We start from the raw sequence: 57397 nt of genomic DNA on the forward strand, positions 1-57397 counted from the left end.
GGCAAAGACAACAGCATAAAAGTTGTAGACGTGCGCAAGCCGGGCGAGTACCAGGCCGAGCATGTGGAGACAGCGCAGCACGCCCCGCTCGATTACCTGAACGACCACCTGGCTGAGCTGCCAAAAGAGGAAGACATGTACATCCACTGCGCCGGCGGTTACCGCTCCATGATTGCGGCCTCAATCCTGAAGGCAAGAGGCTTTGACAACGTCATCAACGTGGAAGGCGGCTTCAAAGCCATCGCCGAGACAGACGTACCCAGAACAGCCTACGTTTGCCCATCCACACTGAAGTAAGATGGTTTAGTACCTTGATAAGGAAAGCGGGGCCGGTCTGATACTGGCCCCGCTTTCTTTTAAAACCAGGCTGCGTGACCAAAGTCACTGAACCGCGCTGGCTATACCTGTACCTTTGTATTGTTAATTTTAATTCACAAATAACAAGACACAAAAGCCATGTTTAATATCTTCAAATCCGCTCCCAAGAACTACGAAGATCTGGACGGAAAAACATTCAAAACAAAATTCCAGAACGCGTCCAAAGCGGAGTTGCTGGATGTCAGAACAGCCGGTGAGTTTGCCTCCGGCACCATCAAAGGCGCCAGGAACCTGGACGTGACCTCTGGGCAGTTTCAGAACGCGCTGGGCTCGCTCGACAAAGACAAGGAATACTTTGTGTTCTGTCGCAGCGGCAACCGCAGCGGCTCTGCCTGCGACCTGATGAGCGCACAGGGCTTTAAGTGTTACAACCTGGCCGGAGGTATAGGCGCCTGGCCAAATAACTAACCAAAAAAACGGAGCAGATACGGAAGGGGCATGCGACCTCGCCCCTTCCCTGCTTTTCTCTCCATTACTAAATATTAAATTGACTACAATATGTTAGAGCTTTTAAGACAACCATGGCCCTGGTATACCTCCGGTATCGTGATCGCTTTCATTATGGTGCTGCTGTTGTTTTTCGGCAAGTCGTTTGGTTTCTCTTCCAACCTGCGCACGATCTGTTCGGCCTGCGGGGCCGGCAAAACGGTTAAGTTTTTTGATTTTGACTGGCGTTCCCAGACCTGGAACCTGCTGTTTTTGGTAGGCGCCATCATCGGTGGTTTTATCGCGTCTGAGTTCCTTTCCAATGGGGAGGCGGTGCAGATCTCCGAAGCCACTATCCGGGACTTGCAGCAACTGGGCATTTCATCGCCGGACGGCATGCAGCCAGAGGAGATTTTCAGTCTGAGTGCGGCCTTCAGCCTCAAAGGCTTTCTGATTTTGCTGCTGGGTGGGTTTGCAATAGGCTTCGGCTCGCGCTACGCAGGCGGCTGTACTTCGGGCCATGCCATCAGCGGTATATCCAACCTGCAGCTTCCTTCGCTGATCGCCGTGATCGGCTTTTTCATCGGTGGCCTGATCACCACATTCGTGCTACTACCGCTGATCTTTTAATGAGTAATTATTCTTTCATCATTCGTCATTAATCATTCCATCCCGTGAAAGGTATAAAATTTATAATAGCCGGCATTTTGTTCGGCATCGTGATGAGTAAGTCGGAGGCGATTTCGTGGTTCCGCATTCAGGAGATGTTCCGTTTCCAGGACTTCCACATGTACGGCATCATCGGTACGGCGGTCGCGCTGGGTACGCTGGCTACTTTCCTGATCAAGAAATTCAAACTGCGTGACTACCAGGGCAACCCGATCGTGTTCACTCCCAAGGAAAAGTCGGTTTCGCGCTACCTTATTGGCGGCACCATTTTCGGGTTAGGCTGGGCACTGACGGGTGCCTGTCCGGGTCCGATGTTTGTGAACATTGGCTTCAGTTACTGGGCGATCTTTATCGCGATTGCAGGCGCTTTGGCAGGTACCTACGCCTATGGTGTTGTCAGAGACAGATTACCCCATTAAAAAATTGGCTAATTGTTGCGTAAGTGCTGAAAGCCGTCTGCCACAAGCAGTGGCTTTCATGCCTACCGCTAAAAAAACAGGATCATGCCGACAAACGATACAAAACTAGGCTTGAGAGAGAATGCCAGGCAGTTCTGGCTACTGGTGCTGATCAACGGTTTTGTGGGCGCCATGGTCGGGCTGGAGCGCTCTGTAATCCCGGAGTTTGCCGAAACGGTTTTCGGTATCAGCGGACACACGGCGCTGCTGTCGTTTATCGTGGCTTTCGGTTTGGCCAAGTCTATTGCCAACATGCTGATGTGCCGATTGACCCTCAGATTTACCCGCAAGCAACTGCTTTTGATTGGCTGGCTCTTCGCCCTGCCGGTGCCCTGGCTGCTGCTATATGCCAACAACTGGTGTTGGGTGATATTTGCCAACCTGCTGCTAGGTATAAACCAGGGCCTGGCCTGGTCTGCTACCGTGGTCATGAAGATTGACCTGGTAGGCGAAAAGAACCGCGGACTGGCCATGGGCATCAACGAGTTTGCCGGTTACCTGGCCGTAGGTCTGATCGCCTTCCTGGCCGGCTATATAGCCTCTACCACTGGTGAGGTGACGTATGCTTTCATACCAGGTATAGCTTTCTCCATCATAGGCCTGCTCCTGACCTGGTTCTTCGTGCGCGATACCCATGCGCATGTTAAAACGGAGACGGCACAGACCAGCATACCGCTCCTGCGCAACGTCTGGAAAGACACCACCTGGCGGCATGCCAACCTGGGTTCGGTAACGCTCAGTGGGTTTGTGAACAACATGAACGACGGCATCCTGTGGGGTTTGCTGCCGGTGCTGCTGATGAGCAAGGGCTATACCTTGCAGCAGGTCGGTTTGCTGGCAGGCATCTACCCGGCCGTATGGGGTATCGGGCAGTTGGTGACAGGCAAACTCGGCGACGTGCTTTGCAAGAAACAATTGCTGAGTTTGGGTATGATGCTTCAGGGTGTGGCTATTGGAGTGCTTTTCTTCAGCCAGGCCTATGCGGTCGTGATCGCGGCACTGGTACTGCTGGGGGCCGGTACAGCACTGGTATACCCTAATTTCCTGTCGGTAGTGGCCGAAAACACGCACCCGGAGCAGCGGCCGCAGAGCCTGGGCATTTTTCGTTTCTGGCGCGACTTCGGCTATGTGGCAGGTGCCGTAGCGGCCGGTGTTTTCAGCGACCTCTTTGGCGTGGAATTTGTACTGCTGGGCACAGCCATCCTGACCGTTGGGGTTGGTGTACTTTCTGAAATACGGATGTGCTGCACCAAAAAGCTCTTATGGCACAGCCCCGAATGCGCGACAAACTTGGCAGTCCGAACATAGTATTGTAAATTTACATGATGGCCGGTTTGCTATACCTGCCGCCTCCACTAAAACCATGAAGCATACGCTGCTCCTTCTTTTAGGCACTTTATTACTTTTTTTCACAATGGCTACTACACAAAAGCCTGTGAAATGGGTAGGCTGTGCACTTAAAAGTGAGTTGAAAGCAGCAAATGGCGATAGAAAGCTGAAGCGCCCCTGCGCCAGAAAATGCCTGAAGCACCAGACGCACTCAGAGCAGAAGACTCCTGCCACCGTCCTGGTTGACTGCGGTCCACAACTCTACGCTGTGGTGGATGAGGCGCATTCTGACGCTCTATTACAGTTTGCTGCCGGACAGCAGCCAGCGGCGCCCGTTCAGCTCAGCTACCTGTCGCCTACCCTTGGCGCCGATCCCGACCCTCCGCGATTTTCTTAACCGAACGCATGCACTATGTTGGCACAGCCACCAGTTGCCAGGTTTGCCCCTGTTGCTATACCTGCCGGGCTGTGCCTTGTTCGACTTGTCCAGCCGATAGGGACCTCCTATTCTGCTGTGACGATCATTTAAAGAAAATAAGCGATCTTATGGAAAATAATCTTTTGCAAAAAATATCATTCCTGGTGCTCCGCATCATGGGCAGCCTGATCTTTATCATGGCTGGTTTCAATCATCTACTTCAAACCGCAGGCGCTGCCGCACGACTCGAAAAGGCTCCTTTTGCCCATTTGGCTAGCTGGATCGCTCCCGCCGAAACACTGATCATCCTGTCAGGTGTGGGCTTGCTGATTGGCGGCTCTATGCTGCTGGCCGGATTCAAAACGAGGCAGGCTGCTGCTTTACTGCTGGGTATCCTGATTCCCATCACCCTTACCGTACAGGTAGGCGCGGAAGGCTCCGGACCCTTGTTCAAGAACATTGCCCTGATCGGGATGCTTTTGTTTTTCATTGTGAATGGTGCCGTTCATTATGGTCTGGACCAGACATTTTTTCAAAACAAACAAATAAAACCAGCTCTTAAGAATAAATTATCCAGAAACTATGTTGCCGTACTGGCAGTTGGTCTGCTGATGTTCCTCGGCGCTTGCGCCACAGGCACGACAACTGCCCATTACACTACTGCTCCCAAAGCTATTGCGGCTGAAACCGGTAAAAAATACGCTGTGCTGATTAGTCAGCCGAACCACCTGAAAGCCGCTGTGAACACCGCTGAAACCATTACGAAAGAAAGCCGCTACCAGCGGGAGAGCTTTGTGGTGATGGCCTGCGGCAAGTCCGTGGAAGCATTTGTGAAGGGCAGTAATATGGCACAGGAATTTGAGAAAGGCAAAGCGGCCGGCATCACCTACCGGGTATGCGGCATGTCGATCAAGCAGTTTAACATCGACGCCAGCACGCTGGTAGAAGGTGTAGAAGTAATTCCGAACGGTCTGACCTACATGTTTGACTTGCAGCAGCAAGGCTATAAAACAGTCGAGCTTTAAGCTCAAGCTAATTAAGGGTAAAGCTCAAAATTGACTTTATAAATTGATTTAATCTGATTCGCGCAAGTCGGATCCTACAAAACATACGATCATGAACAAGAATAAATTCTCCATTAAAAACATACCCGGCTGGGCGATCACGCTCGGCATCTTTGGCATCCTATACCTGACCGGTCTGCACACCGAGGCCATCGGGCAGGTGCAGCGCATTTTGCTGGCGACAGGTATAAAAAACGCGGATGTGCCCGCCATAGACGAAATTGCAAGCACCTCCGCTGAAAACACAGCCGAAGTTACAACCGGAGCAAACATGGCCGGAGCCGGATTCAAAATGGTGGGACTTGATGGCAAAACCGTGGCCTTCGAAAGCCTGAAAGGAAAAGTGGTATTCCTTAACATCTGGGCTACTTGGTGTCCGCCCTGCATTGCCGAAATGCCGAACATTCACAGCCTCTATAAGAAAATGGACCCCAACAAAGTGGCATTTGTGATGCTGTCGGTGGACGAAGGCGGCATGGGCAAGGTGAAGAAGTTCATCGACAAGAAGGGCTATACCTTCCCGGTCTACATGCCGGCGAGCCAGTTTCCGCAGGAATTTTACAGCACGGCTATCCCTACCACATTCATCATTTCCCCGCAAGGCAAAATTGTAGCCAAGCAGGAAGGCATGGCCGAATACGACACCAAAGAAGTACGCGAGTTTCTGGAAGGACTGGCAAAATAAGCTTTACAAAAATAGTCGGCTGAAACATCATGCCGACTATTTTTTTATACTTACATCGGCGAGCCGTCCGGAACGATTCGCCTGTAAAAATCATTGACTGTAGCGCGGCATGGAAAAATACTGGCACATCTTCACGAGCTCCTTTTCAGACTACGGCAACTACCTGTGGCGCGAACTGCTGCACCCGGGCTGGGGCAACTATTTCTACTGGCTGCTGGGGCTGTCACTGTTTTTCTGGCTCCTCGAGATCGTGGTGCCCTGGCGGAAAGGGCAACCGCTGATCCGACAGGATTTCTGGCTCGACGGTTTCTACATGTTCTTCAATTTTTTCCTGTTCTCGCTGGTTGGTTTCAACGCCCTCTCCAACATCGGCGTAGAGGCTTTCAATGATTTTCTGGGCTTATTCGGCATCCAGAATCTGGTGGCCTTTGAGATACAGTCGTGGACAGTGTGGGCGCAGCTGCTCACGCTCTTTTTGCTGCGCGATTTCATTCAGTGGAACGTGCACCGCCTCCTCCACCGTTCCGATTTTCTGTGGCGCTTCCACAAGGTGCACCACTCGGTGCAGCAGATGGGCTTCGCCGCGCACCTGCGCTTCCATTGGGGCGAGACGGTGGTCTATCGCACGATTGAGTATATCCCGCTGGCCATGATCGGCTTTGGCATTCAGGACTTCTTCCTGGTCCACATCTTCGCCACGGCCATCGGGCACTTCAACCACTCCAACCTGCACATCCCGCTGGGGCCGCTCCGCTATCTCTTCAACAACCCGCAGATGCACATCTGGCATCACGCCAAACATCTCCCCCACCGCTACGGCGCCAATTACGGCATCAGTCTGAGTGTATGGGATTACCTGTTCGGCACAGCCTATTTGCCGGAAGACGGGCGCGATATCGAACTTGGGTTCAAGGAAGTGGAAGCTTATCCGAAGTCTTTTCTGGAGCAGCAGTTTCATCCTTTCAAGGAGCGTTCGGCTATACCTCAGGAGGAAGCAGGAGTTGAGAAAGAAGTGACGGCTATACCTGCAGAAGAGGTTGGTCAGTTGAATTAAGTTTTGTGCCGTTGTTCCAGCAAAGCCGGTAGAGCACGTCCACATGGCGCGAGCGCCCACGTTCGTGACTTGCTATGGTGGGGCCTTTGGCGCAGGTATAGGTGTAGCTTGCTTTGTAGCTAAGGCTGTTGCAGGTATAGCAAACAGTAGTGTTGTATAGCTTCGCCTGTGCGGCGGGCACCGTATGCCCTGGCCGGGCGAGCCTCACTTTTTTCCTTGATGAAAAAAGTAAGCAAAAAAATCAAGACGATTTTGAACTCGCTGACCGCTCAAACAAAAAATCGTCATTGGTGCACCCGGCACAGCTATTTGCTTCGAAGTGGACGTGCAAGTTAGCCTTGCTATACCTGCCAGGGCATGTTGCAGCAAAGAAAACTACAAAGCTTATACCTTAAATATGGCAATTACAGACTCCCCGCCTTAGACAAGGAGGGGTTAGGGGTGGTTGGACCCGGTATCTGTGAAAATCCTGTAAATCCTTTAATCCTGAAAATCCTGTTTCAGACAAACACCCGATGCACAATTCCGTCCTGCCCCTACTAACGAACTTAATTTATACCTGCCAGTAAAGCCGCTATACCTTCCCGCCGCGACGTTACACTACAACATCGCTACTTCTCAACCCCCAAACTCTTCAACACTCAACTTTCCGAATTCTTCTTTTTCCTGTAACTTTAGTATAGCATCTACCTAAACGCTCCGTGCCATGCAACACCATGAACTACAGTCAGAAGACAAGATTCTCTTTTTCAAAAAGGAATACATTTCCGAGTTCGTGTATGGCGGCATTGATGGGTCCATTACCACCTTTGCCGTGGTGGCCGGTGCGGAGGGCGCCAGCCTGGGGATATCGGTGGTGATCATTCTGGGGCTCGCCAACCTGATTGCCGATGGCTTCTCGATGTCGGTGGGCAACTTCATCTCTACGAAAGCGAGTCGCGATAATTTTGACCGGCACAAGGCCCGCGAATACTGGGAGGTGGACAACCTGGGCGCAACGGAGAAAGAGGAGATCCGGGTAATTTACGAGGCCAAGGGCTTTAAAGGCGAACTGCTGAACCAGGTGGTGGAGGTGATCACTTCCGACAAGGATGTGTGGGTGGACACCATGATGAAAGAGGAACTGGAGATGACAAAGGATGACAAGACGCCCGTCAAAACCGCGTCCGTCACCTTCTTCAGTTTTGTTTTAGTCGGCTCCATTCCGCTGCTGGCCTACATTTTTGCCGGCCTGGATTCAGGTATAGCCGGAGCCGAACTGTTCCTTTACTCCAGCATCCTCACGGGCATCGCCTTGACGATAGTGGGTGCCCTGAAGAGTTTGGTAACAGAGCGTAACATGCTGGTAGGTATAGCGGAGACGCTCTTGCTGGGCGGCCTGGCGGCTTCACTGGCCTATTTTGTTGGCGATGTGCTGGAACAGGTTTTTATGTAGTCCTTGCCCTCCCCTGCATTCAAAAAATCTCTTCCTCAGCTGTCTGCCATAAAGCCGGGCATATCTCCCAGCTCCGGAATACAATTCAGGATCAGGTAGAGTGATTTACCTGAATCTGATAAAGCGCCTAGACACAGTTTTCGAAGCGTCTGTAAATTTAATTTACAGAACACGCACTTACTTGCAATTTGTATTATATTTGCCATGGCTTATGGCCCTGAATCTGCCTAAATACCGCTTACTGAGGCATTTGATCATGTCGCTTGCTCTGCTTTGGGCCGTTCTGTTCCATAGCGCAGTAACGTATGCCTATGGTACAGCAGAGGTAGCGCAAAGCAGTGCTGCCAGTATAGCGCAAGGCGATCCGGAGGGCAGCGAAAACACCGTTACAGGCCTGCAGTCCGGTAAGCTTTACCTGGCACAGGAAGGAACAACCTCCCTCCTGACGCTCAGCCTGCAGCCTTCGGACACGGATACAAAATCATTTAACATCAGGTTTTCCAGTCACCAGGCGACCCCACCCTACACGGCAAGGGCGCCAGGCGATACCTTCTTTTGCCAGTTTTATTATACCTCCAGTCAGCCCCAGGCTCCCTAGGCAGCTGACATACCCTTCTTACAGCCAAATACTGCTCCAGCGCAAGTACAATTAACTCGACTTGCAACCGCAGGTATAGCCAGTGCTGCTACGCAGCCTGCCTGTTACTGATCTCCTTCTATACTGTTGGCTGCACGTGTTTGCGAGGCAGCTTTGGTAGCCCTCTTTTGTAACACGGCTACACCCCCCTTTGCTGCTTTCGTGGTGGTAATGGGACGATTAGTTCGTATTCCCTAAAACTGAATTTAATAGCATTTTAAAATGAATAGCATTGGAATTTTCGCCTTCATAGGAGGCCTGGGTGGCTCTGAGGTAGTCCTTATCATATTTGCCATCCTGCTGCTGTTTGGCGCTAAGCGCATTCCTGAACTGGCACGTGGTCTCGGCCGTGGCATTCGCGAGTTCAAGGATGCCACCAACGAGATAAAGAGCGAGATCGACAAGTCTGTACAGGACAAAGGCGATAAGAAATAACAGTCTGGTCCCGCACACATAGCCTAAATACCCGATGGATTTTGTTTATTATTTAGTAGACTTCGTTTTGCACATTGACAAGCATCTGGTCGAACTGGTGCAGGAGTACGAGCAGTGGATCTATTTCATACTGTTTGTGATCGTGTTCTGTGAGACAGGCCTGGTTGTTACCCCTTTCCTGCCGGGAGACTCGCTGCTTTTTGCGCTCGGCGCGCTGGCTGCCATACCTGCATCGGGTCTCAACCTGGTGCTGCTGATGGTGTTGTTGGTCGTGGCCGCTATCCTGGGCGACTCGTTCAACTACTACATGGGGAGCAAGGTTGGAAGCCGCATTTACCTGCGCGACTTCTGGTTTATGCGCCGCTCGCACATCGACCAGACGCATAAATTTTATGAAAAGTACGGCGGACTCACCATCATCTACGCGCGTTTCGTGCCCATCGTCCGCACCTTCGCTCCTTTCGTGGCAGGTATAGCCAAAATGAATTACAAGCGCTTCTTCAGCTTCAACGTGATCGGAGCCCTGGTATGGGTGGTGTTCTTCATGATGATCGGCTACCTGTTTGGTAACCTGCCGGCCGTCAAACGCCATTTCTCCCTGCTTATCCTGGCCATCATCGTGCTTTCCATTACCCCTCCCGTCATCGCTGCCATCAAAGGCTGGCTGTCGAAGAGAAAAACCTTGCAGCATTAATAAAACAACAAAACTTTAGACGAAACCTTATGAACAAGAAGGCCATTCTGCCACTCGTTACCCTGATCTGCATCAGCATTGCCGCCTTGCTGACAGTATTGCAGCAATATGAAGTCATTGCCCTGCCTGCCCAGGTTCTCACCGCCATCCGCTGGGCCGGCACCGGTGTGCTGCTGCTCTACGGACTGCAGAAACGCTCCCTCACCACCTGGATCCTGATCAGTATGGTGGTGGGAGCCCAGATCGGTTACGATTTCCCGCAGGTTGCGCAAAACCTGAACGTGCTGAGCAAGGTGTTCCTGAAACTGATCAAGACCATCATCGCGCCGCTCATCTTCGCCACGCTGGTGGTAGGTATAGCTGGCCATGCCAACCTCAAGCAGATCGGCAGCATGGGCTGGAAGGCGCTCCTGTACTTTGAAGTGGTGACCACCATTGCCCTGTTCATCGGGCTGGCTGCCATCAACATCAGCAAAGCCGGCGAGGGCATCGACATGACAGGTATAGCCGAGACCGAGGAGATACAGGCACCTGTCAAGCAGACCTGGTCCGACATCATCCTGCACGTGTTCCCGGAGAACATTGCCAAGTCGGTGGCCGAAGGGCAAGTACTGCAGATCGTGGTGTTCAGCGTGATCTTTGCCATCGGTCTGGCCATGGTGACGGAGAAGAAGCGCAAGCCAATGCTTGACTTTTGCGAGAGTCTTTCCGAGACCATGTTCAAGTTCACGAACATCATCATGTACTTCGCCCCGGTGGGTGTGGGTGCCGCTATTGCCTACACCGTGGGCCACATGGGCTTCGGCATTCTGGTAAACCTGTTCCAGTTGCTGGCCACGCTCTATGTGGCACTGCTGGCCTTCGTACTGCTGGTGCTGCTGCCGATTGCGCTCATCGCCCGCGTTCCGATCGTGCGTTTCCTGAAAGCCATTTCCGGCCCGGTTTCAATTGCCTTTGCTACCACCAGTTCGGAGGCGGCCCTGCCGCGCGCCATGGAAGAGATGGAGAAACTGGGCGTTCCGCGCCGAATCGTGGCCTTCGTGATGCCGACCGGCTACAGCTTTAACCTGGATGGCACGACGCTATACCTGGCGCTGGCCGCTGTGTTTGTGGCGCAGGCTGCAGGCATCGACCTGAGCTGGGAGCAGCAGTTGCTGATGGTGTTTACGCTGATGCTTACCAGCAAGGGCGTGGCCGGTGTGCCACGTGCCTCCCTGGTGATCCTGCTGGGTACCGTTGCTTCGTTCAACCTGCCGGTGTGGCCGCTGTTTGCCATCCTGGGTATAGATGAGCTCATGGACATGGCCCGCACTTCTATCAACGTGACTGGTAACTGCCTGGCCACCGCCGTAGTGGCGCGCTGGGAAGGCGAGTTTGATCCGCAGCCGGTAGTAGGCCTCGTGGAAACAACGAACCCGGAGCTGCAGGTAGAACGAGAAGAAAAACCTGTTTCCGCCTAACCCCCTTTGCCAGGCCATTGCTGTTGAAGCGAAGCAGTCCGGTCAGCCGATAAGCTGACCGGATCGCCTCGCTTCAACTCTTTCTGATTATTAGTACCCTTACTCTTACCTTTTTCTGTACAGGGAACCTTTGCCCTGACGCACTTTATGTTTGAAATCCTGATCTATACTTTCCTGCTCAGCATCTCCCCTTTTGGCGAGGCGCGTGCGGGCATTCCATACGGCGTGCTCAACGATATGCCCGTTTTCTGGGCCTTTGTGGTGGGCCTTGCCGGCAACCTGCTCATCTTCCCCTTGCTGGCCTGGCTTATCGAGTCCTTCAGCAAAAAACTGTGGCCGAACCGCCTGTACAAAAAAGGAGTCGTCAAGCTTGGCAGAAGGGCAAAAAAAGGCGTGGGGTCCGAAATTCAGAAGTATGGCTTCTGGGGACTGATGGTCTTCGTGATGATCCCACTGCCCGGAACAGGCGCCTACATGGGCACAATTGCCGCCTATATGCTCAAAATAGAACGTTACAAAGCCTTTCTGGCCGTCAGCATCGGGGTAGTCATTTCGTGCCTGATCATGGCCGGCGGATCGTACCTCGGAAACATGGGTTTGAAAACTTTGCCTTAAATTTTCGTTAGCTTGCATATCTCAGATTTCAATCAGAATAAACCAGATCTGCATGCTGAACATACTCCTTCTCCTGGCCGGCTTTGTTGCCCTCATTTTCGGGGCCGACAAACTGGTGGACGCCGCCTCTGCCCTCGCCAAAAGACTGGGCGTTCCGAACATCGTGATCGGCCTGACCATTGTGGCCTTCGGTACCTCGGCGCCCGAGCTGGTGGTGAACGTGTTTGCGGCCGTCAACAAAAACACAGACATGGTGCTCGGCAACGTCATCGGGAGCAACCTGTTCAATGGCCTGGCCATTTTGGGTGTCTGTGCCACCATCTTCCCGCTCACCGTCAAGCGCAACACCACCTGGCTCGAAATACCACTCAGCGTGCTGGCTGCCGTGGTAGTAGTTTTTATAGCCAGTGATATATCGCTGGATGGCGCTGCCACCAACGTCATCTCCCGCTCCGATGGACTCATACTGCTGCTCTTTTTCGCGATTTTCCTGGTCTACAACGTCGTCATCGGCCTGGGCGGAAACGCCGATGACGAAGAAACGGAAACAAAGGACTATACCTACCTCAAGTCGGTTCTCTTCATTGTGCTGGGCCTGGCCGGCCTGGTGCTGGGCGGCCGGCTTATCGTGACGGGCGCCGTGAACATTGCAGCAGCTTTTGGTCTTTCTGAGCGTATTATCGGCCTGACCATCGTCTCGATCGGCACCTCACTCCCGGAGCTGGCCACCTCGGTTGTGGCAGTGCGCAAACGCAACGTGGACATCGCCATTGGCAACGTGGTGGGCTCCAACATCTTCAACATCTTCCTGATCCTGGGGGTTTCTACAGTCGTGGCGCCAGTGCCGGTCAATCCGGCTTCCTTCACAGATATTTTCATGAACATTGGCTCCTGTTTGCTGTTATTCATTTTTATTTTCGTTGGCAAAGGGCGTCAGCTGTCGCGGGGCGAGGGTATGGTGTTCCTGCTGCTCTATGTGGCCTACATCGCACTCCTGATCAGCCAGGAGTAGAAAAACCCTGCATCACCCGCAATGTGATCGATAGCCGTTCACTATATTTGTCATTCCTTTTGCTTCAAAGGTTTATAGTTTAAGTTGTAAACATTTCATTCTTTTTGACTTTAATTGCGTTTATCTCTTAACCAACCTTTTATCCTTTTACAAGCATGAGTGAACTAACGGAGTTTCTAGCTAAACTCGAATCTTGCGAATGCGATTTAATAGTTCTTACTTTCATCAGTGATGATCGCCTTTATTGCCGCTTTTTCAAAGGCGGTTTGTACAGAGACCGTATGTTTATCAATGAGCAAAGCATCATTTCGCAGTTACGCACTTTTTCCGGTGAGGGCGAAGAGATCGATGCCATGGGGATAAGCAAGCTGCGGCAGATTGTTTCCTCCACGCAGTCAAACACCCCTGAACTGCAGTAGCAGTCATCCGTTGCACATATTATACCTGATTAAAGCCTGACACTGCATGGTGTGAGGCTTTTTTGTTGCAGCAATTTCCAGCCACCCCTACGGCCATAAAACAGGAATTGACGTTGGAATGGCAGAAGGGAAGGCCATTCGCGTATGTAGCATTTGGACCCTACTCAAAAACCAAAAACCCCGCTTTGCATGCAACTGGCGCTCTCTGACATCAACTGGCTTCTGATCGGAGAAACGCTATACCTGGGCATCCTGATCCTGGTAAGCCTGCGCATCATTTACGACACCCGCTCATCTATTAAAACACTCGCCTACCTGCTGCTGGTCATTTTCGTGCCGGTTGGCGGTATCCTGTTCTATTTCTCGTTTGGCATCAACTACCGCAAGCGCAGCCTCTACTCTAAAAAGCTGCTGCAGAATGTGGAGCTCATGAACCAGATCGAGCGCAGGATCATCTCTGTCTCCAAACAGAACTTCAGGGAAAGCAGCGCGGAGGTACAGCACTACAAGCCCCTGGCCCGCCTACTGCTCCAGGATAACCTCAGTCCCCTGACCGCAGGCAACAAGGTAAAGCTGCTGCTGAACGGCGGGCAGAAGTTTGCTGAGGTGTTCGAAGCCATCGAAAAGGCCCGGCACCACATCCACCTGGAGTACTACATCATCGAAGATGACGACATCGGCAACAAACTCAAGGCACTGCTGATACGGAAGGCACAGGAAGGCGTCATCGTCCGGTTGATCTACGACGACTTTGGCAGCCGTTCCATACGGCGTGGCTTCAGGAAGGAACTGCAGGCCGCCGGCGTGGAGGTGTACCCCTTTCACAAGGTGCATTTCCTGTTGCTGGCCAACCGGCTCAACTACCGCAACCACCGCAAGATCATTGTGGTGGACAGCGTGACGGCCTTTGTAGACGGCATTAACGTGAGCGACAGCTACCTCAATTATCCCGATCAGAAAGAGAAAACCTACTGGCGCGACACGCACCTGCGCATCGACGGGCCGGGCGCCTTTTACCTGCAGTACCTGTTCTTTACGGACTGGAATTTTTCATCGCAGCGGCACCTGGAGCCGGAGAAGAAATACTTCCCCTCTTCAGAGGACGCACAGGGCAACACCGTGGTGCAGCTCGCCTCCAGCGGCCCCGACTCCGCCAAGCCCACCATCATGTTCTCCATTCTGCAGGCCATTGCGCTGGCGAAAGAGGAGATCCTGCTCACCACGCCATATTTTATACCTGGCGAAAGCATACTGGACGCCTTGTCGATTGCGGCCATGGGCGGCGTGACGGTGAAACTGCTGGTGCCGGAAAACTCGGATTCCTTTATCGTGAACGCCGCCGCCCGCTCCTATTATGAAAGCCTGCTGGAGGTGGGCGTGCAGATCTACCTCTACCAGAGGGGCTTCATCCATGCCAAAACCCTGGTGGTGGATCGAAACCTGTCGATGGTAGGCACTGCTAACATGGACTTTCGCAGCTTTGATCTGAATTTTGAAGTGAACGCTGTGGTGTACGACACTGCCTTTGCCGAAGAACTCCGCAACGCCTTTTTCCAGGACCTGACGCAGGCCACGAAGATAAACCCGGCAGCATGGAAAGCCCGACCCGTTTACCGGCAACTCATCGAAAAGGTATTCAAGCTGATCTCCCCGCTGCTGTGAGCACATAAAAAACAGGCAGGAAAACCGCATCGGTCTTTCCTGCCTGTTCTTACTCCGGTACCACCAAGGGCGGCACTGCCCTATGGGTTACTTCTTGGTCACCAGCACATCAATGCGCCGGTTCTGGGCGCGGCCTTCTTCGGTGGTGTTGTCTGCCACCGGGTGCTGCTCGCCATACCCTTCCGCCGCCAGACGATTGGCCGCTATACCTTGCTGCTGAATGGCATTTTTCACAGCTTCGGCCCTGCTCTGGGAAAGCTTGAGGTTGGCGGCCGGTTGGCCCACGTTGTCCGTGTAGCCGCCGATTTTGATGTTCACCTGCGGATACGCATTCAGTATCTTGACGATGTTGTCAATCTGCTCCTGCGACTCGGGCTGTATGCGGGCGCTGCCGGTCTCAAAATGCAGACGGTCGAAACTAAACCAACTGGTCTTGTCAGGCACTTTGTTCTTATCCTCAATAAAGGCCACCAGTTTGCTTTCGATGCCGTTCGGCGGGATGTTGAGCACCACCCCTCCCGGAATCTCCCGTTCGGTCATGTCCATATCGGTTTGCCTGGACGCCATGGGTTCCTCGGTGGTGGCAGGATTTTCCTCGGTGGTGGCAGGAGGCACCGTTGTGGTGGTTGGCTCCGTGGTCACATCCTCGGTATCGTCGTTGCAATTGCGGAGTCCGAAAATAAGCAACAGGAGGGCTGCAATGGCCAGCAGCGGCCAGAGCCAGTTTGTTTTTTTGCGAGGCTCCGGGGTATGGTGGACTCTCTCGGCAGCGGCCGCGGCGGCGGCCCTCGGTCGCTCTACATGAGGTGCGGCGGCCGCGGCGGCGCCACCCAGTCCGCCCAGACCCAAAGCACTGCCCAGCCCGGCAGGAAGCGCGCTCATGATGCTCGCTTTCTGGCTGCTCAGGTAACTGCTCAGGCCGTCTTCGTCCAACTCATCGTCGTGCACCTTTTTACCCAGGAAGCCCAGCACCAGCGGCGCTATGTAGCCCAGTATGGCCGACACGGAGGTGGGTTTTATACCTGCATACTTGCTGAGTGCATTTTGGACACCGTCTATTTTGTTGCCAAAGATCTGGGATAGGAACTGGTTGCCGACAGGCGCTGTACTGCCCGGCGCACCCGGAACCGTAGTGCTCAGGTTTGACAACAAACCGCTGTCGCTACCCCGGATCATGTTATAAATAGAACTCATCGCACCCGGCTCGGATGTGCGGCTAACCAAGCCGGCCAGCACGGCGGGTATGATGCCCCCAAAGGCTTTTGCAGTGGCAGGCTCGTTCTCGCCTAGTTCACCGCTGGTTCTTGATATGAGGTCCGGGGATATAAAACGCCGCAGTGACTCGAGTAAATCTGCCATAAGATCTTCGATTAAAGTTTAACAAAGTCAATTAAACTTTATACAGATTTAATACTATTTTGTTGCTGTATACCACAATAGCTGTTTCCTATAACTGATTCATATTCTGCTATTTAATACCATATCTGATGTTACTGCCGAAATAATCTGATCAGGTTGTGTCTTTCAAATGCAAATTGAAGGAGGTGGCAGCCCAATGCCGTCAACTTAAAGAACGACACTCCAAATTTGTCATCTCGACAGCATGGAGAGATCTGGGTCAATTCAGAACAATGGCAACATTTCAGATTTCTCACTGATAGAGGGCCCCTACCCCCAATGTCGTCAACTTAAGCGTTTTTTGTCATTTCGAACAAAGTGAGAAATCTGGAATATTGCGAAAATGCTTAAATAACCCAGATCTCTCCTACCGTCGAGATGACAGTATGGTCACAGTGTTTCTTAAGTTGACGGCATTGGGAGGTAGCTCTATTTAACATATGTATCCAACCCTGCACTTTTCAACAGATCCAGGCCGGTAGCCAGCGTAGCCAGGCATTCAGCAGCATAAATTATGTTGTGACATGAAGAATGCAGTATATTTATTATATATTAGATTTTTAATTTATTCGTCTCGTCGAAAACAAACCCTGCGCACCCATGCCTCATACCTCTACCCCATCCATTGCCCACTTCATCACCCGCTGGAAGGCTTCCGGCGCTTCCGAGAGAGCCAATTACCAGCTGTTTTTGTCGGAGCTGTGCGAGTTGCTGGGTGTGGAGAAGCCGCAGCCGGCCACCGACAAGGTACACGAGGCGACCTATACCTTTGAGCGGCCCGTGGTGTTTGACGATGGCGAGGGCAAGACGAGCACCAACTTCATCGACCTCTACAAAAAGGACTGCTTTGTGCTGGAGGCCAAGCAGGGTGCCGACAAGGCAGGTATAACCGAGGCCGAAAGCCTGGGCGGCGAAAAGGTGAAGACCAAGACCGGTACCGCCACCCGCGACACCCGCACCTGGGAGCGCGAAATGAAAAAGGCCAAGGAACAGGCCCTGCGCTATGCCCGCTCCCTGCCCACCACCGAAGGATGGCCGCCGTTCCTGGCCGTGGTGGACGTGGGCTACTGCATCGATCTGTACGCTGACTTTGCGCGGCAGGGCAAGACCTATGTACCTTTCCCCGATCCGCAAAACTATAGAATTACGCTCGACGAACTGCACCGCACCGAAGTGCGCGAGCGTCTGCGTTTGCTCTTCACGGAGCCGCTGGAACTGGACCCAAGTCGCCGTGCAGCCCGTGTTACCCGCGAGCTGGCCGCGCGGCTGGCGAAGCTGGCGGCCTCGCTCGAACAGGCTGGCCATAGCCCGGAGCAGGTGGCGGGTTTCCTGATGCGCTGCCTCTTCACCATGTTTGCCGAAGACGTGAAGCTGCTGCCCGACAACTCCTTCACCCGGCTGCTGCAGGACTACCGCCAGAACCTGGAGCACTTCCCCGATGCGCTGCAGGCGCTGTGGGAGAAAATGGACTCTGGCGGATTTGCCGCTATCCTGCACACCAAAATTCCGCGCTTTAACGGCTACCTCTTCAAAAACCCCGAGGCGCTGCCCATTACGGCGGCGCAGCTCGACCTGCTGGTGCTGGCTGCCGAAGCCGACTGGGCCGAGGTGGAGCCCGCCATTTTCGGCACTTTGCTGGAGCGGGCGCTGCAGCCGCGCGAGCGCCACAAACTGGGTGCCCACTACACGCCCCGCGCCTACGTGGAGCGCCTCGTGATGCCGACCGTAATTGAGCCGCTGCGCGAAGAGTGGGAAGCGGCCCGCACGGCTTCGGCCATACTAGAAGACGCCGGCGACGAGGCCGGTGCCCGAAGCGAGATTGAAAACTTCCACCGCCGGTTGTGCTCGGTGCGCGTGCTGGACCCGGCTTGCGGAAGCGGCAACTTCCTGTACGTGACCCTGGAGCACCTCAAAAGGCTGGAGGGCGAAGTGCTGGAGGTGCTGGCCCATTTCCCGCGTCAGCTGAAGATGGACATGACGGGCGGCTATACCGTAACACCGGCGCAGCTGCTGGGTCTGGAGGTGAACCCGCGGGCGGCGGCCATTGCCGACGTGGTGCTCTGGATCGGCTATCTGCAGTGGCATTTCCGGACGCATGGCTCGGCCGACCGACTCAGCGAACCGATCCTGCGTGAGTACGGTAACATCAAACAGCAGGACGCGGTGCTGAGCTATAGCGACAAAGTACCGCGCCTCGACACGAACGGACAGCCCGTTACCCGCTGGGACGGCCACAGCACCAAACCGCACCCGGTTACCGGACAGGAAGTGCCCGACGAAACCGCCCGCACCATCGTCTACGATTACCTTGACCCCAAACCCGCCTCCTGGCCCGAAGCCGATTTTATTGTGGGGAATCCGCCGTTTATTGGCCCTGCAAAAATGCGGGAATCATTAGGTGATGGGTATGCAGAAGCCCTAAGAAAGGCTTATAAAGGAATAGTGGGAGATAGTGCTGACTTTGTTATGTATTGGTGGTATAAAGCAGCGGAAGTTTTAGCAAAAGAAAAGATTGAAAGATTTGGATTTATCACGACCAATAGCATAACCAGATCATTTAATAGAAGAGTACTTCAGAATTTTATTGAAGCAAAACTCCCTGTTTCTGTAACGTATGCTATACCTGACCACCCTTGGGTAGATAGCGCAGATGGTGCAGCTGTACGTATAGCACTAACTGTTGCAGAAAAGGGTCAACATCAAGGAAGGTTAAATACAGTTATTGAAGAAAAAGAAAGTGATGAATTTGAAAGAATTATAGTTTTACAGGAGAGAGTTGGGGCAATCCAAGCAAATCTAACTATTGGCGCGGCTGTTATATCTTGCTCTATTCTATCAGCTAACGACAGAATCAGTAGCCGAGGCATGCAGACTATAGGCTCCGGTTTTCAGGTAACACGCGAAGAAGCCAAAAATCTAGGTTTAGGAAGAATTGAAAACCTTGACAAGTATATCAAAGAATACCGAAACGGTAAAGATTTGATGAGTTCTCCTCGTGGAATTATGATTATTGATCTTTATGGATTGTCTGAAAAAGAAGTCCTAACAAAATTCCCAGAAGTATATCAATGGGTATATGAAAGAGTTAAACCAGAAAGAGATGCAAAAGCACATTCTAAAGATGGAGCTGCTTACGCAAGACTTTGGTGGCTCTTTGGTAAACCACGACCTGAACTAAGAAAACATCTTGAGGGATTGCCAAGGTATATAGCGACTGGAGAAACAGCAAAACATCGCTTTTTTACATTCCTAGTTGCTTCTATACTTCCTGATAATGCAATTTTCACAATAGCAATATCTGATGCCTATCACCTTGGTGTATTTAGTAGTAAGATTCATGTTTGCTGGGCTTTAGCAACTGGAGGTAGATTAGAGGACAGACCAGTTTATAGCAAAACACTCTGCTTTGACCCCTTCCCCTTCCCTACCCCAACCGATGCACAGAAAGAGCAGATCCGAGGTATAGCCGAGCAGCTGGACGCGCACCGCAAGCAGCGGCAGGCGCAGCACCCTACGCTCACCATCACCGACATGTATAACGTGCTGGAGAAACTGCGGTCGGGCGAGGCGCTTTCGGCCAAAGAGCAGAAAACCCACGAGCAGGGGCTGGTGAGTATTTTGCTGCAACTCCACAACGAGCTCGATGCCGCCGTGGCCGCTGCTTATGGCTGGCCCGCCAATCTGCACGAAGAGGAAATACTGGAGCGCCTGGTGGCCCTCAACAAAGAACGCGCCGCCGAAGAGGCACGCGGCCTTGTCCGCTGGCTCCGCCCCGAGTACCAGAATCCGCAGGGCACGCAGCAGGGCGAGCTAGGTATAGAAAGCAAAAAAGCAGGCAAAACCGCCCTGGCCACCGCCAAAGAGGTGCTGGCCTGGCCGAAAACGCTGGCCGAGCAGGCGCAGGCCGTGCAACGGGCCCTGCAGCTGCACGAGCGCCCCGCCACCGCCGAAGACCTGGTGCGCCAGTTCAAGCCCGTCGCCAAGCCCCAGCAAACGCAGCGCCTCCAGCAGATCGACAGCCTGCTGCAAACGCTTCATGGCCTGGGCCTGTTACGGAAAACGGAGCAGGAGCAGTATGTGAAGTAAGATGTTTGAGGCAAAGACCTCGCGGCGTCCGAAGGTCCCGCGAGCGTCTGGCCTGTATCCTGCTTCTCTCCCTGGCAGCAAGCCCCCGCGGGTCCCAAAGACGCCGTGAAGTTTTTCTTTATACAGCATCCTGTGCAGGACAAGGTATTTGACAAGGTTTTCAGCGGTTCCGGCATGCGCGAGCCTGCCCTGGCCGCTGCATCCCGCCCCCAAAGGCCCCTGGTACACGGCTACTTAACAACCTAAACCCAGGTCTTGCTGTACAAAAGTCTACATGAAAATCGCCAGGAAGATCGCTTTCTACTTTACGCTGGTTTTAGGCACCGTCCTTATACTGGTCACACTCCTATCCCTCCTCTACAACATAACCTACTGGTACATCAAAGTGCTCGACTTCCCGAGAGTGCAGGTACTGACGGGGCTGCTCCTCTGCCTGGTTCTGTTCATCCCGATCAACGAGAAATGGGGTTATCCTGCCGTGGCCTTTTTGGTGGGGCTGCTAAGTGCTATCGTGATTCAGTCCACCTTCATCCTGCCCTATACCCCTATATCCGATAAAGCTGTAGCATCCGCTGAGCCACTGGCCGTGCAGAAAGGTCGAACCTTTAGCCTGCTGGTCGCCAACGTCTGGATGAAAAACCGGAAGGCAGAGGAGTTCCTGCGGATTGTGCAGGAGGCAGACCCTGACCTGGTGCTGGCCATGGAGACGGACCAGTGGTGGGCAGACCAAATCAGCCAGCTCCGGCATCGGTATGCGCATGTGGTTTCCTACCCGCTTGACAACACCTACGGCATGGTACTGTACTCCAAACTTCCCCTGATAGAAACCAGCATCCTGTTTCTGAAGCACGAGACGGTGCCCTCCATCCATACCAAAGTAGTGCTGCCAGGCGGAGCGGAGTTCATACTGCACGCGATGCACCCCGTTCCTCCTAAACCCAGCAAGCACCCGGATAATATGGGTACAGATGAAGTGGAGCTGTTGAAAGTAGGCAAGATGGTTAGCCAAACGGGTGTGCCCTCCGTGGTGGCCGGCGATTTAAATGATGTGGCCTGGTCGCACACGTCGCGTCTGTTCAACACGCAAAGCCGGCTCAGGGATGTGCGGGTCGGCAGGGGCCTTTACAACTCATTCGGCGCACATAACATCCTGTTGCGCTACCCGCTCGACCATGTGTATGTGTCAGGAGAGTTTCGGGTGCTGGAAATGGAACGGCTTCCGAAGTTCGGCTCCGACCATTTCCCTATCTTTGTAAAGCTTACTATAGTGGAGTAGGCAGCCCTGGCGGGTTCTCTCAGCTCTTGCGGTGAAGAGGCGGTTAAAGGCGCTACCTACAGTGCCGTTATTTTGAGAGTTCTTCGATGATTCTCCGTTTAACGCCGCGCTCTATTTCGCGCTCCACGTTTATGGTGTCGGCCGCACCGATCTTGTTAGCCAATGAGTCGATTCCGGTATATCGCTTCAGCTCCTTGTTGGCCGTATGGTGGAGCGAGTCAATGACCATCGTGGCGCCGGATTCCACTACATTGTAAAAGGTGTCTTCCAGGTTATTGTCTGAAGTGCAGGATACAGCACTGAAAGCGAGGGCTATATAAAGGAATTTCTTCATTGGGGTGAGGTAAATTAATGTGCTAAGATACCATGCTGGCCTGCAGCTTCCATACCACCGAACCATAGGAGTCCCTGGCTTCATACATACAACAGCAGGAGCGCCCTGTATAACGTGTAAAACCAGCCAGACGCACAGCGGTTGTTCAGGTATAAAAATGGTAGCTACAGGGCTCACACCAGCAGCAGTTTTGTCATTCCGACGACAGAGGGGCCTGTCACCATCGGCACCACCCTACTGCTCTTTCGGATTCGCAATCCGCCTGATTGCCTTTAGTTGCTGCCTTCGCTCATGCGAATTACAAATCCGCGGCTATTGTGCTTTCGGATTGCAAATCCGAAAGAGCGGGGGATCAAGGATTCAGAAGCAAAGACCTCGTGGTGTGCGCAGCTCCCGCGAGCGTCTAACGCAAAGCCCCGGCTATACCTGTCTGGGCGAAGGCCGATCTGTCAGACACTCGCGGGTCTAAAGACGCCGCGAGGTTTTATAGCCCAACTGCTGTTTCGGGTTGCAGATCAGAAAGACGGGGTTTCACACAAAATAATGATGGTGCGCCAGTTGGAAAACAAGGACGTGTAAGTACAATTGTTTATATTACAACTTATAAAAAACAGCCCATGCAAACCAGAATAATGATGACCTTGAGTGCCGCTGTGCTGGCGATCTTAGGTATAGCCTTTACCTTTCTGCCCGACGAGCTGGCCGTATACCTGGGCGCGGAGCCGGGTCCGCTTCATGTGCTCCTGCTGCAAGTGTTGGGCGCGCTGTACGCAGGCTTCGCCATGCTCAACTGGATGGCCAAAGGCAGCCGGATCGGCGGCATTTACAACCGCCCGATCTGCATCGCCAACTTCGCCCATTTTTTCATCGGCGCCATGGCCATGCTCAAGTTTTTGTTCCGCTACCCCGAGCAGCCCTTTGTGCTCTGGATTTTATGTGCCGTGTACGCCGGCCTGGCCGCCTGGTTCGGCCTCACGCTTTACCGGCATCCGCTGCCTGTGACAGAGGAAAAGGTGAAGGCCTGAGGATAAAGCACCTAGACCCGGAGGGATATATTGTTCCTTCTCCCCTGTAGGTATACATCTGCAGGCATAAGCTTTATTTGCGCTCCGAATTCCATTGAATATACCAATTACAGGTGCTGTTATACCTTTTGTTAAGTGTATCTTCAGGCATCCGAAAACCAGCCCTTCGACATAACCACTTTAACCATGAAAAACCTTTTCACGCCAGACACCACGGCAGCACTTACGCAGCGCATCAACAAGCTTGCGCCCGACACAAAGCAGCTCTGGGGTAAGATGAATGCAGCCCAGATGCTGGCCCACTGCAACGTCATCTACGAGATGGCTTACGAAAACAAGCACCCGAAGCCCAACGCCTTCAAGCGGGCCATCCTGCGACTGCTGCTGAAAAACACGGTGGTCAACGAGACGCCCTACAAGCGGAACAGCGCCACGGCCCCACAGCTCAAGATGAAGACCGACAAAGACTTTGCAACCGAGAAGGCCCGCCTCCTGCAGTACATCCGCCAGACAGAGGCCCTGGGAGCCGCCCACTTCCAAGGCCTGGACTCGCATTCCTTCGGTCCGCTCAGCAGCCAAGAATGGAACAACATGTTCTATAAGCACCTCGACCACCATTTGAACCAGTTTGGTGTGTAGGGTTGGTATATGTTGCCAAGTGGATTTTCGGCAGCTGTTCCCCACCTGTCATCCTGAAAGGATCTTGGTTGAAGGGAGGTTAAGCAGTAGCTATAACACACCCTGCCCCTCTCTTCGAAGAGGGCCCCTAGCCCCAGAGGGGATTTTCTGCTACTTCTACTTCACAGGTATAAGCCCTGTGGTTTTAGCAGTTACTGTGCTATACCGGGTCCAACCACCCCTGCCCCTCCTTGTCCAAGGAGGGGAATTCGTAACTGCCGTTACACAGGTATAGACGTCATAGCCTCGGTTTTCGTGGACAATTGACATCCCCCTGCCCCCTTCAAAGGGGGACTCTGCCTTCTCTATCTGTCATCCTGAAAGGATCTTGGTTGGATAGGGACAGGCAGTCACTACAACCCACCCCTGCCCCTCCCTTTGTCGAGGGCCCCTACCCCCAGAGGGGATTTTCTGCTACTTCTACTTCACAGGTATAAGCCCTGTGGTTTTAGCAGTTCCTGTGCAGTACCGGGTCCAACCACCCCTGACCCCTCCTTTTCCAAGGAGGGGAGTTTCCGCCGCTGCCAGTTCGTAAGTATAGGCATTGTCACCTCAATTACCCATGCACGATTAACATCCCCCTGCCCCTCCCGAAACAAGTCCGGGATCTTCGACTTCGGAGGGGGACTTTCCGCCGTTGCCAGTGTCAGGTATAAGCTTCGTCGTTTCTGTCACAGAACACTAGCAGGTATAGCAAGACTAACTTGCACCGGAGCGATGGAACAAATCACTTTAGCCAGGTGCGCGAACGACGATTTTTTGTTTGAGCAGTCAGCGAGTTCAAAATCGTCTTGATTTTTTTGCTTACTGGGGGTAGGGGCCCTCTTTCTTTTCATCAAGGAAAAAATTGAGGCCCGCCCGGCCAGGGCAAGCTACAAAGCAATGCTGGAGGCTATACCTGCGACAACCTCAGGCAAGAATTAATTTCTCAAGCTACCCACTGCGTCTCCATGCAGTGGCCTAAACACAATAAAAAAGGCCAGTGCGAAGGCAAAACCATATCACGGTATACCTGCACACCGGCCTTTATAACTTACCTGGTTTCTTATACCTTCACAGCCTGCGGCGTCTGCACGATCCTCTTCTGAATGATCGCATTCCACTTCTCCGCCAGTTGCAGCTCACCTCTCAGCATCATGATGTCTTTCGTGACGTAGAACGGCAGGTATACGCTCGTTGCTTTCGACCCGTGCAAGGCAATGCGCAGGCCGATCGCGTCGATGATGCGGTTACCGTTTACGTCGCGGTGCGCATTGTCTACTTCGCACTGCTTCACAGAACCCAGGTCCAGACTCGTTTCCTGTGGCTCGGCCTTGTCGTTGTGCCAGTAAAAGAGGCGGTTATTGGCCTCGTCGAGTCCGATGCCGTACTGCTCGTCCCAAACATCATGCTGCACCAGGTTCAGCCCCTTCCGGTTTGCCGCTTCCATAAACGGCTGCTTTGCTTTTTCTAACTTCGACTTTTGCTTGTGTTGTATATAGTAAATAGGAATCACGAACAGGGCCAAAGCCAGTAGTCCCATTACGATGGTTGATGTATCCATTCTTCTTTTCTTTTTCTAAATAATGTAAAATAACAGGTACAGGTATGCCAGCCGGCGCAAGGGCCGCTTCATACCTGATGGTGCTGATCAGCAGGGCTTATCCCCTGCGAGGCGTTAAAAAAGAAAAGAGATTACCAGAAGTAGTGGAAGGGGAAAATGATGTCGCGGATGGTGAGGCCGGGACTGAAATACCGGGACCGCTGCAGGTAGTGCACCGCCTGTAGTTGCAGCCTGAACTCCTGTGTCCAGATGAAGGCGGCCAGACCCGGAAATGCCTGCTTAAGCGGTGCAGAAGGCCTTGGCTGCCCTAGTCGTAGTTGCTCTTCCGGCTGAAGGAATCCCGCTGTCCCTTCGAGTTTGCCTTTGTCAAAATGGGTTGATTTACCTTCCGTGGCCCATTCCTTTACCGATTGGGCCCGCATCTCCATCGCCGCCCTGGTCTGCATCCAGTAGAAAGCAAAAAAGAGCGAGAGCGCAAAGACTATATTTTTGACAGCGTAGTGCACGTTGCAATATACCACTATTAAACAAGGCCTGCCCCACCCCCGCCCCACATAATTTATGTTTTGACGTCTATCTGCAAAGCGGTTGCCTTCTCAGATCGATAACTGCCCCATCCGTGGCAACATTTAGCATCCGGTGTCCGGTATAAAATAAAGTTCATCAGAAAGACGCCTGCATATACGTACCAGACTAAAGTAGCACCCCTTCTCATTAATAAGCCTACACTCACAAGCAGCGATAAAATGTACACGTTAAAACCATTCAAACACTACTGGAACAGTCTTGGCCAGCGCTACTGCACCATCCGCTACCTCAGATCCAGGAAAATGGTCAATCTTATCTGGAAAGGCACCGCCACCAGGGAGGGTATACAGGAGGTGGCAGTAGGGCTCAGAAAATTAATCAGCCAATACCCTAGTCGGTCTATTCTGAACGATGTGCAGGAGTTTCACCAGGGGCCGGCAGACTACCTGATGTGGTCTGACTGGGACATGAAAGGGCTCGTCGAAGAAGGCATTCGCTGCATTGCCTACGTCCTGCCTCCAGAGGACACGCTACCGGAGCCAATAGAGTATAGCAGCCAGACACCTGAGGTAAAGTTTTTCAGACACACCATGGATGCCGTAGAGTGGCTCAACGAACAGAATCTGCTCTGAATACGCCTGCCACAGAGGCCAGGCGGGCAGCCTTTCAACAATCATCTCTGCAACAGCGTATTAAGCAAAACACCTCCCTGCGCACCAGTTTCAGGGCCCGGTGAACTGATAAAACTATGGAAAAAATAAAAACGCAACATGGCTGAGATACACATCGAAAAAAAGAAAAAACCTGTGTGGCCCTGGATCCTGCTGGTCGTGATACTACTCCTGCTGGGCTGGGCTGTTTATGAACTGTTTCTAAGAGACGGACAAGTCCAGGCTCTTGCCGCTGTCAGCACGCTGCTGCCTGCACCAAGTCCTGAACTGATGCCTGATGTGATACGCACTTAAACTGAACTTATGAACGACAACGAATTAAGAAATGAAAGACTGGTGCCTCTGAGCGAGCTGAAAGACTACGAGGTCGCCAAAAACAACACCGACGTGACCGGCTGGCGCGTGGTAGGCGCCGACGGCGAAAAGCTGGGGGATGTGAAAGATCTGGTGGTGGACATGGACGCCATGAAAGTGCGCTACCTCTCCGTGCTGGGAGACCACCGCTTCTTCGACCGCGACCGCGACACCTACCTGCTCATACCGATCGGGGCAGCTGCCCTCGACCGCAAAGGCAAGAACATCTTCGTGGCCTCTGTGGATGCAAAAAGCATTGCCAACTACCCGGCCTATGCGGGCGGACCGATCACGCCGGATTATGAGTATGCCGTGCGCGACAATTTCCGGCGGGCCCACCGCGACGCCTTCGACGACAAGAACGAGTACAAGTCTGAGTTTAACGATGCCCTGCAGCACGACGCCACCACGACGCGCCGCATCAACCCGGACTTTTACAACGACGAGTCGTTTAACGAGGACCGCTTCTATGCAGTGCAGGATGCCACCGCCGACCGTGACTCGCACGCCCGGCACGTAGCCGACCGCAGCGATAGCAGAGACTACCGCAGCAAGCCCGTGGAAGACGCCATTACTACCATTGAGCGACTGGAGAACCTGCGGGAGCGCGGCTCGATCACCGAGGAAGAATTTATCCTCCTCAAGAAGAGAGCGCTGGACTCCTAGGCCAGACCGGTCCGTATGCTATACCTGCAAAGCCGCACCTGCAAACCGTGCGGCTTTTCGGTTTACGGGTGCCTGCGAACAAATTACCTACAATGGAGTAAAACGAATGATTAAACGCTGTTTACCAACCACCAAAAGATAAAACACTATGAAACTATCCCGACTCATCCTCATGAGTGCCATCGGCATCGCCACCATGGGCGCTTCCTGCAGCGAAGAGAGAGCCACCGAACAGGAAAAAGACCCACAAGAGCCCGTAGCCACTACACCGCAGGAAGACTGTCAGCCAATTGACAGGGGCGCGCCCAACTCTCCGGAGCAGAAGCCGACCTTCGAGGGCCAGACCCGTGCCTGTGAGATAAAATCTGAAACGGCTATTGACGTGCAGGTGCTCACCAAGAACCTTAAAAAGCCCTGGGCCGTGGAGCCCTTGCCGGATGGCAACCTGCTTGTCACTGAAAAGGGAGGCCAGATGCGCATCGTGTCGGCCACCGGACAGATTGGCAACCCGATAACAGGTATACCGAAAGTGGATGCCCGCGGACAGGGCGGCTTGCTGGACGTGGCCCTCGGCCCTAAGTTCGGTTCCGACCGCATGATCTACTGGAGCTACACCGAACCGCGCCAGGGCGGCAACGCGACCAGCGTAGCCCGCGGGGTGCTTTCCGAAGACCGTTCGCGCGTAGAGAATGTGCAGGTGATCTTCCAGGCGCAGCCCACTTACGACGGCACGATGCACTACGGCTCCCGCCTGGCTTTCGGACCGGATGGCATGCTCTACATCACCCTGGGCGAGCGATCGGATATAGAGATACGTCCTCAGGCGCAGCAGATGAACAGCCACATGGGCAAGATCATCCGCATTGCGCCGGACGGCAAAGTGCCGAACGACAACCCGTTCGTGAAGAAAGAAAACAACCTGCCTGAGATCTGGAGTGTTGGTCACCGCAACGTGCAGGCGGCCGCTTTCAACAGCCAGGGCCAGCTCTGGATCGTGGAGATGGGTCCGCAGGGTGGTGATGAACTGAACCTGGTCGAAAAGGGAAAGAACTATGGCTGGCCAGCAGTCACGTTCGGGGAGGAATACTCCGGCGAGCCTGTCCCTAATGCGGTGACCACCAAAGAGGGCTTCGTAGATCCTGTCTATTACTGGGATCCGGTAATTGCCCCTTCAGGAGCGCAGTTTTATACGGGCAGTGCTTTTCCGGAGTGGAAGGGGAACCTGTTCGTGGGCGGCCTCCGCGCGCAAGGGCTGGTGCGCCTGCGCATCGAGAACAACCGCGTGACCGGCGAGGAGCACCTGCTCCGCGACCGCGATCAGCGTATACGTGACGTGCGCCAGGGAGCGGACGGAGCGCTATACCTGGTGACCGACCAAGAGAACGGCGAACTCTGGAAAATCATGCCGAAGCAGTAGGCACTACAAAAGATGCAATAACAAAAAAGGACAGGTATACGCCTGTCCTTTTTCTATTTAATATTGTTCCAACTGCTTAGTTATGAGTCACCGGAAGCGTCACGCGCAGCATGTCCCAGGTGATCTGGATGCTGCCTGCGCCGTCCTCCCCTGAAATGATTTCATAGCGCAGCCTTTCCTGTTTGGTAGGGGCCACTTCGGGCTTCACGGTAAAGCGCAGCACATCCTCTGCTTCCTTGTAGTCGTCGGCCAGGTGCTGCTCCCAGTTTTTGTTGATGATGATCGTCCACTCCTGCTCACCCGGAATGGTGAACAAGGCGTACTTGCCGGCCGGTAGCTCCTTCCCGCCTATTGTGATGTCCTTGTCGGTCATCAGGCTGGTAGCAGTGTGCGCGCCTGTCACCCATACCTGGTCATAGGCCACCAGTCCGCCCCAGATCACGCGTCCGCGTACTGCCGGCGAGTGATAGGCGATGGTCAGGTGCGCGTCGCCGATCATGCCGTGCGCCTCCGCCTTCAGGCTTCCCTTTAAGGTATCCGGCTCTGCCTGCACCCCGATGGTGTTCGCGCCCTCGCTTGGTTGCATATTATGTCCGGAATGGCTTTCTTGTGCCGGAGGCGTTTCCTGCTCGTTTTTCTGCTCCGGCTGGTTGCAATGCGTCAGGGTGGCGCTGAGCACAAGCCCTAATGCAAGATGGGTAAAGGTTTTTTTCATGTCAGTGAGATCTAGTGGTCGTTTTATACGAAGGCGAAGCTACAAATTGTTTCTCACACAAAGGCGCTCCCCCACCCTGTATTTATGCCTTACACCGGAGCCGCTGCAAGCAGTAAGACAGCCCGGTTATAACGAAAGCAATGCGCCCGCAGTACAAGACTGTGTACAAATACCCTAAACATAGATAACCATGACCCACCACAGTTACGACACCCTTTCCGGCGCCTTGAACGGGCTAAAGCAGAGAGGCTATACCGAAGACTTCAATCTGAAGGAAAACTGCATTATCTGCACCTCAAAACCCCTGGAGCTTAAACCCGAAGAGTTTGACATCGAGGAAGTGCACCGTTTCGAGGGCATGAGCAATCCGGATGACAGCTCGGTGGTGTACGCCATCGCTTCCACCTATGGAGTGAAAGGTGTATTGGTAGATGCCTACGGCGCCTATGCAGAGGCCATCACCCCTGAAATGGCGCAGAAGCTGAGAGTTTAAACCCTAAAGAATCATGGATCACGATCACCAGCATCACCACAACAGCCAGAAGCACCAGGCCCAAAAGCAGCAGGATCGGCTAACCGAAAGGCTCGAGGAAAAGGCGCTGCACGGCCACGAGCAGGCCATGCATGAAGACACCAGCGGGCACCCACCGCACGACGAGCATGACCACAGCGGACACGGCCACGGCGAGCACGGTCACGACCATCACCGCATGATGATCGAGGACTTCAAGAAGCGTTTCTGGATCTCGCTCGCGCTGTCTATACCTGTCATCCTCCTCAGCCCGATGGTGCAGCACATCCTGGGCTTTACGCTGGATGTACCCTACAGTATGTACATCGCCTTCGTGCTCTCCTCCATCATCTATTTCTACGGTGGCTGGCCTTTCCTGACGGGTCTGGTTGAGGAGGTGAAGAAGGGTGCGCCGGGTATGATGACGCTGATAGGAGTGGCCATTACGGTGGCGTACCTTTACAGTTCTGCCATTGTGTTCGGTCTGGAGGGCATGGACTTCTTCTGGGAGTTGGCCACGCTAATCGTGATCATGCTGCTTGGACACTGGATCGAAATGAAATCGGTGTTGGGTGCCTCCAAGGCATTGGAACTGCTGGTGAGCATGATGCCTGCCGAAGCGATGCTGATCAGGGATGGGGAGACGGTGCGCGTACGAATCGAAGAGCTGCAGAAGGGCGATCTGATCCTGGTGAAGCCCGGAGAGAAAGTGCCCGCCGATGGTGTGGTGGAAGACGGCGAGAGCCACCTGAACGAGAGCATGCTCACCGGCGAGAGCAAGCCGGTCAAAAAGACGATAGACGACAAAGTGATCGGCGGCTCCGTGAACGGCAACGGTGCTCTCCGGGTAAGGGTGGAGCATACGGGTAAGGAGAGTTACCTCAACAAGGTGATCAAACTGGTGCAGGATGCCCAGAAAACGAAATCGGATACGCAGCGACTGGCCGACCGCGCCGCCAAATGGCTGACCTACGTGGCACTGACCGCCGGCTTCGGCACCTTTGCCGTGTGGCTTTTGCTGGGGCAGGACCTGGCTTTTGCGCTGGAGCGCATGGTGACGGTGATGGTGATTTCCTGTCCGCACGCGCTGGGGCTGGCTGTGCCGCTGGTAGTCGCTATTTCCACAGCAGTCTCAGCCAACAACGGCCTGCTCATCCGCAACCGCACCGCCTTCGAGAACGCCCGCCTCATCACCACCGTCATCTTCGACAAGACCGGCACGCTCACCCAGGGCTCGCATGAAATCGCCGCTGTCGTGACCTTTGACAAGACTGTGGACGAGCGTGAAATGCTGCGGCTGGCCGCTGCGGTGGAACAGAACTCGGAGCACTTTATCGCGCAGGGCATCCTTAGGAGAGTGAAAAAACAAGGTATAACCGTGCCTCCGGCGCAGTCCTTCAACTACCTGCCCGGCAAAGGGCTGGAAGGGATGGTCGAGGGCCGGGATGTGAAAGTGGTCGGCCCTAACTACCTCAGGGAATTCAACATACAGGTACCGGCCAGTGAGGCCGAGGAAGGTGTGGAAACGGTGGTCTATGTTTTGACAGACGAGCGCCCTGTCGGCTACATCACCATGCGCGACCAAATACGGGAGGAGTCGGCCGAGGCCATCCGGGTGCTAAAAGCGAACGGCATCAAGAACCTGCTGCTGACCGGCGACAATGAGCGGGTAGCCAAAAGCGTGAGCGACAAGCTGCAGATGGATGGCTTCCTGGCCAACGTGCTGCCCCACCAGAAACAGGAAAAGGTGAAGGAACTACAGGCCAAAGGTGAGTTTGTGGCCATGACGGGCGACGGCGTGAACGACGCCCCTGCCCTGGCGCAGGCCGACGTAGGTATAGCGGTAGGCTCCGGCACAGACGTAGCCGCCGAAACAGCCGACATCATCCTGGTCAACAGCAATCCTCAGGACATCGCCTCGCTCATACTCTTCGGCAAGGCCACCTACCGTAAAATGATTCAGAACCTGATCTGGGCCACCGGCTATAACGTCATCGCGCTGCCTCTGGCCGCCGGCGTGCTTTACAACCAGGGCATCATGGTTTCGCCTGCCGTGGGTGCAGCTTTAATGAGTCTGAGCACCGTGATCGTGGCAATCAATGCGCAGTTGCTGCGCCGGCAGATCAGGTAGCAGCAGAAGTGAACGCTCTCGTATAAACAAAGAAAATAGAACCATGAAGAAAACCTTACTCCCGCTCCTATCACTTGTGCTGCTCTGCGTGAGTGGCTGCCAGCAGTCTGACAACGTGCAGGAAATGCTGCGCGACGAGGCCGAACGCCAGCAGGTATACAGCACCATTCTGGAAGATGAGCAGATGCGCAGCGAACTGATGGCGGTGATGCGCGACCAGAACATGGGTGCCGGCATGATGCGCGGCGGCATGATGCAAGGCGGTATGATAGGCGATACCTCCGGCATGGTCAACCTGCACCGCCAGCAGGTGCAGCAGCATATGAAACAGATGATGACCCTGTGCGACTCGGACACGGTTGCCTGCAACGAGATGGCCCGCCTGATGCTGCAGCACCCGGGTATGATGAACAGTATGATGCGGCGCATGCAACAGCGTGGTATGATGGATAGCACCCACCTGAACCGGATGCGACGGGGAATGAACCGCTAGCGCCTGTCTGCCGTTCTGAGAAGCTGTAGGCTATACCTGAAAAAAATTCCGGTATTTATTTTGATGTGCAACTAATTGATCGTAATTTTACGATCAATAAATTTTACTCATGGAACTTACTAAGACAGCGCAATTTACTGACGAGGATATCCTGATGGCCCGCTATGCCAAGGCCTTGGGGCATCCGGCCCGCATTGCCATTCTGCGTGTGCTGCTGGAGCGCAAGGCCTGCATCTGCGGCGACATCGTGGATGAACTGCCCCTGTCGCAGTCGACGGTATCGCAGCACCTGAAAGAGTTGAAGGACGTGGGCCTGATTCAGGGGGACATTGATGGCAAGAAGGTGTGCTACTGCATCAACGAGCAGGTATGGAAACAGGCGCAGGAAACCTTGGGCGCGTTATTCCAACGCTATACCTCATGTGACAGCAGTTGCTGCTAAAAAAATTTACCTTAATTTATCGTAATTTACCGATATATAAAATCCATCGCTATATGAACAAGGCAGAAGAACTTAAGAAAATAGTGCGCGACAAGTACAGCGAGATCGCGCTGCAAAGCAAAGAGCAGAACGAGGCCTCCTGCTGCGGGGCCACTGGCTGCGGCACTGTAGACTACGCCATCTTTGCGGACAACTACACGGAGCTGGAAGGCTACAATCCGGATGCGGACCTCGGGCTTGGCTGTGGCGTACCGACCGAATTCGCCCAGATCAAAAAAAGCGATACAGTAGTAGACCTGGGCTCCGGCGCCGGCAACGACTGCTTTGTGGCCCGCGCCCTGGTTGGCGAAAACGGCAAGGTGATCGGCGTGGACATGACCGAGGCCATGATTGCCAAGGCCCGCGAGAATGCCGACAAGCTGGGATTCAACAACGTGGAGTTCCGACAGGGTGAGATCGAAGCGCTGCCGATCGCGGCCAACCGTGCCGATGTGGTGATCAGCAACTGCGTGCTCAACCTGGTGCCGGATAAGCGACAGGCTTTTGCCGAGACCTTCCGTGTGCTCAAGCCGGGCGGTCACTTCAGCATTTCGGATGTGGTGCTGGTGGGCGATCTGCCGGAGGGCATTGTGCAGGCCAGCGAGATGTATGCCGGCTGCGTGTCAGGTGCCATTCAGAAAGACGAATACCTGCAGATCATCCGGGAAGTAGGCTTTGAAAACATCACGGTGCAGAAGGAGAAAGTGATCCAGGTGCCGGACGAGATACTGCAGGACTACCTGGACGCGGAAGGTATAAAGGCCTTCAGAGAAAGTAACACGGGTATCTACAGCATCACGGTATACGGCAGCAAGCCCATCGAAAACCTGGCCTGTGCGCCGGGAAGCGGTTGCTGCTAAGAAGCACGTAGGTATACAATAGAGACCGGGAGTAGCCAACATTTGCTGTTGGCTACTCCCGGTATGTTTTTGCTATACTTGCTATCAGGGCGCGGCCGACAGCGTGGACACGATCAGGATGATCAGACCGAGTTGTATGCCGGCTCCAATGCCTACACCTGCCAGGGCCTTACCACGCTTCTTGCGGGCAGCCTGCTCTTTATACCCTTTCAGGTAATCCTGGTCCTCCAGCAAACGAATATCGGGAACATGCTCCGGCTTCACTTTTGGAGGCGTAGCTCCAATAACCAGACTACCGGCCAACCCGAGCGGAAACATGACCATCGAACTGGCCGCTGAACCCCACATGGCGCCATTGCCTTTGTAGTACTGCTTCGCATCTTCTTTGCCCAGCGCATACAGTTGATCGGGTGTCATATCTTGCGCCATACCTGACATACTATCTGGCTGCTGCTCAAAAACCTCTTTCGTCCCGTTCTCAAACTTCACCATAAACACCTCGGCTTTTGGCATCCGCCACGTTATACCTTGCAGGGAGTCGGGGTGCTTGTAAAGGATTTCGTGTAGCGTTATTTCCAGAACACGGGACGGTATTTCCTCCCCTGTCTTCTTTATGATCGTATCCTGCGCCAGCAGCAAATGCTGCAGGCCGAAAAATAGCAGCAGTAGTAAAGCTCTTTTCATGTCTTTAAAGTTTAAAGATTAGTATTTGCGGGAGTTAAATCCGAAGAGCAGACTGAAGCGCGCACCGTCTTTGGATGGTGCCACGGCAAAATTGACGGGGAAGTTCACCCCCTGGCTTTGGAAATTGGTACCTACCGCCAACACTAAGCCTGCACCTCCGAGCGACACGTTCGGCCCGACGCCAAACTCAAGCCCCTTCGCCCCTCTTATACCTACCAGCGCACTCAGGCTCGGCAGAAACTTCCCTTGCTCTAAGCCACCAATCAGCGGCACAAACTCAAACAGTCCGGAAGTGCCGTTTTCGAGCGTGAACACCCGCGTCTCGAACTGCCACCCAAACTGGGTCATCAGGGCGCTCACATTCGTGTCGTAGTCACTTTTGATGTGGTCGCGGTAGTTCTGGCTCAGTACCGTAAAGCCCAATCGGGGGCCGGACAGTTTCAGGCTCTGCTGTTGGTTGTTTGGTCTGGCATATACTGGTTGCTGCGCGGCCGGGCGCATCTCGTTCATCGTCACCTTGGTGCCGTTCTCATACTTGATCATAAAAACGTCCGCTTTCGCAATGGAAATGACGGGCCCCTCGAGGTTGTCGAAGCGCTTGTACTTGACCTCCTGCAGGTTGATCTCCAGCACTTTGACTTCCACCTCGTCGCCGTTTCGTTTGATGAGGATATCCTGCGCCTGGCCAGCAAAATAAACGAGGCAGGCAAAGATGGTGAGCAATAAATTTTTCATGGTCGATGTGTGTAAGGTGTATGTTTATTTCCTTTTTATATTAGATCAAACTTACATCACACCGACAGGTATAGAAAGCCAGCAAAACGATTTTCAGGACTTTTAGAAATTAATTTAATTAAGTGTATATAATTAATTTACAACGTCTTATATTGTAGGTATAGGACTTCTAAGATTTTAAATAATCTTATAAATCTCATAAAATGGATTGCTACCCCTTTACCTGATGTGATTCGAATCCCTAACCAGAGTACCTTACACAAACACCTTTTTGCTGAAACCCGATGGATGATCTCAAAATAACGCTGGAAACGCTCGGTGAGGAAGACCGTCGGGAGCTTGGCATCTTCATTCAGCGGCAGAAAAAGAAGAAGAGCCGCAAGGATCTGACGCTTTACAAACTTCTGCTGCAGGAGAAGCAGTACACCCCGGAGCAACTGATCGCGCGTCTATACCCGGAGGACCCGAACCCGGTGGCTTACTACGCGCTCCGCAAACGGCTCACCCGCCACCTCACCGACTTCATCATGCTCAAACGGATGGAGGAGGACAGTACGGCGGCCTCCTCCATTATGGGCCTGCTTTCGCTGGCCCGTTACCTGTTCGATGCACGGGTAGAGCGCCTGGCCTGGCACTACCTGAACAAAGCCGAAAAGCTTGCAGCCACCAACGAGCAGTATGACCTGCTTAACACCATTTACAACTTACAGATTGAGAAAGCAGACAGTGCGTATGCCGGAAATCTGGAAGAGATCATAACCAGGCGAAATGAGAACAAACTGGCTGCTGACGAAGTGGAACGGGCTAACATTGCCAGCAGCCTCATCAGCCAGCGCCTGCAGGCGGTCCGGCGTCAGGGCAGCGACCTGCACTTTGACCGGATCATACAAGATGTGCTCAGCAGTTACAACCTGACCGAGGCTGTGAGCAAACGTCCGCAGTTATTATACAAGCTGATGTCCATTGCCCGGAGCGCCGTGCTGGCCCGCAAGGATTTTCTGACCTTTGAGCCCTACATCATCAGCCAGTACCAGGAAACGGAACAGAAATACGGCTTCATCAAAGCCCATCAGTATTACAAACTCAGCCTCCTCTACATGATCGCGCACGTGCTGTACCGGAACAAGAAGTTCGTGGAGTCGATCCACTACCTGGCCCTCCTGCACAACAGCATGAGCGGCGACGGCAAAAATCACTTTGCAACTTTTTACCCGCGCTACATTTTTTTGATGGTGGCCAACCTGGTGTTTCTGCGCAACAATACAGAGGCCATCGGGCTGATGGAGAAGCTGCTCTACAAGAGCAAGGTGCACCTGAGTCAGCGCGACCAGCTGACCGCCCTGCTCGGCCTAAGCTTTAACTATTTTGCGCAGGGGGCATTCGGCAAGGCAAACCGTGTGCTGCTCGGCATCAAGCGGTCCGACAAATGGCTGGAGCAAACCATGGGGCGTGAGTGGGTGCTGAAGAAGAAAATGGGGGAACTGATCCTGCAGTACGAACTCGGTAACGAAGACCTGGTGCTGAACAAGATCCGGTCATTTGAGCGCACCTTCAAAGACCTGTTGCAGCAAACAGCTTACTACAACGTGAAGCAGTACCTGCAACTCATCAAGCACATGGTGGACCAGCCGGAGCTTGTGGCCAGTGAAGCATTCTTTCAGCAGGTGGAGCAGAGCCTGGAGTTTGAGTCGTTTGAGAACACGGACATACAGGCCATGAGTTTTTATGCCTGGCTCAAGGCCAAAATGCTCCGCCGCCCCTATTACGATGTGCTGCTGGAGCTGGCGCAGAGCAACCTTTAGCGCTCACTGAAGCAGGTCATCAAACACAAAAAACAGCAGAACGCGTATGGGCTATAAAAGTACCGGCCGCTTTTTTTGACACGAGAATTTGTCAGGGAATCAGGCGAGATAAACTTGTAAACTATGGCAACAGAAAAGTATACCGTACCAGCACAAACGCGCATCGGGCATGTGCACCTGAAAGTAGCCGATCTCGACAGGGCGCTGGCATTTTACCGCGACCTGCTGGGCTTTGAACTGATGATGATGTACGGACCGGATGCGGCCTTCATTTCAGCGGGCGGTTACCACCACCACATCGGCCTGAACACCTGGTACAGCAAAGGCGGCACGCCACCGCCGGCACGCAGCACCGGCCTTTTCCATACCGCCATCCTCTACCCCACTCGCAAAGACCTAGCTGCCATCCTGAAGCGGATCCGGGAGTCCGGTTATCGCCTCGACGGCGCTTCTGACCATGGCGTTTCGGAAGCGCTCTACCTGTCGGACCCCGACGGCAATGGCGTAGAACTGTACTGGGACCGTCCGCAGGAAAAGTGGCCGCGTGACGAGGAAGGCAAGATCACCATGTACACCCAGCCGCTCGACCTGCAGGACCTGCTCAGCGAGCTGGACAGTTGATCTGACTTCTTGACAAAAGACATTTTGAAAAAGGAATGCGCCGCCTCACCTGCTGAACTAACTTTGTAGAGTTCACATCGCCCTGAAGGAAGTCCTTTGTCTTTTGTCAAAATGTCCTTTGTCAGGTATAAGTATAGCCCTACCCTTCCAACTCCACAAAATCGGCGCTGCGCGGCAGCTCCATAAAATGCTGCGCCAGTTCCTCCGGCAACGCTGCCAGCTTTCTTTTCAAAACGTCTATCCAGGCACCTTCCACTTTAATCACAGCAGCCTTCACGCCGTCTGCTTTAAACAATTCATGTCGCAATGCCCAACGCGAACCATCTTTGCGGCTGGCGGTCAGTTCTGTGTGGATGGTGATCTCCTCATTGATACCTACCTCCCGCAGGTACGTGGTTTCTTCCTTAAACAGGATCGGGCCGATGTGCAGGCGCTGAAAAGTTTTAAGATCCAGTCCTAGTTCTTCCAGGGCTTCGATACGGGCCTGCGCGGCAAAATCAGCATAGGCGGAGTGGCGCATGTGCATGTTCGCATCCAGGTGCGACCACATTACTTTTCCGGTGTAGGTATGGGGCATGTTTTGTTGGGTTTAAATGGAATCGGATTGATAACGATGACAGGAAGGCAAAGTTAAGGTATGCAGGTATAACAAAGGCTGTATTTTTTAATTTTGCTTCTAGCAAATCACGCAATATAACGCTATGTTTATAGCCTAAATTATACATTCCCAGCATCATACCATTTTGTTAAAAACCTCTATTCTGTGCCTATGAGAACAACTTTACCCGCTGTTTTAATTTTTCTTTTCTTTTTCACGAGCCACACAGTATTTAGCCAAAGTCGCATACCGGGCTTTGTTCTTCAAAACAGGGTTGGTGTACAGGTAGGCGATCCTACAGATGTGGCCGTTGATAGTGAGAATAATATTTACTTTGTATCAGAAACAGTAAAAAAATTCCGCTATCATGAATCTTTGGGCACAGAATACCTCGACTACGCGCCCGAGGGACTGAACAAGGAAAATTACGGATCTTACGACATTGCCCTCGACCAGCATAACAACCTATATGCTGTAAGTTATACCTATTCAAAGGTTGCCAAATTCAGCCCGGAAGGAAAACTGCTTTTAGAGTTTGGAAATGTAGGAGAAGCCCCCGGACAGTTCAGGTTTCCGGAAGATATAGCTGTCAATTCAAAAGATGAAATTTATGTAGCCGATACGGGAAACCGACGCATTCAGAAATTTGACAAGACAGGTAAACTACTGCAGGTAATTCCTTTAGACCCCACTAACGGAAACTACTTCGAAGCACCCTTAAGCATCGATTTTGATAGCGACAACAATCTATACCTACTCCATAATCCGGAAAATAAAGTTGTAAAGTATTCTCCAGATGGTAAAAAACTTATAGAGTTTGGGCAGGCCGTTGGTGACACTCTCCTCATGATAAACCCCTGGAAACTGGCAGTAGACAAACGGAACAACCAGGTATATGTAACAGATCTGGAACTAGAAGGCTTCTACAGATTTAATCTGGAAGGTGGGCTTGAAAGTGTCATGTCTCATAAACGATCATCTTATTTGAACGGCACTATGATGAGTATAGCGATTGGAGCCGTAGACGAAATTATATTCATTGCTGACAGAAGAGAAAACAATGAAAGCCAGATTCTGATGTTTAATGGTATGGGTGGCGAGGGCATGTATGAATGGGGAAACCTATGGCAGAACGAAGACCTCCATATCGACAATGAAGGGAATGTCTACCTGCTGGATGAAATTGGAAGAATCACAAAATTCAACGAGTGGGGCGAATTTGTGATGACATTTGGTAATATAGGAGAATGGAGCGCCAATCTGCCTAACATTGTAATAAAATACCCAAGAGCTATTACCTCCGATCTATTTAACAATCTATATGTGCTTAGAAGTCCGGGCTTACCCCGAGACACCACGGTGATTTATAAGCTTGATCAGAATGGAAAAATCCTGGGAGTATACGACGATCTTTTACCAAGCACCAACACCTATACTGATCTGGCAGTAGATGCCGCTGGCAACATGTATGTGGCAGATCTTACCGCCGGCCTGATACATAAAATCAGCCCCGACAGCAGGTACCTGGGCACAATTGGTAGTCCGGGTTTTGGCCCCGGTCAGTTATGGATGCCTTTGGCTCTAGCAATAGATAACACCGGAATCTTGCATGTACTTGACTATAATGGAGGAAGGGTACAGCAGTTTGATGCCAGAGGGAAACTTATACGCCAGTTTGGCAAGTTCAGTCAGAATGATGGCGGCCCTATTTCAAAAAGTGATCTGGCTTTAGATAGCAAAGGAAATATACATGTGGCTTCTAACATGGCCCAGAGACGCTACTGGGTTTTTAATTCGAAAGGTGATCTTCTCCACGAAGTTCTGGATAATAAGGTGAACCGCATTGCTCTCGACCGACTTGGTGCGAACCTGGTGCTTGATGATGATCAGGCAGACGGCTACTCGCTTTATACTGCCGATGCGTATGAGACACCACAAAGCATTATAACAGGTGTCGTTTACAACGACGTGAACAACAATTGCATGTTTGACGAAGGTGAGAGAACACTTTCAGGGATAGTTGTTGCCACCAATCCAGGGCCATACTTTGCTATAACAGATCAGAATGGCAGTTATACTCTGACAGTGACCCCTGCTGAATATACCCTGCATACAATGCTATCACAGCAAGCTGGCAAAACAATAACAGCAACCTGCCCTGCACCAGAAAAGGGCTATCCAGTTACTATATCTGATCCGGGTCAGCTAATCCAAAATATAAATTTTGGCAACTACGTTTTTGCTCCAGCTCACCTCTCGGTCAGCGTCTCCTCCACCCGTCGGCGTCGTTGCTTCGAGAGCACCACGACAGTCCGTTATGAAAACTCCGGCTTCGCCACTGCCCCCGATGCTAAGGTATATTTGCAGCTGCCCAAAGAGATGGGACTGCTCTCGGCCGACAAGTCTTATACCCGCCTTGCTGACGGCACCTATGAATTCAAAGTTGGCGATCTTGCAGGTGGCCAAAGCGGCACCATCACCATCCAGGACATCGTCACCTGCGGCGACGAGTCGGTGCGGGGCCTGACGGTCTGCACCCGCGCCTGGATCACGCCCTCCAATAACAAACCAGCCGAACCCACCCCGACCGTTTCCATTACCGGCCGCTGCCACGCCGAGACAGGTATGATCCGCTTTGTGGTGCGCAACACGGGCACGGCCGACATGGACCAGCACGAGCTGTTCCGCAAGTTTGCGAATGGGGAACTGGCCTCGCAGGAGCAGTTCCGCTTGGCCGCCGGCGACAGCCTCGTGCTCTGGGTGCCATCGCTGGGCTATACCTGGCGCCTGGAAGCCGACCAACCCGACGGCAACGGCGACAACTCCGCCGTTAGCGTCACCATCGAGGGCTGCCCGGGCGAAGCGAGCAGCTCTGTGAGCACCGGTATGGTCAACCTGCTGCCCTCCGACGACGAGGAGGCGGAGAAGTCGGCCGAGTGCATGCCCATCACCGACTCCTACGACCCCAACGACAAGCTGGTGACGCCCGTGGGCCGCACAGAGGAATTCTATACCCCGACTAACACGGCCCTCAAGTACAAGGTCCGCTTCCAGAACACAGGCACCGATGTGGCCTACCGCATCGTGGTGGTCGACACGCTCTCCGAGCACCTGGACCTGAGCACGCTGCAATTGGGGGCTACCTCCCACCCGAGCCGCGTGGAGGTGAGCGGAAAAGGACGGCCCGTGCTCACCTGGACCTTCGACAACATCATGCTGCCCGACTCCACGGCTGACGAGCCCGGCAGCCACGGCTACATCCTCTTCAGCATCAAGCCAAAGGCAGGTCTGCCGGAGAAAACACTGGTGGAGAACTTTGCCGACATCTTCTTCGATTTCAACTCCCCCATCCGCACCAACATCACCCAGAACCGCATCTACGACATGCCGCCGGTGATCAACGAGTCGGTGCGCGTGCACCTGGAGGATGTGCTGGCCACGCCAGGTATAGCAGGCTTCTCCCCTTCCGCCGGCAAGTTCGGAACTGAGGTCACCATCACCGGACAGCGCTTTGCAGTGAAGCCAGGCGAGAGCAAGGTATACCTGAATGGCAAAGCAGCCACCGTCGTGAGCGCCACGGCCACTGAGCTGAAGGTGCTCGTGCCGACAGGCACCGCTACCGGTAACTTAAAGGTCATTACCCCGGACGGAGGCGTGACCTCCGCTGACAAGTTTGAGGTATACCAGCCGCCGGTGCTCAGCTCCTTCAGTCCGGCCGAGGGCATGGTAGGCCAGACGGTGACACTTTCCGGCGAGCACCTGCAGGCAGAACTGATTGAAGAAATCAGACTGGGCAACCTGACCTGTGAGATCCTGAGCAGCCAGGGTAACACGCTTACGGTACGCGTACCGGCAGCGGCCGCAACAGGCAAATTCCAGATCAGCACCAAAGGAGGCGAGGCGTTGAGCAGTGCGGCCTATACCGTCTGGTACGCCCCTGGCATTACCGGACTAAGCAAGCAGACCGACATTGTGGGCGCGCGCGTCACGATCATGGGTGAGCATTTTGCCACAGACAAGGCGCGCAACCAGGTGCGATTCGGGCAGGCACTGGCCGAGGTACTGGAGGCCAGCCCGCAGCAGCTGACCGTGCGGGTGCCGGAAGGCGCTGCGTCAGGCTTTATTTCCGTGGAGACACCGGGCGGAAAGGCCACAGCTACGACCACCTTCGAAGTGATTCCGGGTCCGAAATTCACGGCCATGCAGCCTGCCAGCGGCACGGTGGGCACCGTGGTCGAGATCACGGGCGAGCACTTCGGCATCATGGGCCAGCAGGACAAGATCGTCTTTAACGGGCAGGTGGCCCTGGTGCTGGAGAGCACCGGCGACAGGTATAGAGTGCGCGTACCGCGGGGGGCCAGCACGGGCAAAGTGACCATCACCGGCTACGGCGGCAAGGCACACAGCAGCTCTGATTTCGTGGTGGAGGAACTGGCGCCAGCCGAGGCCGTCACCGTCTACCCGAACCCGAGCAACGGACAGTTCACCGTGAGCCTCCGCCACGCCGATTTCGACGTGCAGCTGATCGAGGTATACGACGCGCTGGGCAAGCGCCTGCATCAGACACACATCCCCGGACCAAGGCCGGAAACGGTGGAGATCAGTCTGCCAACTGCTAAAGCAGGCCTGTACTTCCTGCAGATTCAGACGGAACGTGGGATGATCACCAAAAAGCTGACAGTGCTGTAATCGCCTTGTTCATACAAGATTGAAGCAGCACTGTCAGTCTGGCTTACAAACTAAGCGGCTTCGCGTTGTTCGTCTTTCAACGATTTGATCGCGTCGTAGAGTGCAGGGCCGGCATCACGCAGGTTCTCTATGGCATTGGCCAGGTCGTAGAACTTTTCGGGTTCGACCTCTGAGCTGTTGGCGAAGGCTTTTAAAAGCGTGTGAAGGATCTGGGTATAATTTTCTTCAAATTCGTCTGGGTTCATAGGTAAAATGGCTAAAAGTTTTCATTATCAATAAGATACAAACTATATCTTAAAATAATTCGATAGCAGCAAAAAAAAAGCGCCGTACATTTCTGCACGGCGCTTTTTTGTCTTATGTCCTTTGTTAAAAAAATCCCTTTGTCCAGAGCACGCTTACAGTTTCTTCAATCCCTTCTGCTCCTGCTTGTTTCCCTCCTTTACACTCACGGCCACACCGCCGCCAGAGGCTAAGTGCTGCTTCAGTACGCTCTTCGAATTTACAAGCACCTTACGGATCTGATACTTTTGCGGGTTCTTGTTCCAGCTGGCATCTTTGGCATCAGCGTAAATGGTCGCGATGTAATTTTTGCCTTTTGGCAGGTAGTCGAAGCGGATGTTGGCCGTGCGGGTGTTCTCGTCGGTGATGCCGCCAATATACCACTCGTTCTTGCCCTTCGCTTTACGGGCAATTGTCACGTAATCACCCGGCTCTGCTTCCAGTACCCAGGTATCGTCCCAGTCCACGGCTACGTCTTTGATGAACTGGAAGGCATCCGGGAAACGGGTATAGTTGTCCGGAATGTCAGCCGCCATCTGCAGCGGGCTGTACATGGTCACGTAGTAGGCCAGTTGCTTCACCAGGGTGGTATTCACGCGCTGCTCACCGCCGTGGTAGTACGACAGGTCCGTCTGGAAAATGCCCGGCGTGTAGTCCATCGGTCCTCCCATCAGGCGGGTGAACGGCAGGATCGTGGCATGGTCCGGCGCCAGACCGCCCATCGCCTCAAACTCGGTGCCGCGGGCGGACTCCTGCGCCAGCCAGTTCGGGAAGGTACGGTGCAAACCTGTCGGGCGAACCGCTTCGTGGCTGTTGATCATGATCTGATACTTGGCTGCCGTGCGGGCCACGTGGTTATAGTGGTTCACCATCCACTGTCCGTCGTGGTGCTCGCCACGTGGAATGATCTTGCCTACATAACCTGTCTTCACTGAGTTGTAGCCATGGTCTTTCATGAACTGGAAAGCATCCTGCAGGCGGCGCTCGTAGTTCGTGGCGGAAGCTGAAGTTTCGTGGTGCATCATCACGCGCACGCCCTTCGACTCCGCGTATTTCTGTACCTCTTTCACATCAAAATCCGGGTAGGCCGTCACAAAATCGAACACCTCTTCTTTCCAGTTGCCGAACCAGTCTTCCCAACCGATGTTCCAGCCCTCGATCAGTACCGCATCAAAGCCATGCTCAGCGGCAAAGTCGATGTGCTTCTTCGCATTCTCAGTTGTCGCGCCGTGGCGACCGTTTGGTGTCAGTTTCGTGAAATCGTCGGTGAGCTTCACATTTGTTTCGGTACCATAAGCCCAGGAACTCTTACCCGCCACAAAGTACTCCCACCAGATGCCGATGTATTTCACCGGCTTGATCCAGGACACATCTTCGTACTCGGTCGGCTCGTTCAGATTCAGGATCAGCTTGGAGGCCAGAATATCGGTTGCTTTGTCGCTCACGACGATTGTTCTCCAGGGCGTATGGGTTTCTGTCTGCATATAGCCCTTGTTGCCCACGGCATCCGGCACTAAGTGTGAACTGAACTTGAACGTTTTCGGATCCACGTTTAGCTGCATGGCCGGGTAGTTGAGCAGGGCCGCTTCGTGTATGTTGATGTAGAGTCCGTCCGAAGACTTCATCATGGAAGGCGTTTGCACCGCCAGCGTTTTGATCGGGAACTGGGCATGCACGTCGATGGTCGCCTTTTCCATCAGGCCCGGAATCTGTGAGATCTGGGAGGTGGTATAGGCATACTCGTTGGTGTCGTAGTCCCCCGGAATCCAGAAGATCTTGTGGTCGCCGGTCAGGTTGAACTCCGTGTGTTCTTCTTTGATGATGAAATACTTCAGTTCCGGCTGCTGCGGGAATTCGTAACGGAAACCCAATCCGTCGTTGAACAAGCGGAAGCGGATCTGGATGTGGCGGTCCTTGTGCTCCTTCTGGTTGAGCGTCACCAGCAATTCATTGTAATTATTGCGGATGGTTTTCTGCTCCCCCCATACCGGCTCCCAGGTATCGTTCACAGAATTTTGCCCGGTCTTGGCTACCGCAAAACCGTTCATCATAGAAGGAACGTCCTTCATTTCGAAGCCCATCCTGCTCTGCTTGATCACCGGCTTCTTTTTGTAGGTGAGCTGGTAAGTGGGCACCCCGTTGGCGGCCAGCTCAAAGGTCATCGACAGGTTTTTGTCCGGTGAGGTGATGGTTTGCGCCTGCACCAGTACGGTGATCAGGAACAGGAAAAGGAAAAGGGAAAGCCGCTGCGCGAGGCGGCCGGTCAGGTTAGCGTTTTGATGCATAGTTTATAGATGATCTTGTGTAAAGGACCGCTGATTGTACTCCATCAGTCCCCCGCAGGTTATAAATATCTGTCTGCAAATTACATTAAAAATCGTTTGGTACCGAAGTGGCTTTCCAACACCTTCCACCTCCAGGTCGTATACTTGTTTCAAACCTCTTATATCATCCCATGGAAATCATTCACGACGAAGAAGACACCCGCTTTTATGTGACGCTCGATGGCGGTGAGGCCGAGCTCACGTACTCTATTACCGATCAGGGACATATGGACTTTGACCATACCTATGTGCCCGAGCAGCACCGGGGCCAGGGGATAGCCGACAGACTGGTGAAAGAAGGACTGGATCATGCCCGCGCATGCAAATGCATGATTGTTCCCTCCTGCCCTGTGGTGGAGGCTTACGTAAAACGCCATAAGGAATACGACGCCATCGTGCAATGGGACTAGCCTATACCTGCTGTTCCGTTTTTTGCGGCCGGAGCAATAACCAGATAATCAGGCCAACCGGCCATACCATGAGCAAGACCATCAGGGCTACCAGCCAGGGCGACTTGCCACGCCGCCGGGCATCCTGGTAAGACCAGATCACACTCCAGGCAATAAACACCAGCAACACGATACTTAGGATGATGCCGATCAGGCCCAGACCAGCGAAGAAGGATGAGTAACTCTGCTCCATAGTTTTCATTGTCAACTATTTAAACGCAGGCCTTAAGGTGTGGTTGAGTAAACGGCGCGAGGGTCAACGTTCGTGCGGATTAATCAATTCACATAGAGCCCGTCAACCGACTAACCATACCCTCCATAGAGTTTCCCGTACATGAGACATTATTCTCATTAAGTACCGGCCTGAGGCCAATTCGCAAACCAAACACTATGAAAGACACACAGCAAAAACACCTGTGGTGGCAGGAAGGCGTCATATACCAGATCTACCCACGTTCCTACCAGGACAGCAACGGCGATGGCGTGGGTGACTTACAGGGCATCATCCAACGGCTCGACCACATCCAGTCACTCGGTATAAAAGCCATCTGGATCTCCCCGATCTTCTCCTCTCCCATGGCCGATTTTGGCTACGACATTTCCGATTACTGCGACATTCACCCGCTGTTCGGCACCATGGACGATTTCGACAAGTTACTGCAGGCCGTACACGACCGGGGCATGAAGCTGATCCTCGACCTGGTGCCCAACCATACCTCCGACGAACACCCCTGGTTCAAAGAATCGCGATCTTCCAAGGACAACCCGAAGCGCGACTGGTATATCTGGAAAGATGCCAACGAAGACGGCTCCGAACCGAACAACTGGCTCAGCGTGTTCGGCGGCAGCGCCTGGGAATGGGATGAGCACACCGGGCAGTACTATTACCATGCGTTCCTAAAGGAGCAGCCCGACCTGAACTGGCGCAACCCCGAGGTGCAGGAGGCCATGCTGGATGTGATGCGCTTCTGGCTCGACAAGGGCGTAGACGGCTTCCGGGTAGACGTGATGTGGCACATGATCAAGGATGACCAGCTGCGCGACAACCCGGTGAACCCGAACTACAAAGCGCACCAGGCCACTTACGAAAAACTGATTCCAGCCTACTCTACCGACCAGCCTGAAGTACACGACATTGTGCACAAAATGCGGAAGGTGCTCGACAGTTATGACGAGCGCATGATGATCGGTGAGATCTACCTGCCCATCCACAAACTGATGACCTACTACGGCACCGACAAGAACGGGGCGCACCTGCCTTTCAATTTCCTGCTGCTCTCCATCGACTGGGATGCCACCGAAATCTCATCCAACATCAACCAATACGAAGGTGCCCTGCCTGATGGTGGCTGGCCGAATTGGGTGCTGGGCAACCACGACCAGCCCCGCATCACGAGCCGTGTAGGCAAGGCGCAGGCCCGTGTGGCGGCCATGCTCTTGCTCACGCTGCGCGGAACGCCTACCATATATTATGGTGATGAGATCGGGATGCGCGACGTGCCCATTCCGCCGGACGAGATTCAGGATCCGCAGGGGCTCAACATGCCCGGGCTCAACCTGAGCCGCGACCCGCAGCGCACCCCCATGCAGTGGGACAGCAGCGAGAACGCCGGTTTCAGCAAAAGCAAGCCCTGGCTGCGACTGCCAGAAGACTACCGCCGCGTGAACGTGAAGGCGCAACTGGAAGACGAGTTCTCGATCTACGCCCTATACAAACGCCTGATCAGACTGCGCCAGGAGGAACCGGCCCTGCACATCGGGGACTACCGACCAGTAGTAGCCAGCGGTCCGCTTCTGGCCTACCTGCGCTATACCCCGGATGAGCGCTTCCTGATTTTGCTCAACCTTAGTCACAAGCCCTGCCATTTCGCGCCGGAGCATTTCAACTTCGAAGGCACCATCGTGATCGACACATTGCCCGAACGGGAAGGCGGCAGGGTCAGCAGGCACGTCAGTCTGAGCGGCGACGAAGGCATGATCATCCGGCTGAAACAATCCTAAACCAGGTATAGCACCCTAACAAGCATAACTGCAAGATGCCTTGCAGTAAAATCTTATACCTATAAACAGAGCTATGAAAAAAGCGGGTGCCTATTATCTGGGCCAAGGCAGGTGTCGGTTTACGGTATGGGCCCCTGAAAAGGAGCGCTTGGTGCTGCACCTGGTGCAGCCAGAGGAACGAAAACTCGATATGCAGCCAGCTGGCGATGGCTTCTATACCTTGGAAGTAAAGGCCGTATACCCCGGTACCCGCTACTTCTTCATGCCGGACGGCGAACAGGACTACCCCGATCCGGCCTCGTTCCACCAGCCTGACGGCGTGCACGAAGCCTCTGCGGTCATCGACCACACCGCCTATACCTGGCAGGACAGCAACTGGCGCGGCCTCCCCTTTCAGGAGCTCGTGCTCTACGAGCTACATGTAGGCACCTTTACCTCCGGGGGCACTTTCGCAGCCATCATCCCGCGTCTGGAGGAACTGGTGGAGACAGGTATAAATGCCATCGAGTTGATGCCGGTGGCGCAATTTCCCGGTACCCGAAACTGGGGTTATGATGGCGTATACCCTTACGCCGTGCAAAATTCCTATGGCGGTCCAGAGGGTCTGAAGCTGTTGGTCGACGCCTGCCACGCCAGAGGTATAGCTGTTTTCCTGGATGTGGTGTACAATCACCTCGGGCCGGAGGGAAATTACCTGTCACAGTTCGGGCCTTATTTCACGGACCAATACAAATCGCCCTGGGGGGATGCCATCAACTTCGACGGTGTCTGGTCGGATGGGGTGCGGGACTACATTTCAGAAAATCCACTCTATTGGTTTGAGCACTTCCACCTGGACGGGCTGCGCTTCGACGCCATCCATGCCGTGATCGACAATGGCGCGGTGCACATCTGGGAGCTAATCCACCAGAAAGTAAAGAAGCTGGAACAGTGCCTGGGCCGCCGGCTATACCTGACGGCGGAGAGCGATTACAACAGTCCCCGCGTGGTCAAGAGTCCGGAAGTAGGCGGTTACGGCTTTGATGCCCAGTGGCTCGACGATTTTCACCATTCGCTGTATGTGCTGCTCGACAAAAAAGGGCAGGTACGCTACGTCGATTTTGGGAAAATGGAACAGCTGGCCAAGGCCTACAACGATGGCTTTGTGCAAAGCGGCGAGTACGTTCGTTTCCGCAAAAGACGCCACGGCGCTTCCTCTGCAGGTATAGCCGGCGACCAGTTCATCGCCTTTAACCTCAACCACGACCAGGCAGGAAACCGGGCCCAGGGCGAGCGGCTGTCGGTGCTGGTGAATACGGACAGGCTGAAACTGGCGGCAGCCGCCCTGATGCTCTCACCCTATGTGCCCCTGCTTTTTATGGGGGAAGAATATGGGGATGAGAGCCCTTTCTTCTATTTCGTGAGTCACTCGGACAAAGAACTGATCCACGCTGTGCGTGAGGGCCGGAAAAAAGAGTTCTCCAACTACAAGTGGGAAGCGGAGCCACCTGACCCGCAGGCATCCGAAACATTTGAGCGCTCTAAACTGAACTGGGAAAAGCGTCGGGAAGGCAAGCACCGCCTGCTGCTCGACTGGCACCGCACCCTGATCGCCCTGCGGCGCAGCCATCCGGTACTACAGGAGTTCAGCAAAAGTTGTGTACGGGCGCACGTGATCGGTTCGCAAGGGCTGCTGCTGCACCGCCAAACGCAGGACGGTCTGCAGCACCTCGTCTGCCTGTTCAATTTTTCGGAAAATCTCCTACCTTGTTCACTACCAGACTGGTCAAAAACATGGCAAGTCGTCCTTGATTCTTCAGCAAACGAGTGGCAGGTCAGGAAAAAGAACATCACAGAGTCTATACCTAGTAAAGCGAAGTCAAATACTGCTTTGCAGCTGCCTCCGTTGAGTGTGCTGGTGTATGAGGGGAGCATGGAGTTTTGAGGAAGAAGACTAGTGACTACATTTTAATTTACGCGCCATTTTAATAGTAATTCGAATCAGCTCTATTTCCCATTAAGATATTTCAGAGAAAATAGAAAAATGACTGTTTTTGTCATTCTGAAAGAAACCAGGTAGAAATAGAGGGCCCCTACCCCCGGGAGGTTAAGCCCCAGCTATGAGAAGCCACAACTACTTTGTCTACATCACTACTAACCCAAGCAAAACGGTGCTTTATGTGGGGATGACAAATGACTTGGTGTATCGGCTTGAGCAGCATAAGGCAAACAGAGGTAAGCCTGAGACTTTTGCAGGGCGCTATTACTGCTACAAGCTGCTCTACTATGAACGCTATACCTATGTACAGCACGCTATTGATAGAGAAAAGGAACTGAAGGAGTGGGGTCGCGAAAAGAAAATGGCGTTGATTAAAAGTGAGAACCCATACCTGCGATTTCTAAAGGCAGATCCTTGAATTATAGCTTGACACCCTAACTACCAAGATCCTTACAGGATGACAAAAAGTGTTAGGGTTGCCTAAGCTTATGTGTAAATACTAATAAAATCAGGCAATTTAAAACTACCACCTCGGCCAGATCAACTACCTGAGACGGATGCTAGACTAACGCTCAAACTCAGTCCGAAAATAATAGCAAAATTTAGTTCTGTAAATTATGAACTAATGAAACCAACTATTACCTTTGTAGCGTTAATGCTTTAAAAGGAAGGTACAATATGACTCTTAGCGAACAACAGCTTAGCCTGATCGAGGAATTTGGTGTTTATCAGGAAAACAACGGCTTTCAGCCAGCTGTGGCACGGGTAATGGGGCTGCTGCTTGTTTCTGACCGCGCGGAACTTACCTTTGATGAGATCAGCGAAGCACTCAACATCAGTAAAAGTGCTACCAGCAATGCGCTGAACATGCTGCTCAACACAGGTCATATCGAGTATACCACGTTCCCGGGCGACCGCAAGCGCTATTTCCGCATCAAATCTTCCAACTGGCGCGATCTGTTTGAAAAGAAGATGGAGGACCTGAGTCACCTGAATGGATTGCTGAAACGGGTGATGGACGTAAGAAAGCGCGAAAACCCGATCTATGACGCCAAGCTAAACGACTTCATCAGCTTTCTGGATTATATGAAAAACAGAATGCCCTCTCTGATTCACGAGTGGGAGAAGACCCGGAAATAATTTTTTTATTCTTATAGTTCTCTCTTTTCAGAACTTACTAGTTACATCTAAACACAATAAACCAACAACGTGAAAATCAAATATTTAGTAGTCGGATTGGCCATGCTTTTCGTGAAGCCGGTGATGGCGCAGGAGAAGCCCGATGTGCGGACGCTGAGTCTGCAGGAGGCCATTACCTATGCGCTGGAGCATAATGAGGACATGCAAAAGGCTTCGTATGACCAACTGAGCGCCAAATACATGGTGAAAGAGGCGAAAAGCAGTGGTTTGCCGCAGGTGAATGCCTTCGGTAACTTTAATATGTATCCGGCCATCCCGGTGCAGGTGATCCCGAACGTGTTCGAGGGCAAGCCGGACGAGATGATCCCGGTGCAGTTTGGTACCAAATACAATGCAAACGGAGGTATACAGCTGTCGCAGTTGCTGTTCAACCAGTCTTACTTTGTAGGACTGAAAGCAGCGAAGAGCAGCGAAGACCTGTACCGTCTGCGCAAGACCATGACCGAAGAAGAGGTAATGTATAACGTCAGCTCCTCTTACTTTCAGATCCTGCAGACGAAAGAGCAGTTCGAGATCATCAACGCCAACCTGGCCCGCCTGGACCAGCTAAACAAGATCCTGCAGTTGCAGTACGAAAACGACCTGGCCCGCAAGGTGGATGTGAACCGCATCAAGGTAAACAAGACCAACCTCGAGACACAGCTGCAAACGCTGACCAGTGCGCTTGACCAGCAAATGAACGTCCTGAAGTTCTTCATGGGCATGCCGCTGGAAGAAGGCATCGCCTTGACAGACGCCTCCATCACACTCGATACAGGCGCTGCGGCCTTTAACAGCAGCAAAGACCTGGTGCAGGGACAGACGCAGTTGGAGCTACTCAACAAACAGGCTGAACTGACCGATCTGCAAATGCAGAACATCAAGGCTGGTTACTACCCCACTTTGTCGGCTACTGGCACCTACCAGTACAACGCCATGCGCAAGGAGTTCAACTTCCTGGACACGAACATGCCCTGGTTTAAGACGGCCATTGTAGGGGTTCAGCTCAACATTCCGATCTTCGACGGTATGCGCAAGCACTCCCAGATCAAGCAAACAGAATACACGCTCAAGTCACTGGAGGCAGATCGCCAGAAGCTGACCAAGAACCTGGAAGTGGCGCTGGAGAACTCCATCAGCCAGCTGCAAAACAGCTCGTCGTCCATTGCGGCGCAGGAGCAGAATGTGGCCTTGGCCCAGGAGGTATACGACACCACCAACGACCTGTACAAAGAAGGCATCTCTCCGCTGACTGACCTGCTGGAGGCCGAAGTGAGCCTGCGCGAAGCAAAAACCAATTTGAACAACGAAATGCTGAAGTACCAGCTGGCCCAACTCGGCTACCTGAAAGCTACCGGCGACCTAAACACATTAATTAAATAAGCATCACACAAACACAAAATGAAAAAGCTGATTTATATCGTAGTCGTAATCGTGATTTTGGGCGCCATAGGCTTTAAGCTGATGAGCAACAAAGAGCAAATGGCCGCCAATGCCGCCGTTGCCTCCATCAAGAGCGATGCTATACCTGTGACCATTACCGAAGTGGCCTCCGCCAAACTCGACAAGTCCTTTACGGCGCAGGGCAACTTCGCCCCGATCCAAAGCCTGACACTTCTCTCTGAAACACAGGGCCAGATCAAAAGCGTGCTCAAGCGCAAAGGCGACAAAGTGAAAGCTGGCGAACTGCTGTTACAGGTAGAGAGCAACACCATGGCCGCCGACCTGGCAACCGCGCAGACCAACGCCGAGAAAGCCAAGCGTGACCTGGAGCGTTTCGAGAACCTGGCAGCCGGCGACGCGATCACGAAGCGCCAGCTGGAAGATGCCCGCCTGAACGCAAAGGCTACAGAGGGACAACTGGTAGCTGCCCGCCAGCGCCTGACCAAGACCCGCATTACCGCCCCTATCAGTGGCGAGATCAACGAAATTTATGTGGAAGTAGGCTCATACCTGAACGCAGGCACGAAGCTGTACGACATCGTGAACGTGGACAAGCTGAAGCTGAAAGTGAAGGCTTCCGAAAGCGAAGTACTGCTGATCAACAAAGGTGACAAGGTAAAGGTGAAAGCCGATGCCGGTTCGGGCCAGGAGTATGAAGGGATTGTGACAGCCATCGCTGCCCAGGCCGACCCTACCCTGAAGTTCGACGTGGAAGTGGAAGTAAAAAATGCCGCTAACAACAACCTGCGCGCCGGTATGTACGGCACCGCTTTCTTCGACGTAGCCGACCAGCGCAACGCTATGCTGTTGCCACGTGAGGCGATCGTAGGCAGCATTCAGAACCCGCTAGTGTATGTGGTGAAAGACGGACAAGCTAGCCAGCGTCCGGTACGTGTGGGTGTGGTAACGCAGGACCAGGTAGAAATTCTGGATGGTGTAAAGCCAGGCGAGCAAGTGGTTCGCAGCGGCCAGATCAACCTACGCGAAGGCATCAAAGTAACGGTGCTGAAATAACAGACAATCTTCTTTCTCAAGAACATTAAGAAATGAATATAACCAAAATATCGATACAGCGCTCCACCCTGGTTGTCGTGGTCTTCACGGTCCTCACACTATTGGGTGTTGCGAGCTACCAGTCGCTTAACTACGAGCTTCTTCCGAAGTTCAACCCGCCGGTGCTCACCATCTCCACCATTTACCCGGGTGCCTCTCCTAACGAAGTGGAGAACTCGGTGACCAAGGAGATCGAGGAAGCCTTGTCATCACTAGAGAATGTGAAGACGATGCGAGGCACCTCTTTAGAGAGCTTCTCGATCATTGTGGTAGAACTGAACCAGGGCACCAACGTGGACCTGGCCCTGCAGGACGCCCAGCGCAAGATCAACACCATCCTGGCCAATCTGCCGGATGATGCGGAGTCGCCAACGCTGAACAAGTTTGACCTCGACGATCTCCCGATCATTAAGATGGGTGCGACGGCCAACATGTCGCCGACGGAGTTCTACGACCTGATCGACAAGAAGATCAAGCCGGAGCTGTCGCGCATACCAGGTATGGCGGCCATCAAAATTCTGGGTGGCCAGGAGCGTGAGATCAAAGTGAACATCGACGCTAACAAACTAGAGGCCTACAACCTCTCCATCCTGCAGGTGCAGCAGAAGATCCGCAACTCCAACCTCGACTTCCCTACCGGAAAGATCAAGCAGGAAAGCGGGCAGACGCAGATCCGTCTGGCAGGTAAGTTTGCGTCGCTGGACCAGTTGCGTGGCCTGATCATTCGCGAAGACCAGAACGGCATTGTGCGCCTGGCTGACGTGGCCGAGGTACAGGATACCCAGAAGGACATTGAAGTACTGACGCGCGTGAACAGCAGCCCTTCGGTGGGTATCACGATTCAGAAACAGTCGGACGCCAACGCCGTGGAGGTAAGCCGTTTGACAAAAGAAGCCCTGGCCGACCTGGAAAAAACATACGCTGACGTTGGATTGAACTTCAACATCGCCAACGACTCATCAGACTTTACCCTGGAGGCTGCTGACTCCGTACTCCACGACCTGATGATCGCGATCATCCTAGTGGCGGTGGTGATGTTGCTGTTCCTGCACTCGTTCCGAAATGCGGTGATCGTGATGGTGTCTATACCTGCCTCTTTGGTGGCGACCTTTATCTTCATGTACCTGTTTGGCTACTCGCTGAACCTGATGTCGCTGCTGGCGCTCTCGCTTGTGGTGGGTATCCTGGTGGATGACGCCATTGTGGTGATCGAGAACATTCACCGCCACATGGAAATGGGTAAAAAGCCGGCGCAGGCCGCTTACGACGGTATCCGCGAGATCATGGCGACGGTAACGTCCATCACCCTGGTAATTTCGGTGGTGTTTATACCTATTGCCCTTTCATCAGGACTGGTATCCGACATTCTGCGTCAGTTTGCCGTGGTGGTGGCCGTGTCAACCATGATTTCCTTGTTCGTGGCCTTTACCCTGATACCGCTACTGGCCAGCCGATTCTCACGTCTGGAGCATATCTCAGATAAGAACATTTTCGGGCGCTTTATCCTGGCCTTCGAGCGCTTCCTCGACAACATCATCGATGGCTTTACGGCAGCCCTGAAGTGGGCCTTTAATCACAAGTTCATCACATTGGCCGTAACGATCCTGCTGCTGGTAGCTTCGTTTGCGCTGGTGCCACTCGGCTTTATCGGGTCGGACTTTATACCTGCTGGTGACCGTGGGGAAGTGAGCTTGCAGCTGGAGCTGCCTAAGAACTCCACTGTGGAGCAAACCAACTTTGCAACACGCCAGGTAGAGCAATACTTGGAGGGTTTCCCGGAAGTAGCGAAAGTGTTTACCACCGTAGGTACCACTTCCTCTGCACAGCAGGGCCAGAACACGGCTTACAAAGCAGAAGTATCGGTTACGCTGGTGGATGTGAAGGAGCGTATGTTCAGCACCGACCAGTTCAGCCGCCAGGCCAAGGCCGACATTGAAAGCAAACTGCCGAACGTGGAAGTGACGCCGGTGCCGGTAGGACTGGTGGGTAACTCACAGGCTCCAATCCAGCTCATCATCTCGGGTTCTAACCTGGACAGCGTGATGGCTTTCTCACAGCAGGTAATGCGTGTGGTGGAAGGCGTGGCCGGTACTGCCGACGTGGAAATGTCAGTGGAAGGTGGTAACCCGGAGATTGAAGTGGTGGTGGATCGTGACAAGATGGCCAACGTAGGCCTGTCGCTGGAGAACGTGGGTGCGAGCATGCAGCTGGCTTTCAGTGGTAACTCCGACGTGACTTTCCGTTCCGGTACCGAAGACTACGACATCAACATCCGCCTCGACGAGTTCGACCGCCGCAGCGTGACCGACATCGCCAACCTGTCATTCGTGAACAACCAGGGGCAATTGGTGCGCCTGGGTCAGTTTGCCGACATCCGTCAGTCTACGGGTCCGTCGCAGCTCGAGCGCTACAACCGTGTGACGTCCATCAACGTGAACTCGCAGGTAATTGGCCGTCCGACAGGCACAGTGGGTGCCGACATTCAGGCGCTGATGGAAGAAGTGGAGATGCCGGCTGGTGTGAGCATTGAGTACGGCGGTAACCTGAAAAACCAGAGCGAAGGCTTCGGCACGCTGGGTGTTGCCTTGCTGGCCTCGATCATCTTCGTGTACCTGATTATGGTGGCACTGTACGATTCGTACGTGTACCCGCTGGTGGTACTGTTCTCTATACCTTTGGCGATCATTGGAGCCTTGCTGGCCCTGGCGCTGGCGCAGCAGTCGCTGAGCATCTTCTCGATCCTGGGTATCATCATGATGATCGGTCTGGTAGCCAAGAACGCCATTATGGTGGTGGACTTTACCAACAAGCTCAAAGACGAGGGTGTGGAAGTGAAGGAAGCCCTGACCGAAGCAGTAAGAATTCGTTTCCGTCCGATCCTGATGACGACGCTGGCGATGGTGATCGGTATGTTGCCGATCGCACTGGCCGGTGGCTCCGTAGCCGCGACCAAGAACGGTCTGGCATGGGCTTTGATCGGTGGTCTGAGCTCTTCGATGTTCCTGACCCTGATCGTGGTGCCGATCATTTACTACGGCTTCGACCGCATCCTGGCTAAGTTCGGGCTGGACAAGAAAACAGTGATCGTGCTGGAAGAGAAGTCGCTGGAAGAACTGGAGCACGAAACTAGAGAGCTCGAAGAAAAGAAAATGGCACACGAATTTGTGCACTAAGATCTTAATTAAACTCCCCTCTCCTTCTGTCCTATAAAGTGGCAGGAGGAGATCAGGAGAATGCGAGGTTCCAAACTACCCTTTACGATGATGCATATGGCAGATCCTAGAACGACCCTGTACAAAGAGGTAATTAACCTGGTAAGCAGGTTAAAAGCAATCGCCCCCCACAAACTATCCGGCCCCAAAGGACTTTGGGAAAATGGAATGGATATAGTGGATGTAGTAGATATTATTTTGGCTGTGGAGAAAAAGTACAGCGTCGTGATTCCGGACGAAGTTCCGGTATACTCTATTGACGATCTGGTGAACTACCTGCAGTTAAGCAAAGCGAGTTAGGCAAGCATATTTCTTATTTCATTCATTAAA

The 57397-nt window shown here is 53.3% G+C and carries 55 protein-coding genes (1 of these 55 cut by a window edge); 43 read left to right on the plus strand and 12 right to left on the minus strand.

The genetic code is table 11. From position 1 onward, the window contains the following. The 9 genes from IEV97_RS10090 to IEV97_RS10130 all read left to right on the plus strand — a co-directional run. Positions 1–297, plus strand: the final stretch of a protein-coding gene (locus tag IEV97_RS10090; protein ID WP_188501387.1) for an MBL fold metallo-hydrolase. It extends 1116 nt beyond the left edge of the window; the window shows 297 of its 1413 coding nt (coding positions 1117–1413); its start codon lies beyond the left edge, outside the window; the stop codon is at positions 295–297. A gap of 159 nt (positions 298–456) precedes the next feature. Further along, positions 457–786 (plus strand): rhodanese-like domain-containing protein, encoded by a 330-nt coding sequence (locus IEV97_RS10095; protein ID WP_188501388.1) that lies wholly within the window; start codon positions 457–459, stop codon positions 784–786. A gap of 90 nt (positions 787–876) precedes the next feature. Then, positions 877–1434, plus strand: a complete 558-nt coding sequence (locus IEV97_RS10100) for a YeeE/YedE family protein (protein WP_188501389.1) — start codon at positions 877–879, stop codon at positions 1432–1434. A gap of 44 nt (positions 1435–1478) precedes the next feature. After that, positions 1479–1892 (plus strand): DUF6691 family protein, encoded by a 414-nt coding sequence (locus tag IEV97_RS10105; RefSeq protein WP_188501390.1) that lies wholly within the window; start codon positions 1479–1481, stop codon positions 1890–1892. 84 nt (positions 1893–1976) lie between these two features. After that, a complete protein-coding gene (locus IEV97_RS10110; RefSeq protein WP_188501391.1) occupies positions 1977–3239 on the plus strand; it encodes an MFS transporter in 1263 nt (420 codons plus the stop codon). Positions 3240–3345: 106 nt separating this feature from the next. Next, positions 3346–3657, plus strand: coding sequence for a hypothetical protein (locus IEV97_RS10115; protein ID WP_188501392.1), 312 nt, complete (start codon positions 3346–3348; stop codon positions 3655–3657). A 149-nt stretch (positions 3658–3806) separates the two neighbouring features. Beyond that, positions 3807–4703 carry a DoxX family membrane protein gene (locus IEV97_RS10120; protein ID WP_188501393.1) on the plus strand — a complete coding sequence of 299 codons (897 nt, stop codon included), beginning with the start codon at positions 3807–3809 and terminating at the stop codon, positions 4701–4703. A 91-nt stretch (positions 4704–4794) separates the two neighbouring features. Then, positions 4795–5427 (plus strand): TlpA disulfide reductase family protein, encoded by a 633-nt coding sequence (locus IEV97_RS10125; protein WP_188501394.1) that lies wholly within the window; start codon positions 4795–4797, stop codon positions 5425–5427. 109 nt (positions 5428–5536) lie between these two features. After that, complete coding sequence (locus tag IEV97_RS10130; RefSeq protein WP_188501395.1) at positions 5537–6481, plus strand: sterol desaturase family protein; 945 nt, start codon at positions 5537–5539, stop codon at positions 6479–6481. On the opposite strand, the gene IEV97_RS10135 is transcribed toward IEV97_RS10130, so the two are convergent. Further along, on the minus strand, positions 6447–6689 hold the full coding sequence (locus IEV97_RS10135) for a hypothetical protein (RefSeq protein WP_188501396.1): 243 nt from the start codon (positions 6687–6689) through the stop codon (positions 6447–6449). The genes IEV97_RS10130 and IEV97_RS10135 overlap by 35 nt on opposite strands. A 498-nt stretch (positions 6690–7187) precedes the next feature. Here IEV97_RS10135 and IEV97_RS10140 point away from each other — a divergent pair, with 498 nt between their 5' ends. From IEV97_RS10140 to cls, 9 genes are all read left to right on the plus strand, one after another. Further along, the gene (locus IEV97_RS10140; protein ID WP_188501397.1) at positions 7188–7916 is read left to right on the plus strand and encodes a VIT1/CCC1 transporter family protein; all 729 of its coding nucleotides are present in this window, start codon (positions 7188–7190) and stop codon (positions 7914–7916) included. 256 nt (positions 7917–8172) lie between these two features. After that, complete coding sequence (locus tag IEV97_RS10145) at positions 8173–8514, plus strand: hypothetical protein (RefSeq protein WP_188501398.1); 342 nt, start codon at positions 8173–8175, stop codon at positions 8512–8514. Positions 8515–8775: 261 nt separating this feature from the next. Then, complete coding sequence (locus IEV97_RS10150; RefSeq protein WP_188501399.1) at positions 8776–8988, plus strand: Sec-independent protein translocase subunit TatA/TatB; 213 nt, start codon at positions 8776–8778, stop codon at positions 8986–8988. A gap of 34 nt (positions 8989–9022) precedes the next feature. After that, positions 9023–9682: a DedA family protein gene (locus IEV97_RS10155; protein WP_188501400.1), complete on the plus strand. Its 660-nt coding sequence runs from the start codon at positions 9023–9025 to the stop codon at positions 9680–9682. Positions 9683–9711: 29 nt separating this feature from the next. Next, positions 9712–11142: a dicarboxylate/amino acid:cation symporter gene (locus IEV97_RS10160; protein WP_188501401.1), complete on the plus strand. Its 1431-nt coding sequence runs from the start codon at positions 9712–9714 to the stop codon at positions 11140–11142. Positions 11143–11289: 147 nt separating this feature from the next. Further along, entirely contained in the window at positions 11290–11757 is a 468-nt protein-coding gene (locus IEV97_RS10165; protein WP_188501402.1) for a COG2426 family protein, read from the plus strand. A gap of 52 nt (positions 11758–11809) precedes the next feature. Continuing rightward, the gene (locus IEV97_RS10170) at positions 11810–12769 is read left to right on the plus strand and encodes a calcium/sodium antiporter (RefSeq protein ID WP_188501403.1); all 960 of its coding nucleotides are present in this window, start codon (positions 11810–11812) and stop codon (positions 12767–12769) included. 155 nt (positions 12770–12924) lie between these two features. After that, positions 12925–13188, plus strand: a complete 264-nt coding sequence (locus IEV97_RS10175) for a hypothetical protein (RefSeq protein ID WP_188501404.1) — start codon at positions 12925–12927, stop codon at positions 13186–13188. Positions 13189–13377: 189 nt separating this feature from the next. Further along, positions 13378–14850: a cardiolipin synthase gene (cls, locus tag IEV97_RS10180; protein ID WP_229733889.1), complete on the plus strand. Its 1473-nt coding sequence runs from the start codon at positions 13378–13380 to the stop codon at positions 14848–14850. Positions 14851–14937: 87 nt separating this feature from the next. On the opposite strand, the gene IEV97_RS10185 is transcribed toward cls, so the two are convergent. Further along, positions 14938–16209: an OmpA family protein gene (locus IEV97_RS10185; RefSeq protein WP_188501405.1), complete on the minus strand. Its 1272-nt coding sequence runs from the start codon at positions 16207–16209 to the stop codon at positions 14938–14940. 639 nt (positions 16210–16848) lie between these two features. On the opposite strand from IEV97_RS10185, the gene IEV97_RS10190 reads away from it, so the two are divergent. Together IEV97_RS10190 and IEV97_RS10195 are read left to right on the plus strand one after the other, a co-directional pair. Beyond that, positions 16849–20334, plus strand: coding sequence for a class I SAM-dependent DNA methyltransferase (locus IEV97_RS10190; protein WP_188501406.1), 3486 nt, complete (start codon positions 16849–16851; stop codon positions 20332–20334). A gap of 274 nt (positions 20335–20608) precedes the next feature. Beyond that, positions 20609–21610 carry an endonuclease/exonuclease/phosphatase family protein gene (locus IEV97_RS10195; protein WP_188501407.1) on the plus strand — a complete coding sequence of 334 codons (1002 nt, stop codon included), beginning with the start codon at positions 20609–20611 and terminating at the stop codon, positions 21608–21610. A 67-nt stretch (positions 21611–21677) separates the two neighbouring features. Here the strand turns inward: IEV97_RS10195 and IEV97_RS10200 are convergent, their stop codons facing one another. After that, the gene (locus IEV97_RS10200) at positions 21678–21944 is read right to left on the minus strand and encodes a hypothetical protein (RefSeq protein ID WP_188501408.1); all 267 of its coding nucleotides are present in this window, start codon (positions 21942–21944) and stop codon (positions 21678–21680) included. 617 nt (positions 21945–22561) lie between these two features. Here IEV97_RS10200 and IEV97_RS10205 point away from each other — a divergent pair. Beyond that, complete coding sequence (locus IEV97_RS10205; protein WP_188501409.1) at positions 22562–22969, plus strand: hypothetical protein; 408 nt, start codon at positions 22562–22564, stop codon at positions 22967–22969. A 186-nt stretch (positions 22970–23155) separates the two neighbouring features. Continuing rightward, entirely contained in the window at positions 23156–23608 is a 453-nt protein-coding gene (locus IEV97_RS10210) for a DUF1569 domain-containing protein (RefSeq protein ID WP_188501410.1), read from the plus strand. A 1084-nt stretch (positions 23609–24692) separates the two neighbouring features. On the opposite strand, the gene IEV97_RS10215 is transcribed toward IEV97_RS10210, so the two are convergent. Beyond that, positions 24693–25190, minus strand: a complete 498-nt coding sequence (locus IEV97_RS10215) for a hypothetical protein (protein WP_188501411.1) — start codon at positions 25188–25190, stop codon at positions 24693–24695. A gap of 131 nt (positions 25191–25321) precedes the next feature. Beyond that, positions 25322–25696, minus strand: coding sequence for a hypothetical protein (locus IEV97_RS10220; protein ID WP_188501412.1), 375 nt, complete (start codon positions 25694–25696; stop codon positions 25322–25324). A 240-nt stretch (positions 25697–25936) separates the two neighbouring features. Between IEV97_RS10220 and IEV97_RS10225 the strand changes: the two genes are divergently transcribed. From IEV97_RS10225 to IEV97_RS10240, 4 genes are all read left to right on the plus strand, one after another. Beyond that, positions 25937–26350, plus strand: coding sequence for a hypothetical protein (locus IEV97_RS10225; RefSeq protein WP_188501413.1), 414 nt, complete (start codon positions 25937–25939; stop codon positions 26348–26350). A gap of 138 nt (positions 26351–26488) precedes the next feature. Further along, a complete protein-coding gene (locus IEV97_RS10230; protein WP_188501414.1) occupies positions 26489–26683 on the plus strand; it encodes a hypothetical protein in 195 nt (64 codons plus the stop codon). A 9-nt stretch (positions 26684–26692) separates the two neighbouring features. Then, positions 26693–27409, plus strand: a complete 717-nt coding sequence (locus IEV97_RS10235) for a PRC-barrel domain-containing protein (protein WP_188501415.1) — start codon at positions 26693–26695, stop codon at positions 27407–27409. Between the two features lie 148 nt (positions 27410–27557). Continuing rightward, the gene (locus IEV97_RS10240) at positions 27558–28826 is read left to right on the plus strand and encodes a PQQ-dependent sugar dehydrogenase (RefSeq protein WP_188501416.1); all 1269 of its coding nucleotides are present in this window, start codon (positions 27558–27560) and stop codon (positions 28824–28826) included. 76 nt (positions 28827–28902) lie between these two features. On the opposite strand, the gene IEV97_RS10245 is transcribed toward IEV97_RS10240, so the two are convergent. Beyond that, a complete protein-coding gene (locus tag IEV97_RS10245; RefSeq protein WP_188501417.1) occupies positions 28903–29541 on the minus strand; it encodes a DUF2911 domain-containing protein in 639 nt (212 codons plus the stop codon). A gap of 190 nt (positions 29542–29731) precedes the next feature. Between IEV97_RS10245 and IEV97_RS10250 the strand changes: the two genes are divergently transcribed. The 5 genes from IEV97_RS10250 (at position 29732) to IEV97_RS10270 (ending at position 34017) form a co-directional block, all read left to right on the plus strand. Continuing rightward, positions 29732–30034 (plus strand): phosphoribosylpyrophosphate synthetase, encoded by a 303-nt coding sequence (locus IEV97_RS10250; RefSeq protein ID WP_188501418.1) that lies wholly within the window; start codon positions 29732–29734, stop codon positions 30032–30034. Between the two features lie 13 nt (positions 30035–30047). Next, positions 30048–32183, plus strand: a complete 2136-nt coding sequence (locus IEV97_RS10255; RefSeq protein WP_188501419.1) for a copper-translocating P-type ATPase — start codon at positions 30048–30050, stop codon at positions 32181–32183. A gap of 43 nt (positions 32184–32226) precedes the next feature. Beyond that, complete coding sequence (locus IEV97_RS10260; RefSeq protein WP_188501420.1) at positions 32227–32676, plus strand: hypothetical protein; 450 nt, start codon at positions 32227–32229, stop codon at positions 32674–32676. 109 nt (positions 32677–32785) lie between these two features. After that, positions 32786–33118 carry an ArsR/SmtB family transcription factor gene (locus IEV97_RS10265; protein WP_188501421.1) on the plus strand — a complete coding sequence of 111 codons (333 nt, stop codon included), beginning with the start codon at positions 32786–32788 and terminating at the stop codon, positions 33116–33118. Positions 33119–33171: 53 nt separating this feature from the next. Next, positions 33172–34017, plus strand: coding sequence for an arsenite methyltransferase (locus tag IEV97_RS10270; protein ID WP_188501422.1), 846 nt, complete (start codon positions 33172–33174; stop codon positions 34015–34017). 84 nt (positions 34018–34101) lie between these two features. Here IEV97_RS10270 and IEV97_RS10275 read toward each other — a convergent pair whose 3' ends face one another. After that, entirely contained in the window at positions 34102–34701 is a 600-nt protein-coding gene (locus IEV97_RS10275) for a hypothetical protein (RefSeq protein WP_188501423.1), read from the minus strand. Positions 34702–34719: 18 nt separating this feature from the next. Then, the gene (locus IEV97_RS10280) at positions 34720–35436 is read right to left on the minus strand and encodes a hypothetical protein (RefSeq protein ID WP_188501424.1); all 717 of its coding nucleotides are present in this window, start codon (positions 35434–35436) and stop codon (positions 34720–34722) included. Between the two features lie 284 nt (positions 35437–35720). Between IEV97_RS10280 and IEV97_RS10285 the strand changes: the two genes are divergently transcribed. Both IEV97_RS10285 and IEV97_RS10290 read left to right on the plus strand, forming a co-directional pair. Next, positions 35721–37238 (plus strand): hypothetical protein, encoded by a 1518-nt coding sequence (locus tag IEV97_RS10285; protein WP_188501425.1) that lies wholly within the window; start codon positions 35721–35723, stop codon positions 37236–37238. 123 nt (positions 37239–37361) lie between these two features. Further along, on the plus strand, positions 37362–37859 hold the full coding sequence (locus IEV97_RS10290) for a VOC family protein (protein WP_188501426.1): 498 nt from the start codon (positions 37362–37364) through the stop codon (positions 37857–37859). Positions 37860–37998: 139 nt separating this feature from the next. On the opposite strand, the gene IEV97_RS10295 is transcribed toward IEV97_RS10290, so the two are convergent. Next, positions 37999–38436, minus strand: a complete 438-nt coding sequence (locus IEV97_RS10295) for an acyl-CoA thioesterase (protein WP_188501427.1) — start codon at positions 38434–38436, stop codon at positions 37999–38001. A gap of 396 nt (positions 38437–38832) precedes the next feature. Here IEV97_RS10295 and IEV97_RS10300 point away from each other — a divergent pair, with 396 nt between their 5' ends. Beyond that, complete coding sequence (locus tag IEV97_RS10300; RefSeq protein ID WP_188501428.1) at positions 38833–43146, plus strand: DUF7619 domain-containing protein; 4314 nt, start codon at positions 38833–38835, stop codon at positions 43144–43146. Positions 43147–43196: 50 nt separating this feature from the next. Here the strand turns inward: IEV97_RS10300 and IEV97_RS10305 are convergent, their stop codons facing one another. Then, positions 43197–43391, minus strand: a complete 195-nt coding sequence (locus tag IEV97_RS10305) for a hypothetical protein (protein ID WP_188501429.1) — start codon at positions 43389–43391, stop codon at positions 43197–43199. Positions 43392–43544: 153 nt separating this feature from the next. Then, positions 43545–45713, minus strand: coding sequence for a glycoside hydrolase family 97 protein (locus IEV97_RS10310; protein WP_188501430.1), 2169 nt, complete (start codon positions 45711–45713; stop codon positions 43545–43547). 170 nt (positions 45714–45883) lie between these two features. Between IEV97_RS10310 and IEV97_RS10315 the strand changes: the two genes are divergently transcribed. Continuing rightward, complete coding sequence (locus IEV97_RS10315) at positions 45884–46162, plus strand: GNAT family N-acetyltransferase (protein WP_188501431.1); 279 nt, start codon at positions 45884–45886, stop codon at positions 46160–46162. Between the two features lies 1 nt (position 46163). Here the strand turns inward: IEV97_RS10315 and IEV97_RS10320 are convergent, their stop codons facing one another. After that, entirely contained in the window at positions 46164–46394 is a 231-nt protein-coding gene (locus IEV97_RS10320; protein ID WP_188501432.1) for a hypothetical protein, read from the minus strand. Positions 46395–46591: 197 nt separating this feature from the next. Between IEV97_RS10320 and IEV97_RS10325 the strand changes: the two genes are divergently transcribed. From IEV97_RS10325 to IEV97_RS10360, 8 genes are all read left to right on the plus strand, one after another. Beyond that, positions 46592–48202, plus strand: a complete 1611-nt coding sequence (locus IEV97_RS10325) for an alpha-amylase family glycosyl hydrolase (RefSeq protein WP_188501433.1) — start codon at positions 46592–46594, stop codon at positions 48200–48202. Positions 48203–48275: 73 nt separating this feature from the next. Further along, entirely contained in the window at positions 48276–50126 is a 1851-nt protein-coding gene (gene treZ / locus IEV97_RS10330; protein WP_188501434.1) for a malto-oligosyltrehalose trehalohydrolase, read from the plus strand. Positions 50127–50301: 175 nt separating this feature from the next. Then, on the plus strand, positions 50302–50598 hold the full coding sequence (locus tag IEV97_RS10335; protein ID WP_188501435.1) for a GIY-YIG nuclease family protein: 297 nt from the start codon (positions 50302–50304) through the stop codon (positions 50596–50598). Positions 50599–50858: 260 nt separating this feature from the next. After that, positions 50859–51320, plus strand: coding sequence for a GbsR/MarR family transcriptional regulator (locus IEV97_RS10340; RefSeq protein ID WP_188501436.1), 462 nt, complete (start codon positions 50859–50861; stop codon positions 51318–51320). Between the two features lie 69 nt (positions 51321–51389). After that, positions 51390–52742, plus strand: coding sequence for a TolC family protein (locus IEV97_RS10345; RefSeq protein WP_229733890.1), 1353 nt, complete (start codon positions 51390–51392; stop codon positions 52740–52742). Positions 52743–52760: 18 nt separating this feature from the next. Further along, positions 52761–53816 (plus strand): efflux RND transporter periplasmic adaptor subunit, encoded by a 1056-nt coding sequence (locus tag IEV97_RS10350; RefSeq protein WP_188501437.1) that lies wholly within the window; start codon positions 52761–52763, stop codon positions 53814–53816. A 32-nt stretch (positions 53817–53848) separates the two neighbouring features. Further along, complete coding sequence (locus IEV97_RS10355) at positions 53849–57028, plus strand: efflux RND transporter permease subunit (RefSeq protein ID WP_188501438.1); 3180 nt, start codon at positions 53849–53851, stop codon at positions 57026–57028. A 96-nt stretch (positions 57029–57124) separates the two neighbouring features. After that, positions 57125–57367 (plus strand): acyl carrier protein, encoded by a 243-nt coding sequence (locus IEV97_RS10360; protein ID WP_188501439.1) that lies wholly within the window; start codon positions 57125–57127, stop codon positions 57365–57367. Positions 57368–57397 lie beyond the last annotated feature (30 nt).

The sequence above is a fragment of the Pontibacter amylolyticus genome (genome assembly GCF_014638845.1).
In the GTDB taxonomy this organism is placed as follows: Bacteria; Bacteroidota; Bacteroidia; order Cytophagales; family Hymenobacteraceae; genus Pontibacter; species Pontibacter amylolyticus.

Excerpts from the sequence above, each read along its gene's own strand:
- IEV97_RS10095 (WP_188501388.1), top strand. The coding sequence starts at position 457 with ATGTTTAATATCTTCAAATCCGCTCCCAAGAACTACGAAGATCTGGAC.
- IEV97_RS10100 (WP_188501389.1), top strand. The coding sequence starts at position 877 with ATGTTAGAGCTTTTAAGACAACCATGGCCCTGGTATACCTCCGGTATC.
- IEV97_RS10110 (WP_188501391.1), top strand. The coding sequence starts at position 1,977 with ATGCCGACAAACGATACAAAACTAGGCTTGAGAGAGAATGCCAGGCAG.
- IEV97_RS10115 (WP_188501392.1), top strand. The coding sequence starts at position 3,346 with ATGGCTACTACACAAAAGCCTGTGAAATGGGTAGGCTGTGCACTTAAA.
- IEV97_RS10120 (WP_188501393.1), top strand. The coding sequence starts at position 3,807 with ATGGAAAATAATCTTTTGCAAAAAATATCATTCCTGGTGCTCCGCATC.
- IEV97_RS10125 (WP_188501394.1), top strand. The coding sequence starts at position 4,795 with ATGAACAAGAATAAATTCTCCATTAAAAACATACCCGGCTGGGCGATC.
- IEV97_RS10130 (WP_188501395.1), top strand. The coding sequence starts at position 5,537 with ATGGAAAAATACTGGCACATCTTCACGAGCTCCTTTTCAGACTACGGC.
- IEV97_RS10140 (WP_188501397.1), top strand. The coding sequence starts at position 7,188 with ATGCAACACCATGAACTACAGTCAGAAGACAAGATTCTCTTTTTCAAA.
- IEV97_RS10145 (WP_188501398.1), top strand. The coding sequence starts at position 8,173 with ATGTCGCTTGCTCTGCTTTGGGCCGTTCTGTTCCATAGCGCAGTAACG.
- IEV97_RS10150 (WP_188501399.1), top strand. The coding sequence starts at position 8,776 with ATGAATAGCATTGGAATTTTCGCCTTCATAGGAGGCCTGGGTGGCTCT.
- IEV97_RS10155 (WP_188501400.1), top strand. The coding sequence starts at position 9,023 with ATGGATTTTGTTTATTATTTAGTAGACTTCGTTTTGCACATTGACAAG.
- IEV97_RS10160 (WP_188501401.1), top strand. The coding sequence starts at position 9,712 with ATGAACAAGAAGGCCATTCTGCCACTCGTTACCCTGATCTGCATCAGC.
- IEV97_RS10165 (WP_188501402.1), top strand. The coding sequence starts at position 11,290 with ATGTTTGAAATCCTGATCTATACTTTCCTGCTCAGCATCTCCCCTTTT.
- IEV97_RS10170 (WP_188501403.1), top strand. The coding sequence starts at position 11,810 with ATGCTGAACATACTCCTTCTCCTGGCCGGCTTTGTTGCCCTCATTTTC.
- IEV97_RS10175 (WP_188501404.1), top strand. The coding sequence starts at position 12,925 with ATGAGTGAACTAACGGAGTTTCTAGCTAAACTCGAATCTTGCGAATGC.
- cls (WP_229733889.1), top strand. The coding sequence starts at position 13,378 with ATGCAACTGGCGCTCTCTGACATCAACTGGCTTCTGATCGGAGAAACG.
- IEV97_RS10185 (WP_188501405.1), bottom strand. The coding sequence starts at position 16,209 with ATGGCAGATTTACTCGAGTCACTGCGGCGTTTTATATCCCCGGACCTC.
- IEV97_RS10190 (WP_188501406.1), top strand. The coding sequence starts at position 16,849 with ATGCCTCATACCTCTACCCCATCCATTGCCCACTTCATCACCCGCTGG.
- IEV97_RS10195 (WP_188501407.1), top strand. The coding sequence starts at position 20,609 with ATGAAAATCGCCAGGAAGATCGCTTTCTACTTTACGCTGGTTTTAGGC.
- IEV97_RS10200 (WP_188501408.1), bottom strand. The coding sequence starts at position 21,944 with ATGAAGAAATTCCTTTATATAGCCCTCGCTTTCAGTGCTGTATCCTGC.
- IEV97_RS10205 (WP_188501409.1), top strand. The coding sequence starts at position 22,562 with ATGCAAACCAGAATAATGATGACCTTGAGTGCCGCTGTGCTGGCGATC.
- IEV97_RS10210 (WP_188501410.1), top strand. The coding sequence starts at position 23,156 with ATGAAAAACCTTTTCACGCCAGACACCACGGCAGCACTTACGCAGCGC.
- IEV97_RS10215 (WP_188501411.1), bottom strand. The coding sequence starts at position 25,190 with ATGGATACATCAACCATCGTAATGGGACTACTGGCTTTGGCCCTGTTC.
- IEV97_RS10225 (WP_188501413.1), top strand. The coding sequence starts at position 25,937 with ATGTACACGTTAAAACCATTCAAACACTACTGGAACAGTCTTGGCCAG.
- IEV97_RS10230 (WP_188501414.1), top strand. The coding sequence starts at position 26,489 with ATGGCTGAGATACACATCGAAAAAAAGAAAAAACCTGTGTGGCCCTGG.
- IEV97_RS10235 (WP_188501415.1), top strand. The coding sequence starts at position 26,693 with ATGAACGACAACGAATTAAGAAATGAAAGACTGGTGCCTCTGAGCGAG.
- IEV97_RS10240 (WP_188501416.1), top strand. The coding sequence starts at position 27,558 with ATGAAACTATCCCGACTCATCCTCATGAGTGCCATCGGCATCGCCACC.
- IEV97_RS10245 (WP_188501417.1), bottom strand. The coding sequence starts at position 29,541 with ATGAAAAAAACCTTTACCCATCTTGCATTAGGGCTTGTGCTCAGCGCC.
- IEV97_RS10250 (WP_188501418.1), top strand. The coding sequence starts at position 29,732 with ATGACCCACCACAGTTACGACACCCTTTCCGGCGCCTTGAACGGGCTA.
- IEV97_RS10255 (WP_188501419.1), top strand. The coding sequence starts at position 30,048 with ATGGATCACGATCACCAGCATCACCACAACAGCCAGAAGCACCAGGCC.
- IEV97_RS10260 (WP_188501420.1), top strand. The coding sequence starts at position 32,227 with ATGAAGAAAACCTTACTCCCGCTCCTATCACTTGTGCTGCTCTGCGTG.
- IEV97_RS10265 (WP_188501421.1), top strand. The coding sequence starts at position 32,786 with ATGGAACTTACTAAGACAGCGCAATTTACTGACGAGGATATCCTGATG.
- IEV97_RS10270 (WP_188501422.1), top strand. The coding sequence starts at position 33,172 with ATGAACAAGGCAGAAGAACTTAAGAAAATAGTGCGCGACAAGTACAGC.
- IEV97_RS10275 (WP_188501423.1), bottom strand. The coding sequence starts at position 34,701 with ATGAAAAGAGCTTTACTACTGCTGCTATTTTTCGGCCTGCAGCATTTG.
- IEV97_RS10280 (WP_188501424.1), bottom strand. The coding sequence starts at position 35,436 with ATGAAAAATTTATTGCTCACCATCTTTGCCTGCCTCGTTTATTTTGCT.
- IEV97_RS10285 (WP_188501425.1), top strand. The coding sequence starts at position 35,721 with ATGGATGATCTCAAAATAACGCTGGAAACGCTCGGTGAGGAAGACCGT.
- IEV97_RS10290 (WP_188501426.1), top strand. The coding sequence starts at position 37,362 with ATGGCAACAGAAAAGTATACCGTACCAGCACAAACGCGCATCGGGCAT.
- IEV97_RS10295 (WP_188501427.1), bottom strand. The coding sequence starts at position 38,436 with ATGCCCCATACCTACACCGGAAAAGTAATGTGGTCGCACCTGGATGCG.
- IEV97_RS10305 (WP_188501429.1), bottom strand. The coding sequence starts at position 43,391 with ATGAACCCAGACGAATTTGAAGAAAATTATACCCAGATCCTTCACACG.
- IEV97_RS10310 (WP_188501430.1), bottom strand. The coding sequence starts at position 45,713 with ATGCATCAAAACGCTAACCTGACCGGCCGCCTCGCGCAGCGGCTTTCC.
- IEV97_RS10315 (WP_188501431.1), top strand. The coding sequence starts at position 45,884 with ATGGAAATCATTCACGACGAAGAAGACACCCGCTTTTATGTGACGCTC.
- IEV97_RS10320 (WP_188501432.1), bottom strand. The coding sequence starts at position 46,394 with ATGGAGCAGAGTTACTCATCCTTCTTCGCTGGTCTGGGCCTGATCGGC.
- IEV97_RS10325 (WP_188501433.1), top strand. The coding sequence starts at position 46,592 with ATGAAAGACACACAGCAAAAACACCTGTGGTGGCAGGAAGGCGTCATA.
- treZ (WP_188501434.1), top strand. The coding sequence starts at position 48,276 with ATGAAAAAAGCGGGTGCCTATTATCTGGGCCAAGGCAGGTGTCGGTTT.
- IEV97_RS10335 (WP_188501435.1), top strand. The coding sequence starts at position 50,302 with ATGAGAAGCCACAACTACTTTGTCTACATCACTACTAACCCAAGCAAA.
- IEV97_RS10340 (WP_188501436.1), top strand. The coding sequence starts at position 50,859 with ATGACTCTTAGCGAACAACAGCTTAGCCTGATCGAGGAATTTGGTGTT.
- IEV97_RS10350 (WP_188501437.1), top strand. The coding sequence starts at position 52,761 with ATGAAAAAGCTGATTTATATCGTAGTCGTAATCGTGATTTTGGGCGCC.
- IEV97_RS10355 (WP_188501438.1), top strand. The coding sequence starts at position 53,849 with ATGAATATAACCAAAATATCGATACAGCGCTCCACCCTGGTTGTCGTG.
- IEV97_RS10360 (WP_188501439.1), top strand. The coding sequence starts at position 57,125 with ATGGCAGATCCTAGAACGACCCTGTACAAAGAGGTAATTAACCTGGTA.